Below are 57671 nucleotides of genomic sequence, written 5' to 3' on the forward strand. Positions count from 1 at the left end.
CCGGTGCAGCATTTCACCGTCGAATAGGTAGGTGACGGTGGATAGTCCTATGTGTGGGTGTGGTGCGACATTAATGCCTTCTCCTGCCGAAAACTGAGCTGGGCCCATTTCATCAAAGAAAATCCACGGGCCAACCATGCGCTTTTGTCGGGTTGGTAGTGCGCGGCGAACATAAAAACCGCCTAAGTCGCTGTCCCGGGGCTCAACAATGACGTCTATTGTTGATGAGGGTTGTTGACGCGAATCACAACTTTGTTCGGCCTTGTTAAGAGTATTGCTCATGGAACACCTCGGTGAATTTTTGCATTTAATACTAGCAGCTAATTCAGTAATGACTGAGTGATTAAGCCTATGAGCAAAACAATGGCGAGGCTAGTGATTGTGCCTAGCAAGACATATTCGTGTTTGCTCTCTTCTTTGAATCGCAGAATTGACTTTGCCGCAATAACGAGTCCAATAGCGGTAAATTGATTCATTAAAATAAGCGTTAAAATAATAAATCGCTCTAGAATACCAATTAAGGAGCCAGCTTTATCCAGTTGTTCATCGGCGTCTTGATTATTACTGTCGACTTTATTTGATAAACGCCAGGGTCGGAGTACGAACTGAATAAGAAGAGAAGTTGGCCTTAAAATTAGCAGGTAAGCAAGTGCGACTGCGACAAACTCCAACGTGAGCGCTTCTTGCAGTGTGCCCAGATTGATAAAGGCAAAGTAGCCGAATAGGTATGCCCAGACACTGAGAATAACAATTGAGTGTAGCAACTGATCGACGGTAAAACAGAGTAGCGAACCTTTGCATTTAGACAAGCGTGATTTAATGAGATCAATCACGAAATGAGTGCCACCGATAACGAAACTTGCCCATATCAGAGCGAACTCAAAGCTTGAGGTAAACGACAGAACGATAAGAGCCAGAAAGGTATGAGACCCTGCGTGCCTAAGGTTTGCCAGTAATGAGACTTTAGCTTCTTTAGAGGACTTACTTTTTATGCTGCGACCGGTTTGCAAATAGAAGTCACCGACAACATGAGCCAAAATTAACAGAGCCAGTATGACAAAGTGATCAATCATGATTTAGCTCCTCACGAACCAGTGTCTCAAAATAGTGAATCGAGTCAGCAACAAGTAGATATTCACTGCCATTAAGTATTTTTGTCGTATTAGCACGGCTTTTGTTCAGCTTATTTGCCAACTGGGCGTGCGTTTGTGAGTCATCCATTAAATAAAAATAGAGTGCTTCAGATTGCGTGGATGTTAAAGAGCTAAGATGAGTGTCGAGTAACTTCACAACAATAGGAATATGACGGTTTAACAGTTTGTTTTCCGAGCTAAACACGAGGCGATGTGACTTCATTTCATCGAGGTGTTTACCCGATAAAATAAAGGCTTGCCCAGTAGAAGTTTTCACATCCTTTCTTAGATCTTTTACGTTACCGATGGCGATACTCTGACGCACGTCGATTTTATAATTATTAGATTTGAGCTTAAGTCGAATCAATATTGCAGCTTTTAAAGCTGCCCGGGGACAAAAAAAGGTGATTTGAAAAGAGTCGCCCCGGTAGATATCGAAAGTAGCCTTGTTGCTGGCTTCAAAGGAGGTCAGCTCGTTTTTAAGCTGTTTTAGTAGCTCATCATAATGCGGTGAACTCAAACTTCGTGAGTCAACGATGTCACCGGTGATAACTGCTATAACGTGCTTCTTCATATGATTGTCCAAATGAGCCGAAAGAAAAGTAACCGATTGTAGTTACATTAAAGAATGTAGCCGTTTTTGGTTACTTTTTCAAATGTAACTAAATTGAGTTACATCTAAGCGACTTTCTGGCGACTCCTGAAGAGCCGAGCTGTTATGAGTGAAGGGACGATACATGAAAAGCGGTATGAAGGAGTAAGTGGGGGGCTGAGGCCCTCTGATTCTCTCAGAGGGCCCAGTATTTCAGTTAGCGTAGAGTAACAAACTCCTCAGCACTGGTTGGATGCAGAGCCACAGTTGAGTCTAAATCGGCTTTCGTCGCACCCATTTTCAGCGCTACGGCGAAGCCTTGTAAGATCTCATCCATGCCTTCGCCAATACCGTGAATGCCAACCACTTTTTCTTCCTGACCATGGCAAACCAGCTTAAAGTAGCTGAGGGCACGGTGTGGGGTGACAGCGTTGTACATTGCCGCGAACGATGACTTGTACACGCTAATGTTGTCTTCACCGTATTTGAGTTTCGCGTCTTCTTCGCTTAGACCAACGGTACCAATGGTCGGGTGACTGAACACAACGGTAGGAATATTTTCGTAGTCCATGTGTGCGTTGGGCATGTTGTTAAACAAGCGCTCCGCGAGCAAACGTCCGGCCTTGATAGCGACAGGTGTTAGTGCGGCAGCGCCGGTATTATCGCCAACGGCGTAAATGCCTTGCACGTTCGTATTCTGGAACTTATCGACGTTGATATAGCCGTCATTATCCAGTTCTACACCGGTGCACTCTAAATTGATTTTATCGGTGGCGGGTACGCGACCTATTGCCCACACTAAACAGTCCACGCCCTCCATTGACTGACCATTTTCAAAGTGCAGCGTTAAGGTGCCATCATCTTGTTTAACCACTTTTTGAACCGTTGTTTCGGTGTGAAGCTCGGGACCATCCTGTTTCATGCGCTCTAGCAAGCCGTCGGTAATGTCCTTATCGAACGTGCGCAGTGGCCGGTCACGACGAACCATCAGATGCGTGTCTGTGCCCAGGGCATGGAAAACACCGGCAATTTCAACCGCAATATAGCCGGCACCAACAACAGCCGCTTTTTTAGGCTGTTCAGTAAGCGCAAAAAAGCCGTCAGAGTCGATACCATGCTCAGCACCAGGAATTTCCGGAATCATCGGGCGTCCGCCGGTGGCAATGGTAATGTGGTCAGCCGTAATTTTCTCGCCGTTAACTTCAACCGTTTTGTGGTCAACGAAGGTGGCAAAGCCTTCAATAAATTCGACACCGTTGCCCTGAAAGCCGCGATGGTAACCGCCGTGAATACGTTCAATATAGGCTTCACGATTCTGAACCATGGTGGCCCAGTCGAAGCCTTTTTGTTCAAGGTCGAAGCCGTATGAAGGCGAGTATTTTATGGCTTCGGCAATATGAGCGCCATACCACATGACTTTCTTAGGGACACAGCCTAGGTTCACGCAGGTGCCGCCAACCGAGTTCGCTTCAATAACAGCGGCTTTCGCGCCACGAATTGCTGCGCGGTTGGCTGAGGCAATACCGCCACTACCGGCACCTATCGCAAGATAGTCATAATGTCTGCTCATACTGCTTAACTCCTGTGCTTAATTCAAAAACTGCGCATATCTTGAATAAAAACCCCGTATCTTGCAAATAAAGACACGGGGTTGTCATGCTTTTTATACCGATAGAGGCAATCGAAAGATCAGTTTATAACGCTGCTTTTAACGACCATCGGCAGGTAACTGCTCTTTGACGAACTCGGTCATCATAGTACGCAGGTGCAACGTTGTGCCTTCACCTTCGTAAATGCCGTGAGAGCGGTTCGGGTAGGCAAAAAACTCAAATTGCTTACCGTGTTTAATTAACTCATTCACCAGCCGTTCGCTGCCTTGAAAGTGGACGTTATCGTCTCCGGTACCATGTACTAACAATAAGTCACCTTCCAGGTTCTCTGCATGAGTAATCGCCGAGGTTTCCTCATAGCGCTCTGCCGACTCAGGCAACAAACCAGAGTACCGTTCCTGATAAATGGTGTCGTACAAGGTCAAATCGGGTACCGGTGCTAGCGCCATACCCATGTGGTAAGCATCAGGGTAACGGAATAACGCGTTCAGGGTTTGCGAACCACCGCCGCTGTGTCCCCAAATACCGACACGGCTTTCATCAATAAAGTCCCAGCGTTCCAGCATTTGTTGCAACGCATCGTACTGATCGCGAACGGTGACAACGCCCAGATTTTTGTAAATAGAACGGCGCCAGTCAAAGCCGCGTGGTGACTTGGTACCACGGTTATCAATAGAGGCCACAATATAGCCCTGCTGCGTCAGCATGGTGTGCCACAAATACAGTGAGCCACCCCATTTATTGGCCACAGTCTGCCCCCAGGGTTCGCCGTAAACGTAGAACAAAATGGGGTATTCTTTGCTCGGATCAAAGTCGGTTGGCTTCATAATGTAGCCATCCAGTTCCAGTCCGTCGCGTGCTTCCACACGGAAGAATTCTACCGGCTGCTTCTCAACGCTTTCAATCGCCTGTTGCACGTCACTGTTGTCCACTACCGTACGAATAGCTTTATGATCCGGCAATGAAATCATCTTGGTAACAGGCACTTGGTTCACAGAGTGAAAAGTATGTTCTGCGTATTTAGCGTCTTGCGAAATACTGTAGCTGTGGGTGCCTTCCATGCCCGGGGTCAGACGTTCTAAACGACCACTGCCGTCTAAGCTGGCGCGGAATAAATAGCGTTCTAATGGCGTTTCAGGTGAGGCAATAAAATACACCCAGCCATCTTCTTCGTTCACACGCAGCACTTCGACAACGTCCCAGTTACCGCGGGTGATGACCGTGGTTCTGCCCGAGTCGCGTTGCACACGATAAATATGACGGTAACCGCTGCGCTCGCTTAGCCAGGTAAATTCGCGACCATCATTTAAAAAGTGAATGTCGTCTACATACTCGGCCCACGAGTCGGTATTTTCTCTTAATAATTCCTGGCTACGACCAGTTTCAATGTCACTGATAAAGGCACGATTTATGTGTTGCTTGCGAGTGAGTTGCTGAATCAATAACTTTTCACTGTTGCCTGCCCAGTTCATACGCACCAGATAATGTTGGCGCGGGTCGCCGGGAATATCCATCCATTGGGTTTTACCACCGCTGGCGGGCATAACGCCAATGCGCATAGCGGCGTTGGTTTCGCCTACTTTTGGATAAGGAAACTCTTTTAACGTCGGGTAGAGTTCGTCGGTGTTGTTGATCATGGTGAATACCGGCGTACCCTCTGTGTCCAGCTGCCAGTAAGCAATGTGCTGACCGTCCGGGCTCCAGCGGAAACCGTCACGCAGGAAGAATTCTTCTTCATTCACCCAGTCAAAGGTGCCGTTCACAATGGTTTCGTTGCCGTCATCGGTCAGAGAGGTAATGCGAAAACTACCGAGATCCTGTACGTAAATGTTGTTCTGCATAACGTAGGCGACTTTGGTGCCCTGCGGATTAAACTTGGCAAACTGCAGGGTCGACTCGGGGGCATTACCGCCAAGTTTTCGCAGTTCGTTGCTGCTGCGGTCTAGTACCCAGTAGTCGCCCAGCGTATGAGTACGCCATGAGCGTTTGGTATTGGTGAAAATAAGCACTTTATCGCCATCGTCAGACCAGACGTAATCGGCAATATCCAGAGCTGAGTCCTTACCTTTCGGGGTAAGCTGTTCGGCGCTGACTAACACGGTGCGTTCGTTAGTCTCCGGATGATAGCGCACAATATCGCGGCCATCGGCTGAATCAGATTGTTCCAGAGTGGTGTAACCTGAGCCGTTTTTCAACCAACGGGTGGGCGCCGGGCGATCAACACGAAACGTATCGCTGGCAAAAATCTTTTCAGATGTGAGCTGGCTACTTCCCGTAACTTCAGCCGGCTTTGATTCTTCGGCGGGCTGTGTACCACCCAGATTACTACAGGCGCTTAAGGTGATAATGGCCGTAACGCCGGCCATTAAACGCAAAGAGCGAAAAGAGGTGTCAGACATGACATTTACCTTTATTCTGATTTATTAACGATTCGATAATACCGTAAAAAACGCAGGAAACCACATAAGCGTGGTTGAAGACTAGCCTAAAGCCCCAATATCCACTGTAAGCATTTTGAAAAAATTGAGGTAACAATGAGCCGTAATCCGTTATTAGAACAGAGCCAGCTTCCTGACTTTGAGCAAATTAAACCTGAGCACATTCAGCCCGCCGTTGAAGAAGCGATAGAGCATGCCCGGCAGACTATTGATGAGGTACTGGCGCGAGGGGACTTCAGCTGGAACGGATTAATTGAGCCTTTAACCGACGCCGATGAAAAGCTCGAGCACGTGTGGGCACCGGTGTCTCATTTAAATTCGGTGGTAAGCACGACCGAGCTGCGTGAAGCCCACGACAGCTGTCTGCCACTGTTGTCTGACTATGCGACCTATGTTGGCCAGCACAAAGGCTTATTTGATGCGTATCAAGCGCTTCGCGACAGCGATGAGTTTGCAGCATTAACCGAAGCGCAGCAAAAATTGATTAACGACACACTACGTGACTTTCGTTTGTCGGGTGTCGATTTACCCGAAGACAAGAAGAAGCGTTACGCCGACATTTCTTCTCGTTTGTCTGATTTATCCTCAACCTTCAGCAACAACTTGCTCGACGCGACCCACGCGTGGACCTGTCTGATTACTGATGAAAGTCGCTTATCCGGGCTGCCCGACAGTATCAAAGAAGCGGCGAAAGAAACCGCAGCAGACCAGGAAAAAGAAGGCTGGTTGTTCACTTTAGATATTCCAAGCTACCTGCCGGTTATGCTGTATGCCGAAGACCGGGAGCTGCGCAAAGAAATGTATCAGGCTTTTGTGACCCGGGCGTCAGAAACCGGCCCGAACGGTGGCAAATTTGATAACTCAGAAGTGATGGATGAGACGCTGGCTTTGCGTCATGAAATGGCAAAGCTGCTTGATTTTAATGACTTCGCCGAAATGTCGTTAGCAACAAAAATGGCAGAGTCACCAGATCAGGTGCTGGGCTTTGTGAAAGACTTAGCTGACAAATCTATGCCGCAGGCAAAAGCAGAATACGCTGAGGTGGAAGCTTTTGCCAAAGAGCAGGGCGCCGAAAAAATGGAAGCCTGGGACGTGCCTTACTTCAGCGAGCAACTGAAGCAACAACGCTATTCCATTTCCGATGAATTGTTGCGTCCTTATTTTCCCGAACAGCAAGTACTGAACGGCTTGTTCGACGTGGTTAAGCGTTTGTTTGGCATGACAGTCAGTGAACAAAAAGACGTAAAAACCTGGCACGACAATGTGCGCTTCTTCCGTATTCACGATGCCGATGGGCACTTGCGTGGCAGCTTCTATCTGGATCTCTACGCGCGTTCAGGCAAGCGTGGTGGCGCCTGGATGGCGGACTTTGTTGGCCGCCGGGTTCATGCCGGCGGTGAGTTGCAAAACCCGGTCGCTTTCTTGACCTGTAACTTTAGTAAGCCCGTGGGTGGTAAGCCTGCTCTGTTTACGCATGACGAAGTACTGACGTTATTCCATGAGTTTGGTCACGGTTTGCACCACATGCTGACACAAGTCGATACGGCAGGCCTTTCTGGTATCAACGGTGTTGAGTGGGACGCCGTGGAACTGCCAAGCCAGTTCTTAGAAAACTGGTGCTGGGAACCGGAAGCACTGGCGCTTATTTCTGGCCACTACGAAACCGGCGAACCATTACCACAGGAACTGCTGGATAAAATGCTGGCGGCACGTAACTACCAGTCGGCTATGCAAATGATGCGTCAGTTAGAGTTCTCGTTATTTGATATGCGAATACATCATGAGTTTGATGAAAGCAAAGGCGCACGCATTAGCGAAATTTTGAGTGAAGTTCGTGAACAGACCTCGGTGCGTATTCCGCCGGAATACAATCGTTTCCAGCACAGCTTTGGTCATATTTTTGCGGGTGGTTATGCGGCTGGTTACTACAGCTACAAATGGGCAGAAGTGCTGTCGTCGGATGCGTTCGCTCGCTTTGAAGAAGAAGGCATTTTCAGTGCCGCAGCCGGGCGTGACTTCCTGCAAATTATTCTGGAGCGCGGTGGTAGCCGTAAAGCTGCTGACCTATTCCGGGAGTTCCGGGGTCGTGAACCGAGCGTTGAACCGTTGCTACGTCATAGTGGCATCAAGGCTGAATAATACTAGGGCGCTGAGGCTATGAGGGCTCTTCATGAGGACGCCCACAAGTACATCCCTGTAGGGCTTGAGCAGCGCCATCCATGGCGCTGCACACCTCTTGAAGAGCCCTCAAAGCCTTTGTGGCACCCTAATACTATGCAGCGGATGCCATGACTAGATTTACGACGCCGACTAGACCTAAAACAAACAGAATGGTCAGTATAACGCCAATGATGATGTAGGCTTTTGGACTCCCATGCTGGAAGTCACGTTGGCGGTTTTTTTCGGTCTGCACACCTAAAAAAGCGGCGAGCACACTCACCACCATACTCACAATGCCGAGTTTAGGCGCTTTGCTATCGGAAGAATCTGACATTAATCGGTGTATTCGTTTTGGTAGTGTTTTTTGCTGCTGTCGCTTGAGCTCGAGATTAACTCAACCAAGTCGAAAAAGTGGAATTGTACCGAACGGCTGTCACCCGTTAACCAACTAAGCCAAGTGACTTGCTCGGCTGCCAGCTGGCACTGAGCTGAACTTTTGCTCTGCTCGGTTTCAGGCATTAACTGTTGGCATTTTTGGGTGGCATTTTGCTGGGCCATAAGAGACGACGGGCTCACCAAAGCAAATGCGGTAAACGCAGTTAATGCCAGTGATGTAATTATTGTGAGTAGTCGCATGAAGCCTCTCCAAAGTCTAGATTGACCAATTTATCAGCGATTTTGTAAAAATTCTAGTCATCGATGTGAATTTTTTTGTCAGGGCTTAACTGCTACAATAGGTCTCTTTTTAAGACTGGTCAGGAAAACGAACGATGAAACCATTAATAGCACCCTCTATACTGTCAGCCGACTTTGCCCGTTTGGGCGAAGAAGTCGATACGGTGTTAAGTGCCGGTGCCGACGTTGTACACTTTGATGTTATGGACAATCATTATGTGCCCAACCTGACTATCGGGCCCATGGTTTGTAAAGCGTTGAGAGATTACGGTATAAAGGCGCCCATCGATGTACATTTGATGGTAAAGCCCGTTGACCGGATTATTCCTGACTTTGCAGAAGCCGGCGCGTCTATTATTACCTTCCACCCAGAAGCTTCAGATCACGTCGATCGTACTTTGCAGATGATTCACGAACAGGGGTGTCAGGCCGGCCTGGTGTTAAACCCTGCAACGCCGCTGCACTGTCTTGATTATGTGATGGATAAAGTGGATGTCATTCTGCTGATGTCAGTTAACCCGGGCTTTGGTGGCCAGTCGTTTATTCCATCCACGCTGGCTAAACTAAGAGCCGTGCGAAAGCTGATCAATGAAAGTGGGCGCGATATCCGGCTGGAAGTGGATGGTGGTGTTAAGGTTTCAAATATTGGTGAGATTGCGGAAGCGGGCGCGGACATGTTCGTTGCTGGTTCAGCGATTTTTAATACGGATGATTACGCCAGTGTCATCCAGACAATGCGCGATGAAATCGCTGCGGTAACAGGTTCGTAGAGGAAAAAGAATGTCAAAACCAATCGTATTAAGTGGTTGTCAGCCGTCGGGACAGTTGTCTATTGGTAATTATATTGGTGCGCTACGTCAGTGGGTGAATATGCAGGAGACCCATGACTGCAAGTTCATGCTGGTTGATCAACATGCTATCACCGTGCGCCAGGAGCCTGAAAAACTGCAACAGGCAACTCTGGATGGTCTGGCGCTGTATCTGGCCTGTGGCCTGGATCCGCAAAAAAGCACCGTGTTCATTCAGTCGCACGTTCCTGAGCATACTCAACTGGCCTGGGTTTTGAACTGCTATACGCAAATGGGCGAGTTAAATCGGATGACGCAGTTTAAAGACAAGTCGCAGCGTCATGCCAATAATATTAACGCGGGATTGTTTACCTATCCGGCGCTGATGGCGGCAGACATCCTGTTGTATCAGGCAAACGAAGTGCCGGTAGGTGATGACCAGAAGCAGCATCTGGAAATGACCCGTAATGTCGCCGAGCGTTTTAATAATTTGTATGGCGATATCTTTACGATTCCAGAGCCAATGATTCCAAAAGTGGGGGCGCGGGTCATGTCGCTGCAAGAGCCGACTAAGAAAATGTCAAAGTCGGACGATAACCCGAATAACTTTGTGGGCTTACTGGAAGAACCGAAGAAGATTCTGAAAAAAATCAAGAAAGCCGTTACCGACTCTGATGAGCAGGCACGCATTTATTTCAATCCAGAAGAAAAACCAGGCGTCTCGAATTTACTGAGCATTATGTCAGCCGCTACGGGTAAGTCGATAGATGAGCTTGTACCGGAATACGAAGACAAAATGTACGGGCATTTAAAAGTTGACGTGGCGGAATCCGTGGTTGCGATGCTTGAACCTATTCAGCAGCGGTATCATGAAATGCGTAACGATCAGGCATTTTTGCAGGAAGTTATGAAACAAGGGGCTGACAAGGCACGCGAAGCGTCAGCAAAAACATTATCAGATGTTTATAAAGCGGTAGGTTTTGTGCCTTACCCGGGATAGCAATAACCTTGGCAAATTCATTAACATGATCGTTCTTATTGATAATTTTGACTCGTTTACTCATAACCTGGCCCGATATTTTCGTGAATTAGGAAAAGAGATCGAGGTTTTTCGAAATAACGAAGTAACGATTTCAGAGATTGAGAAATTATCACCTGAAGCTTTGGTTATATCACCGGGTCCATGCACGCCAAATGAGTCGGGAGTCTCTTTGGCTGCGATTGAACATTTCTGTAATAAACTTCCGATACTGGGTGTTTGTCTTGGCCATCAGGCATTGGCCCAGGTGTTTGGTGCCGACGTTGTCAGGGCAGAAAAAGTCATGCATGGAAAAACATCGCTTGTCCGGCACACTGGGCAGGGGCTTTTTCAACAGTTAGATAACCCTCTGGAAGTTACCCGTTACCATTCGCTGGTGGTTTCCCCATCCAGTTTGCCAACAGATTTTTTAATTGATGCCGATACAGAAACCGAGCAGGGACTGCGGGAAATTATGGCAATAAGACACCGTGACTTGCCTCTATTTGGAGTCCAGTTTCACCCAGAATCTGTGATGACATCTCAGGGACATCATCTGTTAGCGAATTTTTTACGTTATATACGATAATCGGTAAGTAGTATTTATAAATCTTATTCAAGATAATGCTGCCGCAGTTCAGTTAATATCGAGGTAATATGTTCCACTTTTTTGCGGGTACGACAGAGGGCGGTAGTAATGATCCGGCTCTGCGTTTAGAAAAGCGTTTTATCAACTATTTGATAAGTTTTCCGTTTGCACGCAAAGCTCGTTCAAAGGCGGACGGCACTGACGAAGAAGATAAGGAACAATTACGTCAATTGTTGGAAGTAGAACGCCTGAACTATGAAGAGCGCGACCGCAAGGTTCAGGCGCGGCAACGTTATGCCGACCGTATTTCTGATGAGCTGCATGAGGAAATTTATCACCGCGCGTTGAAAACGATTGATGATGGCAATTACATTCGTGAGCGGTTGATCCCTTTACCTGAGAATTTGCCGGAGCTGCTGGATACGTTGAGCTTAAAAGCAGCTTCGATGCGTCGGGTTGAGTCCGTGGTGCAGGGCATGGACTGGTTCCACACGGGATTAATTCGCACGGTAAACCAACCGCCTTTTATCGACAGAAATAAACAGGTAAAAATTGATAATTTGCGTGTGGCTATGAGCTTTGTGGGTACAGAAAACCTGCGCTTGCTGGCGCCTGCATACATTATGCAAAATTGGTTGCCACCCGCGACGCAGCCTTTCACCTTGTTCCGCCGCAAAATTTGGGAACACTCATTAGGTACCGCTATTGCTGCGCACAATATTGCTGTGGAACGCAAGCTGCGTGATCCTGTCTTGGCCTATACTATCGGGATGTTTCATGAGCTTGGGAAGATTGCACTGACTAAACTGTATCTGCGGTTGTTTGATGACGTGCAGCGCGAGTTTGCAATGGCAAGTGTTAACGACCAATCACCTGAGCGTCACAATACAATTATCAAGCTTGCTCCGGATGAACGCTTTTTACGTGACCTGATGCTGGAAAAAGATAAAGAAGTGAGTTATCTCGTGGCCGAAGGTTGGGAGTTAAAACGTGTTCCTGTCAGTAAGCACTTACTGGCTTTTACGCAAAGCCAAGGTAAGGAATATGAATCGGAATATGCTGAAGTGTTAGCTCAGGCAAATGCTTATTGTGAATTCAGAATGCTGAGAGAAGTGGATTTAGCCAGTCTGGAAGAAGGTAAACACTTGCTGAATAAGTACTCACTAACAGCCGGAACTATTGCAAGATTGAATAACGTGAGTTTAAAACGTCCGCCAATTGTTGTACCAGATTAGCATCAGCATTCAAATTCTGTATCGATCAACAAATGATCGAAAACTTCTATGATGTGCGCTTCTTCATCAGTGAAGCGCACACCGACACTGATCATTCCCCGTTCTTTCTTCTGATTCATAACTTGACCCGAAAGCATCAGTAAGTCCTTTTGTGAGCCCGAGCCGATACTGACTTTAATGTTCATATGGGTAACGTTGCCACCCTCGTTTTGAGCTTTAAAGAGTATTCGGCATCCGGCAGAAGAAATATCCACGATAACGCCACTGGCCAGCTTTTTCGTGTTGTCCGCCTGATTGTTATCTGCGGTGACATCGACAGGAATATGAGTGCGTACACGTTTTTGAGCCCGTAGTGCACGATTTTCTACTTGTTCAGGGTAGTCCAGATACAATAAGCGAAATGGAAAATTTGTTACTGCACGAATTTTCGTCTTAAACGCAATGCATTCACCGGCTTCACCTTCTAAAACCAGTCTGACAATGACCGGGTTACCTTCGAACAAAACATCCGCATAACTGCCTTCGGTGCGAGGATTGGGTTGCTTTAACAAAAGATAACGACCGGTATCAAAACCGACTAGTTGCAGTTTTGTTCGTACTTTTGTTGCAGACGCGAATTCAACGTCAATCATATCGCCTGGGCGTAAGTAAGCTAGCTTCAACTGTGGTTGAGATGAAGATTCCAGTGTTGGTGTCTGCTTTTCCATAAGACCCTCTGAATTGAAGCACCTGTTCAATAAAGTCAGGCTAAATTAAGCATTGATAAAAAGCAATGCAATTTTTCGTAGCTAAATGTTATAAGTTTTTAACAAATTATTTCTTGAAAAAATTATGACTAAAGATTCATCCTTTCTTTGTGCATTAGCATAACTATTCGTATCACCTGCAAGAAAAGCTGAAGCCCCTGTTTTTACGGTTTTATAAACGAATTACCACAGACAAAGTGAACAAATTTTGGCATAATAGTGGGCTAATTTAAGAGACGAATTTGTTGACACCTTTGTTAACTCGCTAAGGCGATAAGGACGAGAGTAATGACAGACAATAAGACAGTAAGCCGTGAAATGTTTAATGATGTAATGGTTCCAAACTATAACCCTGCATCAATGATCCCGGTTAAGGGCGAAGGCGCCCGGGTGTGGGATCAAGACGGTCGTGAATACGTTGACTTTGCGGGCGGTATTGCTGTGAACTGTCTTGGTCATTGCCATCCTGCTATGGTTTCAGCCCTGCAGGAACAGAGCCAGAAGTTGTGGCACTTAAGTAATGTCTTTACTAACGAACCGGCAATCCGTTTAGCGAAGAAGTTAACCGAAGCGACTTTTGCTGATCGTGTTTACTACGCTAACTCCGGCGCCGAGGCCAACGAAGCCGCATTAAAGCTGGCGCGTCGCTGGGCGATTGAAAAGCACGGCGAGCACAAGCAAAAAATCATTGCTTTCACTAAAGGCTTCCATGGGCGCACCTTCTTTACGGTAACTGTGGGTGGCCAGCCAGCCTACTCTGATGGCTTTGGGCCAAAGCCTGGTGGTGTTGATCACGTTGACTACAACAACATTGATGCGCTAAAAGCGCTGATTTCTGATGACACCTGTGCAGTCATGATGGAACCGTTGCAGGGCGAAGGTGGGGTGGTTAGCCCTGACGTTGAGTTTGTAAAAGCGGTACGTGAACTTTGTAATGAAAACGACGCGTTATTGATTTTTGATGAAGTACAAACAGGCTTTGGCCGTACCGGTAGTCTGTATGCTTATGAGCAACTGGGTGTCACCCCGGATATTCTGACGTCAGCCAAGGCTTTAGGTGGCGGCTTCCCTATTGGCGCTATGCTAACAACAACGCAAATTGCTGAGCATCTTAAACCGGGTACACACGGTAGTACGTATGGTGGTAACCCTTTAGCATGTGCTGTATCAGAAGCGGTGTTTGATGTTGTGAATACTAAAGAAACGCTGGACGGCGTGAAGCAACGTGAGCAGTGGTTCAAAGAGCAACTGACAGCGATTAACGAAAAATATAACGTGTTCAGTGAAATCCGTGGCCAGGGCTTATTGCTTGGTGCGGCAATGAATAAAGAATACGAAGGACGCGCGCGCGACTTCTTATTAGCAGGGCAAGAGCATGGGGTGATGGTATTGATAGCCGGTGCTAACGTCGTGCGTTTTACACCGTCACTGGTTATTTCTGAAGAAGACGTAAAAGAAGGCCTGCAGCGCTTTGAAAAAGCTGTTGCTCAGGTCGTCGGTCAATAACTGAGGCTGTTTTATGTTGCTAATCAGACCCATTAAGCCGTCAGATTACGAAGCGTTATATCAGTGTGCGATTGAGTCCGGGCATGGTTTTACCTCGTTACCGGTTGATCAGTCGTTACTTGAGCGCCGCATTAATGCGGCGCAAAAAGCGTTCGCGAAAGACACCGTTGAAACACCGGGCGATGAAAGCTACCTGTTTGTGATGGAAGATACCGAAACAGGGACTATTGCGGGTGTGAGTGGTATCGAAGCTGCGGTGGGTTTGAATGAAGCCTTCTGGCATTACCGGTTAGGTAAAGTTGTGCATCATTCAGAAAAGCTCAATATCTATAATGCGCTGGAAACTCTGACTCTGTGTAATGACTACACGGGTGTGTCCGAGTTATGCACCTTGTTTTTACGCGAACCTTATCGACACAATATGAACGGACGCACTTTGTCACGTTTTCGTATGCTCTTTTTGGCGCAATTTAAACAGCGCTTCAGTGACTGGGTAATAGCCGAAATGCGTGGTGTTTCAGATGAAAATGGCGATTCGCCATTCTGGAATTGGCTGGAAGAGAACTTTTTCTCAATGGACTTTCCTAAAGCCGACTACTTAAGTGGTATTGGCGATAAGGTCTTTATTTCTGAACTGATGCCACGTTTCCCTATTTACACCAACTTGTTGAGTAAAGAAGCACAAGCGGTTGTTGGCAAAGTTCACGATAATACCCGTCCCGCACTTAAGTTGCTGGAGTCGGAAGGTTTTCGCTTCCGTGGTTTTGTGGACATTTTTGACGCCGGGCCAACGGTTGAAGCGGAAGTTTGTAATCTTAACAGTGTCCGTAACAGTCGTTTAGTGCCGGTAGCGGTGCGCGATTCGGTAGCAGAAGGTGAGGGTGTTCCTCATATTGTGTGCAACACGCAATTGAAAAACTTCCGCGCCACCAAGTTGTCTTTGCCAAAAGGCGCAGAAGAACTCATATTGACGACAGAACAAGCACAGGCAATGCATTTAGAAAGCGGCGATGAAGCCCGCATTGTTGCACTCTAAGCAGGAGTAATTGTATGACGAACAGTATTCAGTTTATTGATGGTTGTTGGGAAGCTGGTGAAGGCCGGTTGTTCAAATCGATTGACCCGGCACGTGATGAAGTTATCTGGAGTGGCGAAGCGGCCAGCGAAACCCAGGTGGAAAAAGCGGTATTAGCTGCGAGAGCGGCTTTTCCTGAATGGGCAGAGCGAGGCCTGGAAGAACGCTTAGCTATTTGTAAGAAGTTTTCTGAGCTGCTGGAAGAAAATAAAGAACATTTGGCTAAAACCATGGCGAAAGAAACCGGGAAACCGGTGTGGGAAACTCGTACCGAAGTTGGCGCTATGATGGGCAAAGTGGCTATTTCTGAACGGGCCTACCATGAGCGCACCGGTACAGTTGAAAATGAAATGCCGGGAGCAAAAGCCTTTATCCGTCATAAGCCACACGGGGTTGTTGCGGTTTATGGCCCTTACAACTTTCCGGGACACTTACCAAACGGCCACATTGTGCCGGCACTAATTGCTGGTAACACAGTTGTGTTTAAGCCAAGCGAGCTGACCCCAATGGTTGCTCAGGAAACCGTTAAGCTGTGGGAAAAAGCGGGCATTCCAGCCGGCGTTCTAAACCTAGTCCAGGGCGAAGTTGAAACCGGTAAAGCATTGTCGGCACACCCGCAAATTGATGGCCTGTACTTTACCGGCTCATCAAACACCGGGCACTTGTTGCACAAACAATTTGGCGGTCGTCCAGACAAAATTCTTGCGTTAGAAATGGGCGGTAATAACCCGCTGCTAGTGAAAAACGTGGCCGATGTCGATGCTGCGGTTCACAATATTGTGCAGTCGGCCTTTATTACATCCGGACAACGTTGTACCTGCGCACGTCGTTTATTCATTGAAGACTCCGAGCAAGGCCGGGCAGTGCTTGAACGCCTGATTGAAGTAACCGAAAATATTCTGGTTGACGATTACGAAGCCGACCCTCAACCGTTTATGGGCGCGATGATTTCTGCTAAAGCTGCGGCCGAAATGGTCGATGCACAGAATGAATTGCTGCATAAAGGGGCTAAATCGTTAGTTCGTATGAAGCAGGCAGACTCTAAAAAAGGCTTCGTAACACCGGGAATTGTTGACGTTACCGGGGTTGAAGGGTTACCAGATGAGGAACATTTCGGGCCACTACTCAAAGTGTATCGCTTTAAAGACATCGACGCGGCGATTAAAGAAGCGAACAACACTCGTTATGGGCTTTCAGCCGGCGTGTTGAGTGATGATGAGCAAACGTACCGTTATTTCTTCAAACACATTCGGGCCGGTATTGTGAACTGGAATAAGCCCATTACGGGCGCCAGCAGTGCAGCGCCTTTTGGTGGTATTGGTGCAAGCGGTAATCACCGTGCAAGTGCCTATTATGCTGCTGATTACTGTGCGTACCCAGTTGCTTCAGTTGAAGCCGATAGCATGAGTTTGCCTGAGAGTTTGGCTCCGGGACTTAAATTTTAACCACAATCTGTGCTAGTTTAACGGCTGGGCAACGTAGCAGATTGCCTGGCCGTGTAACAAAGAGAGACAGATGATAGTTGAAACAGACGGATACATTGAGCTAATCCAGTACCTGACGGGTCAGTTACCGGTCTTCACTGAACAAGGTAGTGGCGAAACAACCGCCGACTACACCTTGCGTGATTTAATGGAAGAGCGCTTATCAGAAAGCATGATGGCAGTTTTTGAGCAAAACGAGCTTGACCAGGAAATACGTCTGGATATTGTCCGTGAAACCGACGCTATCGTTTACGATTTAGAAGAAGTGCTATCCAAAGTTCTGGATACGCACCCTACCCCACAACAGGAAGCTTTCATTAACGAGTTTGTCGGTCTGGTGAAGAACCTTTTCGATGAGCGTCTGCGAAGTTATCGCCAGTAGTTTTACTGATTTCAGTAAGGATCTCTAAATGTCAGCAAATAATATGAGTGCCAAGGTCTCGTGGGTTGACGGCATGACCTTTGTCGCCACCTCAGGTAGTGGCCATCAAGTGGTGATGGACGGCGATAATCCGGGAAATGCGCCAAGTCCAATGGAAATGGTACTGATGTCGGCGGGTAGCTGCGCCTCGGTCGACGTGGTCAGTATATTAAAAAAGGCAAAGCAAAATCTTCAGCGTTGTTACTGCGAACTGTCCGGCACACGTGCTGAGTCTGTGCCTAAGGTGTTTACAGATATTCACCTGGAGTTTGTTGTGGTGGGTAATGATATTAATGAAAAGCATGTTGAGCGCGCGGTGAAACTGTCTGCCGACAAGTATTGCTCGGTTGCTAAAATGCTGGAAGCTTCTGTAAAGATGACACACAGTTACCGCATTGAATCTCCTCAACAAGACGACTAACTCTTGAACTATCGACATATTTTTCATGCGGGCAATTTTGCCGATGTGTTTAAACATTTGCTGCTGGCTCGCGCGCTTGAGTATTTCAAGCAAAAAGACAAACCTTATTTTGTGCTCGATACGCACGGTGGAATTGGCTATTACGATCTTCAGGGCGATGAGGCCATCAGAACAGCAGAAGCTGAGCAGGGGATCGTGCGCTTTGCAGAGCAAGCAGCGAATGAGCCTTTAGCCCGTCACTACTTAAAAATTGTTGACTCACTTAATGCGAGTGAAGATAACTTGCGCTATTACCCCGGTTCTCCGGTTATCACTTCTGAGTTTCTCCGTGATAATGACCGACTGGTGGTTTGTGAACTGCATAAAGAAGACGCGGAAACACTGAAACAAACCCCTTTAGGTAAAAACAAACAAGTGCAGATACTGGCACCGGTGGACGGCTATCAGGCTATGCGCGCGCAACTGCCACCACGGCAGAAGCGTGGCTTAGTGCTTATTGATCCGCCATTTGAAAACACCAGCGAGTTTGATGATGTGGTCAGTGCGCTCAAGCATGGTTTAAAACGTTGGCAAAGTGGCAGTTTCGCGGTCTGGTACCCAATTAAAGATGAGTTAAAAACGGCGGCTTTTCATCGTGACGTTGCCGCCGTAACGGGTATGCCGAAAACCTTGATTATAGAATTAAATATTCGTACTAATGATGAACGCAAAGGACTTCACGGTTGCGGGTTTCTTTGGGTTAATCCGCCTTTTGGGGTGGTTCAGGACAGTGAGCAACTGTTGCCCTTTTTGTGCAAGATTCTAGCTCAGGATAAAGGCGCCAACTTCCACAGCCGATGGCTGGTTAGTGAGTAGTTACTTACTTGAAATCCAGTCAACCTGACGACGAACCTGGTTTTTTCTTTCCATAATTTGTTCAATTAGCGGTTTCAGAATAAGCTCCATGGCTAATGCCATTTTCCCGCCGGGTACCACCAAAGTGTTGGTTCGCGACATAAAGGAGCCATCTATCATTTGCAGGTAATACGGGAAGTCGACATTTTTAATGCCGCGAAAACGTATGACGACAAAGCTTTCATCCAGTGACGGAATATCTTTGGCACTGAAGGGGTTTGAGGTATCAACGGTCGGCACCCGCTGAAAGTTGATATGAGTTCGTGAAAACTGCGGCACAATATGGTGAATATAGTCTTCCATGCCACGCACGATACTGGTTGTGACCGCTTCACGGGAGTGTCCGCGCTCTGAGGTATCGCGAATCAGCTTTTGGATCCATTCCAAGTTAACAATGGGCACCATGCCTATCAGTAAGTCAACATACTGCGCGACATCGTAGCCGCTACCACACACGCCGCCATGCAAGCCTTCATAAAACAAAGCATCGGTATTTTCGGAGAGCTCTTCCCAAGGGGTAAAGGTACCGGGCATTTGATTATAAGGCACGGCGTCGTCAAAACTGTGTAAGTATCGGCGAACCTTACCGTTACCTGTTTGCGAATAAGACCGGAATAACGATTCGAGACGATCAAAGTCGTTAGCTTCGGCACCAAAGTAGCTGATATGGCGACCTTGCTCTTGTGCTTTTCGAATAGCCAGATCCATTTCAGGACGAGAGTAGCGATGAAAACTGTCACCTTCCACAAAAGCCGCGCTGACATCTAGCGAACGAAAGATGTGGCGTACGGCCTGACCTGTGGTAGTGGTTCCTGCTCCTGATGAGCCGGTAACGGCAATTATCGGGTGCTTTGATGACATAACATTCTCGCAAACTTATTAAGAACAGTTGTTATACTGACCTGCTGTAGCAAGGTCAAGGTAAACTCGACTCTTTAATAGTGAGGTGGTGGTGGCTCAGTACCCGGATCGGATTCAGGGGATTGATTATCCTGCATTTGTTTCATGCGTTTTCCTAACCAGCGAATTTGTTTTTGCATATCACTCATTTGCTGAGTCTGCTCTGTAACTAAGCTATTCAAGGAGCTGATGGTGTCTTCCTGAAAGGTTAACTGCATCTCTAAATTAGCCAGTTGTTCTTCAATTTTCTTTGATGTCATTCTTTACTACCTGTTACGTCAATATTCCACCACTCGGCAAAGCCGGCAGAGCTCTCACTTGTCACCAGTTGCCGGTCTTCGTCAAAGACAACCGACAACACCGAAGCGTTGCTTGGGCGTCCGCCGTCGCGTAAATCGACTCGCCAATGCGTAAGCTGCTCTCCGGTCGATGTGTTCCAAATTGCAATCTGACGTGACGGCGATCCGGTAATGAGATAGTTGCCGGATGTGCTAAAGCGCGCGGCGCTAAAAATTTTATGGCGCTCCATGAATTTCAGTTCGGCCACGACTTCTCCATCTGGCAGAGAATGGATAATAGCGTTATCGGTTGCGTCTGCGACAAAGGCGAGTTGTCCGTCCGGGTGCAGAGCAACTTGAGTCATCCGGCCTTCCAGTGGCCAGCGGTGAACTATTTGTCCGCTACGAGTATCCCACAGAATCGCGGAATGGTCGTTTGAACCACTGAGTACATAAAAACCATTAGGAGAGATATCCAGTGCATTGATACTTTCTGTATGACCGTAAAATTCAATGCGTCTGCCCGATGCCGGATTGAAAGCAACTTGTGTACCGTCGCGTTTACCCAGCACGACAGTACCGCCTTTCTTGCTGACTACCAGTTTTTGTATGCCGCCGGAATCGATTTTCCAGAAGCCTAAATTTTCTCCGCTATTAATGTCCCACATTGAAAATTCTTTGCGAGATGCGGCAACAGCGACTGCGCCATCAGCACTGATATCAACGTCGATAATTTGCGAGACTTCGCTTTCGTTATGCTGCCATTGGTACTTGGCATTGGTGGCATGGCGAGGCCACAGTAGCAGGCCGGTTTCATCGGTAGAGACCAGGCTAAAGCTGCCATCGTCTGCAATATCGGCTGCGAATGTGCCGTTTTCAGCGTGTATCGTCTTGTTCACCTTCTCAGGTGAAGGTTGGCAACCCGCAACGACAACCAGCAGCGTAAACGCACCGCATAGCTTGAGAAAAGGCATAGGCAAGTTCCTTGTGGTTGTGTAGTATGGGTCTGTTACATATCACTATTATGGCATAGTCCGAAAGGATGCAAGACGATAATTGGAGAAAACGATGAAACAACTGATGAAGCCGTTAGCTATTTCAGCCATCGCGTTGGCGCTGACCGCTTGTTCACAAGAAAAATTTCCGGCGAATGAAACTGAATTAGCGACCGAGAAAGATAAGCAGGCTTACGCTTTGGGTTCTTCTGTTGGTGGCTTTATTGCGCGTAACCTGGAGCGTCAGGAAGAAGCTGACTACATGCTCGAGCGCGACGTTGTTATTGCCGGTTTTGTTGATGCTATCAAAGGCGACCCACAACTGAGTGACGAAGAAGCAGAAGAAATTTTAAATGCGATGCGTCAAGAAGTGATGGAGCAGCGCCAGAACGTTCTGGGAAAAAAATCAGCTGAGGAAGGTAAAGCTTATTTAGCCGAAAACGCCAAGAAAGAAGGTGTACAAACCACCGACTCGGGTCTTCAGTATGAAGTGCTGGAAGAGGGTGACGGCATAAGCCCATCTGAAACCGATATGGTTGAAGTTCATTATGAAGGGACGCTGATTAATGGTGAAGTATTTGATAGCTCTTATGAGCGCGATGAGCCAACCTCATTTCCATTAAACCGTGTTATTCCTGGCTGGACCGAAGGTCTGCAACTGATGAAAGAAGGCGGTAAATACCGTTTTGTTATTCCGGCGGAATTGGCATACGGTGAACGTGAAGTGGGTGGTGGTCAGATACCGCCAAATTCAACGCTGATTTTTACCGTTGAGTTGCTTGACGTGCAAAAAGACGAATTGGATACAGAGCAAGAGTAGTACAAATTTTATGTATAAAAAAAGCGCCGGCTTGCCGGCGCTTTTTTTGTTGAATGCCAGCCAGGTTAAGCGGATATCAAATTATGCTCATCTAAATGGTTGAGTAGCTTATCTTCAAATTCCATTCTTAATTCGAGCGCTTCCCCTAGTGCCGATAAATCTCTATCGAAGGTGTCACAGTGGTCTGTGGAACTGATATCCCCGTATTTATCATTAAAATCTAACGCAATATCGGTGGTATCAGAAATTAAAGGGAATAACTCATCGGCTAAGTCATCAACAGAGTTGCCCTGCGAGCTGGCTTCACGCACAATTTGATCATAAATTTCAAAGTGACCGCTAGAGACATAATCAACCAGTTGACCGCAGAAATTACGGATATCGACAACATCAGGTAAGCCTTGACGAATGCTTTCATAAGGAGGGAGCGCGGCAAGTTTAAAGTAATTGACTAATAAGTCCTGGCGTTCAGACAGCCAGAGATCGATAGTTTTATGAGCGCCACCCCAGCGCTTTTTTGCCTGCTCATTACGGCTTAACATGATACTCTCCGTTTATAGTTTCAGTACCTAATGTAAATTCAGAATCAGTAGAACTCAACTGATTTTACAGAAAACTCAGCGGATTCGATACGCGGAATTATTATGGCGACTTTGTACTCAAAACCTGCAACTGATGAACCGGCATGGTGGTTCATTGTCAGCTCCGATCACCTTTTTCTCGATGATACCGGAGAAGTGCCTTTTGGGTGTTTGCAAGATTTAGGTTTTCCGGACTTAAATGAGTATCGGGTCGTCGAGATAGGTGAGTTGCGAGAGCGTAGTTGTTACTTAGTCATGGCCGATTACATGGATGAGCAGTTTACAGGGGGCGAGTTTGCGCCGTTAAGACAGCTGCTGGTGGTTGAGGACATGGAAAAGTTTGCAATGGCTGGCAGAGCCCGGCAATTCAGTGACTTTTTGAATACTCACCGTTTTTGCGGTCGTTGTGGTGCACGCATGCAGACCATTGAGTGGGAACTGGCAATGCATTGTAATCAATGTCAGCACCGATGTTACCCCAGAGTGTCGCCGTGCATTATTGTCGCTATTCGTAAAGGCGATAAAATTTTGCTGGCTCAGGGAAAGCGACATAAAGCCGGGCTGCATTCCATTCTTGCGGGTTTTGTTGAGGCGGGCGAGAGTTTGGAGCAGGCACTTGAGCGGGAAGTGTATGAAGAAGCAGGAATTCGCGTTAAAAACATTCAGTACCATTTAAGTCAGCCCTGGTCTTTTCCTCATTCGTTAATGATGGGATACACCGCAGACTGGGCCGAGGGCGAACTGCATATTGATCCGCACGAATTGGTGACAGGCGACTGGTTTGCTTTTGACGACCTGCCGGATATTCCGCCTGAAGGAACCATAGCAAGAACTTTGATTGACCTATCCCAAAAGAGGTAAGCATAAGTTTTCATGGAGCCAATGCCTGCAGACTGATAAAATGCCGGGCATTGATGTTGATAAATAATTGGATTCACTATGACCGCTCCGGCGCTTAAAAATGATCGTTACCTTCGTGCATTGGCAAAACAGCCCGTTGATCGCACCCCTGTCTGGATGATGCGTCAGGCTGGCCGCTATTTACCTGAGTATAAGGAAGTGCGCGCTGAGGCCGGCGATTTCATGTCCTTGTGCCGGAACACTGAGCTTGCCTGCGAAGTGACCATGCAACCATTGCGTCGGTTCGACCTGGATGCCGCCATACTCTTTAGTGATATTTTGACCATTCCCGATGCTATGGGTCTGGGTTTATATTTTGAAGCTGGCGAAGGCCCGAAGTTTAAAGACCCGGTACGCAGCATGGCCGCTATTAAAAACCTGGCCGTGCCCGATATGGAAGACGAGCTGGGTTATGTAATGGATGCTGTGCGTGCTATTCGTCGTGAACTGAATGGCAGTGTACCGCTTATAGGTTTTTCCGGCAGTCCATGGACACTGGCAACCTATATGGTTGAAGGCGGCAGCACCAAAAACTTCTCTAAAGTGAAGCAATTGATGTTTGCTGATCCTGAAGCCATGCATACTTTGCTGAATGTTCTGGCTGAGTCCGTTACTCAGTATCTAAATGCACAGATTGCCGCAGGTGCGCAGTCGGTCATGATATTCGATACCTGGGGCGGTGTTTTATCACCCAGAGACTACAAAGCCTTTTCTCTGGCTTATATGGAAAAAATTGTGTCGGGTCTTACACGAGAAGCAGATGGACGCAAAGTGCCCGTTACTCTGTTTACTAAGAATGGCGGACAGTGGCTAGAAGCAATGGCAGCCAGTGGCGCAGATGCGCTGGGTGTCGACTGGACAACGGACTTAGCCGATGCCAGAGGGCGTGTTGGCGGGCAAGTTGCCCTGCAAGGCAATATGGATCCTAGCGTACTGTACGCAAAGCCTGAACGAATAGAGGAAGAAGTAAAAGCCATTCTGCAAAGCTATGGTTCAGGCACTGGGCATGTGTTCAATTTGGGCCATGGTATCCACCCTGAAGTTGATCCCGATCATGCTGCAGCTTTTATTAACGCGATTCATAAATACAGTCCCGCATTTCACTCAAACGATTGAATTTGCGATTAAACCGCCATAATCCTCGTTAAGTGCACCGCCTTTTGGCGGTGTTTTGCGTACAATGGTCTATGTTAAAACCGTTGTATTAAGAACTTAGAGGTAAACATGGCGAAACGTTCCTGGATCAACCCGATAACCATTGTTGTCGTAATACTTATGGCAGCAGCTGTCTATTTATTTGGGTTCCCACCCAAAGAAGAGATCGAAGAGGGTAAAGAGCAGACCGTTCCGGTAAAAGTTCAGACAGCCGAAATTAGTGAGTTTCGTGACACGATCGAAGCGCTTGGTACCGCCATGGCCAATGAAACGGTTCGTATCACCGCACAAACTCAGGATGTTGTTGAAAAAATCTACTTCGAAAGTGGTGATTTAGTTGAGCAGGGACAGTTGTTGGCTGAGTTGAATGCTCGTAAAGAAGTCGCCCGGGTACAACAGCTGAAATTTAGTCTGGACGAGGCCAAGCGCCAACTGGAACGTATTACTGAATTACGCCGTGGTAATGCGGCCTCGCAACAGCAATTTGACGAGCAGCAAGTCCGGGTCAACGGACTTCAGGCTGATTTAGAAGTTGCGGAAGCCACTTTAAGAGAAATGAAGATTCACGCACCATTTTCTGGTCGCGTCGGCATTCGTGAGATTAGTGCGGGTTCATTAGTGAGCCCTGGTGACGTTTTCACCACACTGGATGATATCAAACCGATTAAAATCGATTTCAGCGTGCCGGAACGATATTTCGCTAGTATCGCCGTTGACCAGGAAGTGATTACCCGTAGCCGTGCTTACCCGGGTGAGCAGTTTGTTGGTCGCATTGCCAGCATTGATTCGCGTGTTGACCCTGTGACTCGCTCGGTTAAAGTACGCGCCAAAATTGATAACGACGATGAGCGCCTGCGTCCGGGAATGTTGCTACAAGTGACTTTGCTGAGAAGCATTGATGAAGCCTTATTACTGCCTGAAAAAGCGCTTATTCCTATTCAAAACAGACAATATGTTTACGTATTAACGCCCGATAACCGTGCTCGTCAAAAAGAGGTCACTATTGGCCGCCGTAAGCCCGGGATTGTGGAAATTACAGACGGTCTGAAGCCGGGAGAGAAAGTCATTATAGAAGGCATTGTTCGCCTTCGTGACGGTATACCTGTTTCTGTGCAGGAGGGTTAATTTATGCTGTTGTCTGACCTTTCTGTAAAACGTCCGGTATTTGCGACCGTACTGAATATTCTGTTGGTGGTCTTTGGCATTGTCGCTTTTACCATGTTGCCGCTGCGCGAATACCCGGATATCGATCGTCCCATCGTTTCTATTGATACTGACTATCCGGGTGCTTCTGCTGAAGTAGTGGAAACTCAGGTAACCCAGTTGGTAGAAGATCGTATCAGCGGAATTGAAGGCATTAAAAACATCAGTTCAAGCAGCCGTAACGGGCGATCCAGAATCAGTATTGAGTTTAATTTAAGCCGAGATATTGACGCCGCTTCTAACGATGTTCGTGAACGCGTATCCCGAGTGCTCGATAACCTGCCTGAAGAAGCTGATCCGCCCGAAGTGTCGAAAGCGTCCAGCGATGAAAGTACCATTGTTTGGTATAACCTGCGCAGTGAGAGCATGTCGATTCTGGAGCTGACCGATTATGCCGAACGGTACATTGTCGACCGGCTTTCTGTTGCCGACGGTGTGGCGCGGGTTGTGATTGGTGGTGATCGCCGCTATGCCATGCGTGTCTGGCTGGACAGAGATGCAATGGCTGCACGACAGGTAACGGTAACGGACATTGTCAGCCGCTTACGCGAGGAAAACGTCGAGCTTCCTGCGGGTGAGGTCGAATCAACGGACAGAGAATTTTCTGTTCGTATGGCGCGAGCTTACTTGTCACCGGAAGACTTTAAAAACCTGGTGATACGACAAGGCGACGATGGTTATTTAGTGCGCCTGGGTGAGGTGGCTCGAGTAGAATTGGGTGCCGAGGATGATAAAACCGACTTCCGTGGAAACGGGGTGAACATGGTCGGTGTTGGTGTCATTAAGCAATCGAAAGGCAACACGCTTGATGTAGTAAAGAACGTCCATCGGGAAATGAGAAAAATTCAGGAAACCTTGCCCGAAACCATGTATCTGGCCCCCAGCTATGACTCGTCGATATTTATCCAGGGTTCGGTTGACGAAGTGTATAACACTCTGGCCGTGGCGATGGCGCTGGTTATTGTCGTTATTTATCTGTTTTTGGGAAATATCCGGGCAACCATTGTTCCTGCGTTAACCGTACCGGTTGCTATTATTGCATCCTACATGGTTTTGTTCGCATTGGGCTTTTCTATTAACTTATTAACCTTGCTGGCTCTGGTGCTGGCGATTGGTCTGGTGGTTGATGACTCCATCGTGGTTTTGGAAAACATTTACCGCCGTATAGAAGAAGGAGAGCCTCCTATTTTGGCGGCTTACCGAGGCGCCAGGGAAGTGGGTTTTGCCGTTATTGCCACCACCTTGGTGTTGATTTCGGTGTTTGTGCCACTGGCTTTCTTAGAAGGAAATATCGGTAAACTCTTTACCGAGTTTGCTATCGCTATAGCCGCTGCGGTTGCCTTCTCCAGCATTGCTGCGCTCACACTAACACCGATGCTGAGCTCTAAGGTGCTGAGTAAAAAGGAGCGTACCAGTAAGTTCGGTAAAGGCTTCGATGCCACTTTCAACTGGCTTGAAAGAGGTTATCGCAACGTGCTCGAAAAGAGCGTTAAGCGCCCGCTTATGGCGTTGGTATTGGTGATTATGTCGGGCGTTGTCGCTTTTGGGCTGTTTAGTTTTATACCTCAGGAGTTTGCACCGCCGGAAGACCGCGGTACGTTCTACATTCAAGTTCGTAGTGCTGAGGGGGCCAGTTTCGAGTCGAGCTCCAGGCACATGGATGAAATTGAGCAAATTTTGCTGCCTTATATCGATGAAGGCAAAATTGACCGCCTGATTGTCCGTGCTCCCGGGTGGGGAGGTAGTGCTGGTATTGCTATTGTAGGCGCAGTGCCTTTCGATGAACGAGAGTGGTCTAGCTTTGATTTAATGGAAGAAATGCGGTCGCAACTGGACTCGGTTGTAGGCGTGCAGGCTTTCGCCTTTATGCGTAGTGGCATTAGTGGAGGCGGCGGGCGCCCGGTAGAGTTTGTTTTACAAGGTAACACTTACGAGCGTCTGGCTGAGTTCCGGGATATTGTGATTGAAGAGGCCTCGACAAACCCCGGCCTACAGAACCTGGACAGCGACTACAAAGAAACCTTGCCGCAGCTATTGATTCAGGTTGATGAAGCCAGCGCTGCCGATTTAGGCGTTTCGGTGCAGGATATAGGCATTACCCTGCAGTCGGTATTAGGCCAAAGGCGGGTGACGACCTACCTTGATCGTGGTGAAGAATATGACGTCATGCTGGAAGGTGAAAAAGCGGATTACCGAAGCCCTGGTGCTATCGATAATATTTATGTGCGTTCTCGCAAAAGCGAAGAACTTATCCCACTTTCTAACCTTGTTAGTATCACTGAGCAGGCAACGTCAGCACGGCTTAATCGATACAACCGCATGCGTAGTGTTACAATTGAAGCAAACCTCGCCGAAGGCTATTCACTGGGTGAGGCGCTAAGTTATCTGGAAGGGGTTGTTCAGGAGAAACTGCCGGAAGACGTTTCGATTGACTATAAAGGTGAATCTCAACTCTATAAAGAAAGCGGTAACTCGATCATTTTTGTGTTCGGTCTCGCACTGGTGATCACCTTCCTGGTTCTGGCTGCACAATTCGAGAGCTTCATTCACCCGTTGGTGATTATGCTGGCGGTACCGATGGCTATCGTTGGGGCCTTATTAGCGCTTTATGTAACCGGTATGAGTATTAATATTTACAGTCAGATTGGTATTGTGATGTTAATCGGGCTGGCGGCGAAAAACGGCATCCTTATAGTCGAATTTGCCAACCAGCTCCGTGACTCCGGGGTAGAGTTCAAAGAGGCTGTACTTAAAGCTGCTCAACAACGTCTACGACCTATTGTCATGACGGCGTTCACCACCCTAATGAGTGCAATGCCGCTGATTCTGGGGTCTGGCCCGGGTGCCGAAAGCCGAATGGTGATTGGTACAGTGATTTTTGCCGGTGTTGCGGTGTCTGCCTTTTTAACGCTATTTGTTATTCCGGCTCTGTACATTGCCCTGGCCCAGAAAACCAGTTCGCCAATGGCTATTACTCGCAAACTGGAATCGTTACAGGAAGAATACCCGGACCATCACAGTTGATGGTCCGCTACGCTATTTAGAGTGCTAATAATGCAGAATGGGTTCGTTGCCGGCCGTGGTCAGGCCGGCGATGACATTTTGGGCGTAAGCAGGATGATTCGTGAAAATTCCATCCACACCCATTGCGTGCAGTTCTTCTATATCGTGCTGGCCGTCTACTGTGTAGACATAAACTTGTAAGCCCCTGCGATGGCCGTCTTCCACCAGCTCGGGTGTCACAAAGTCGACGGCAAAGTGAGCTGAGAAGGCTTGTAGCTCTTCTGCAAAATAACAATAGCTCAATGGGCAACTGGCACTCAAAGCACCTATTTTAATTTCAGGTCGACGCTTTTTAAGCCGTTGCAACCAGTGGTGATTAAAAGACGACACCAACAGTTGTTCGGGATTGAAATTCGCATGCTCCAGAGCGTAATCAACATCAAGCAATAATTCTTTCGTAGGCACATCACCTTTAAGCTCGATATTCACGTGGCAATGTCCGTTAATATGAGCGAGTGCTTCGCGCAAAGTGGGGATGGATTGCTGGCCAAACACTTTCAAATGTTTGATCTGTTCAGCGGTGAGATCTTTTAATCTGCCGGGAGTGGCTGTCAGCCGTTCCAGGTACCGGTCATGGAACACAAAGCGCTCACCGTCTATGGCGTAAACGTCGAGTTCAATGCCGTGCACGCCGCTGTCCATGGCCCGGGAGAAGGCGGCAAGCGTGTTCTCGGGGGCCTCATAACTGGCCCCTCGGTGCGCCCATAAAATCAATCGTCGCTCTCTTTTCTTTCTGCCATGACTTCGCCCATACGTGTGGTAGAAAGCGGCTTAAGCTTGTCACCAAATTCAATCGAGTCTTCAGCAAAGGTTAACACCACCGTTGAACCGAGTTTGAAATGACCCATTTCTTCACCTTTTTTAAGGTGTATAGCCGTGTGTCCTGATGTTGGATAAGACCAGCTTTGAATGCGCCCTCCGGTGGGTGGTGTTACGGTGCCCGACCATACTGTACCGATACTGGCAACGATAGTCGCACCGACCAGTACCATCGACATGGGGCCGACTTCGGTGTCGAAAATAGCGACAACCCGCTCATTACGGGCGAACAAGTTGGGTACATTAGCCGCTGTTAACGGGTTTACGGAAAACAGATCGCCTGGTACGTAAATCATCTTTTTCAGAACGCCATCGCAGGGCATATGAATGCGGTGGTAATCTTTCGGTGCCAGGTAAATGGTTGCGAACTTACCGTTTACAAAAGGTTTGGCGTCTTCTTCGTTGCCGCCCAGTAACTCCTGTAACGAGTAGTCGTGCCCTTTGGCCTGAAATATTCGGCCTTCTTCAATGTCGCCTAACTGACTGACGGCACCGTCGACCGGGTGTGCTAACTCATCGTCTTTTGCTTCCAACGGTCTAAGTTCCGGCTTTAGATATCGGGTAAAAAACTCATTAAAGGTCTTATACGCTTTTGGTGACTCGTGAATGGCCTCACTCATGTCAATTTTATACTGCCGAATAAACCAACGGATAAACAACTGGGTAAACCAACCGGCACGGGCAGCTGCAAATTTCCCTACTAAGCGGGAAGTCAGATGTTTGGGCATGACATGTTGGAAGAAAATTTTGACTTTGTCGGTCTTAGACACAATTATTTACCTCGAATTGCCCGACTGGGCTTTTGTGTTTTCATCGTTTCTATAATGCGATGATAATTAGAAAGGCGCCATTCATGCAATTGATTGTTACTCACAGCCTCTTGTAATGCGCAGCCCGGATCATCTCCGTGTTTACAGTCGCGGAATTTGCAGCCACCTAAATAGTCGCGAAAATCCACATAACAACGGGCAATTCGTTCAGGCTCAAGGTGCCATAATGAAAACTCGCGAATACCCGGAGAATCAATCAGAGCACCGCCTTGTTTTAAGTCATACCAGGTTGCTACGGTTGTCGTGTGCTGGCCTAATCCTGAGTTATCGGACACTAAATTCGTTTCTGCGTTCACGTCAGGTAGCAGCTGATTGACCAGCGAGGATTTGCCTACCCCCGACTGTCCAACCACAATAGAAATACTGTCTTTTAACATATCCTGCAGAGCATCCAGACCATCCTGAGTCGCACTGCTGACGTTAAGGACTTTATAGCCGATGCTCTCGTAGTCTTTTAAGCGCTGCTCAATATGACTGCGTTCATCCTCATCAATCTCGGACAGTAAATCGGCTTTATTCAGCACAATAACGGGGTCTATACCGATGTCTTCACAGGCGACTAAATAACGGTCGATAATGGGGGAGGAGAAGCTCGGCAGTACGCTTGAAATGATAAAAATTTGGTCTATGTTGGCGGCAACAGGCTTTAAACCATCGTAATAATCGGGACGTGAGAGCAAGCTTTCGCGCTCCTGAACGGCCACGACAACACCTTGCATCCCTTGTTGTTCTGCCGTTGCTCTTGACCACAGGACGCTGTCGCCACAAACCAGGCTGTCGATAACTCTGCGAATATGGCAACGATGAGTGTTGCCATATTCATCACGAATATCGGCATGTTGGCCAAATCGGCTGATAACGCGACCGGCCTCCGGGGCATTGAGCTGGCTGTCAGTCCATTCGATATCGGTATTTTTCAGTCGCTTTTTTTGATTGACTGATACCTGCCGTTGCTGGCCTTTATTAAGACGTCTGCGTTTTACCAAGCCGGTTAACCTGTTGTCGTGCAATAAATGACGCTATCATACAACAAATTGGATTAAGAGAGCAGGGTAATGACAGAGGACGATAAGAAACAACGCTTAATTTGGATTGACCTTGAAATGACAGGCCTGGTGCCGGAAGAGAACCATATTATTGAGGTTGCCACCATTGTGACCGACGCCCAGTTAAATACGATAGCCGAAGGCCCGGTTATTGCCGTTCACCAACCACAAAAGTACCTCGACAGAATGGATGAGTGGAACGTGAAAACTCATACCGGCTCGGGTCTGGTTGAACGGGTAAAGAAAAGCCAACACGATGAAGAAAAAGCAGCCGCAGAGACCATTGAGTTTTTAAAGCAATATATTGATGCCGGTGTCTCACCTATGTGTGGTAACAGTATTTGTCAGGATCGTCGGTTTTTGGCAAAACATATGCCCGAGCTGGAAGCTTTTTTCCATTATCGCAACCTGGATGTCAGCACACTAAAAGAGCTGGCAAAACGCTGGCATCCGGAGGTAGCTAACAGTTTTAAAAAGTCGGGGGCGCACGAAGCTTTGGCCGATATTCGTGAGTCCGTTGCCGAATTACAGCACTACAGAGAGCATTTTTTCAGCAAATAAGCCAATTGCGGCGCGAAAACTATTGACCTTATCGGTGGTATCAGTAGAATACACGCCGCACTGACGAAGCGGGAATAGCTCAGCTGGTAGAGCACAACCTTGCCAAGGTTGGGGTCGCGAGTTCGAATCTCGTTTCCCGCTCCAACGTCAGTCTTTCCAGAAGTACTGTAAAAGTATCAATACGCGGGAATAGCTCAGCTGGTAGAGCACAACCTTGCCAAGGTTGGGGTCGCGAGTTCGAATCTCGTTTCCCGCTCCAATTTTATGAATCCCCAGATTTATCCGAATTGTCCACCAATATGGCTATTGCGCCATCACCGGTGATATTACACGCGGTTCCGAAGCTATCTTGTGCCATATAAAGCGCAATCATTAAGGCGACTGCGGTTTCGCCAAAGCCCAACATTGAGCCCAGCAAACCAACGGCCGACATGACTGCGCCACCAGGTACACCGGGAGCTGCCAACATAACAACGCCAAGCATTAGAATAAACGGCAGGATGGTAAAGAAGCCCGGAATAGCAAGAGAGCTATGGAGTACCATCACAGCAACCGTGCAGCTGACAATGGTAATGGTTGAGCCTGCCAGGTGCACAGTGGCACACAAAGGGACCGTAAAGTTAGCGACATCGTTGTCGACTTTGTTGTTGCGAACGCTTTGCAGGGTCACCGGGATAGTGGCAGCACTCGACATAGTACCCAGCGCAGTAAAGTAGGCTGGGAGCATATTGCGAACAAGCATTAGCGGCGAACGACCACTTTTTAAACCGGCAATAATGAACATAGACGTAATGTAAACCCAGTGCAGGGCAACCGCTAAAAGCAGAATAACACCAAAAGTTTTTAGCGTACTGAAGACAGTTCCGGCGACCGCCATCTCGGCAAAAACGCCGGCAATGTAAAACGGCAATAAAGGAATGATGACTTTCACCAGCAGCAGCTCAATAATGTTCCGGCCTTGATCAGACAAGGTTTTTAGCTGTTGGGAGCCGGTGTTTGCAATACCTAAACCAAAGATAAACGCCAGCACTAACGCCGACATCACGCTTAATACGGGTGGCACATCCAGGGTAATAAACGGCTCTAATACGGTTTTCACATCGGTGGCCGCAGTCTGACCTTCGGTGGTTAGCCAGGGAACAACAAGGCTTGCCGCAAAGAAGGCGACAATACCGGCACAGACTGTCGATAAATACGCTATCCCTAATGTTTTACCCAGCATTTTGCCTGAATTATTGGGCAGGCTGGCAATACCGCTGGTAATGAAAAACAAAATTAATAATGGAATAGTGAAAAACAACAGTTCACCGAAAAGGCTTTTGAAGGTGAGTAGTATCTGGCTAACCCAATGCGGAGTAAAAAGACCAATAAGAATACCGGCAGCAATGCCGGCAATAAGCTTTAAAACTAATCCCATAATGACTCACCACTTATAATTTTTAGAGAATACCTTTTAGGTGTGCGACCACACTTCGGCCGAGCGCGCTGAGATTATAGCCGCCTTCCAGGCAAGATACGATACGCCCGTCACAATGTTCGTCGGCTATTTCTTTCAGTTTGTGGCTTATCCAGTGGTAGTCTTCTTCTTTTAGCAGGAACTGTGACATGTCGTCTTCGGCGTGGCCGTCAAACCCTGCGGAAATCAGTATCAATTGCGGTGCAAAGTTATTGAGCACACCAAACCACTGCTTGCTCACCGCTTGTTGCCACTGTGGCCCTTTGCAGCCAGCTGGCAGCGGGACATTATGGACATTACCGGCACTGGTGCCTTCGCCGGTAAAAGGGTAAAACGCCTGCTGAAAGGAAGAACACAACAAAATGCGCTCGTCACCCTGAACAATGTCTTCGGTTCCGTTGCCGTGGTGAACGTCAAAGTCGACAATAGCCACTCGCTCAAGGCCATGTTCTTCTAGCGCATGGTATGCCGCAATAGCAACATTATTAAATAGGCAAAAGCCCATAGCCTTGTCACGAGTGGCGTGGTGTCCGGGCGGGCGAACCGCACAAAATGCTTGTTTGTTGAATGTGGTCATCACATCGTCAACGGCATTGATAGCGGCGCCTGCGGCTTTCAGTGCTGCAGCCTTACTGCCCGGCGTGACTAAGGTGTCCGGATCAATCCATTCATAACCGTGTTCCGGAATTTGCCCGAAAACGAAATCGACGTGAGCCTTTGAATGGGCTTTGTAGAGAGCTTTAAGTGGCGCCTCAGTGGCGTCCTTTCTGACAAGCACAAAGTCCATTCCTGAGCGAATCAGTTGATCGTTAATGGCGGTGATACGAGCCGGACATTCCGGGTGTTGCTCATCGGGAATGTGGCTGAGGCAATCGGGGTGACTAAAAACAACGATAGACATAAGTTACTCAGCACCTTCTATAAGCTCAAGCTTGAGCAGTACTTCGCCGGGTTCTTCGCTTGGCAGTCGCTTAAATCCGCCGCGCTCAAACACGCTTAACATCGGTTTATTGGCGGCCAGAACATAAGCTTGCATACTGTCTAAACCCCGTTCTTTAGCAATGCGGATCATCTCATCTAAAAGCATACCCGCCATGCCACGACCCTGATATTTTTCGCGGGTGACAAAAGCGACTTCGCAGCTATTTTGTGACTCAATGAAGTAATAACGCCCCACGGCTTGAATTTGAACCGCAGAGCCTTTTTGACGAACAATGCACAGTGCTAAATCTCTGGACTGATCAATACTGACCAGGTTACACGACTTTTCCCTGGTCATGGTGGTGGGTACCGCGTTATAGCGCAGTTGCAGAGTTTCTTTGGTATGAGAATAGAAAAACTCCTGCAGTCGCCTCTCGTCTGAAGGGTAAAGCGGCCTTAAATCAAAAGACTCATTATTGATTGTGAGTTTTTTAAAGCCTATATCGCCAAGTTCCGGCACATCGACAGGCGTTTGTTGCTGATAGTGAGGAACCCAGTAGTGTTTACGAACTTCCTGTAATAACTGGCTACGAAATTTGGGGTGAGCAACCCGAATGAGCTCAAGGGCTCTTTCCCGGATACTTTTCCCTCGCAGCGAAGCCACACCAAACTCTGTAACCACGTAATGTACGTGTCCGCGCGTGGTAACCACCCCCGCGCCTTCGCGAATATAAGGAACAATACGCGACACTTTGCCGTCTTCTGTTGTAGATGGCAGAGCAATAACCGGTTTGCCGCCTTTACTTAAGGATGCCCCCCGGCTGAAATCGACTTGTCCACCAATGCCGCTGTAGAACTGATGTCCAATGGAGTCAGATACAACTTGGCCGGTCAAATCGACTTCAATGGCGCTGTTAATGGCAACGAGCTTATCGTTGCGGGCGACATTGGCTGGCGAGTTAACGTATTCGCTCGGATAAAAGCCCACATGAGGATTATGATCGACAAAGTCATACAAAGCTTTTGAACCCATACAAAAACTGGTAACGATTTTGTTCGGATGGAAAGTCTTTTTACGGTTGTTGATAACCCCTTTCAGCATCAAGTGCATGACATCATCAGTAATCAGCTCGCTATGAATGCCGAGATCCTTATGGTTGCTTAAGTAACGCAGCGCGGCCGCGCAAATGGTGCCGACACCAATTTGAAGTGTGGAGCCATTCTCTACTAATAAGGCAATATACTGACCAATCCGCTCTATAATTTTACTGTTTTCCAGGCTCGGCGGAGGTAACTCCGGTAATGGCGCGGCATGCTCCCAGACATGATGAATCTGATTCGTATGTAAAAAAGATTGACCATAAGTGACCGGCATATTGGGGTTCACCTGGGCAATAACCGTATTGGCCGACTTAGCGGCTGCGGCAACCACATCGACTGAAACGCCCATGGAATGATAACCGTATTTATCGGCCGGGCCGACCATGATTAAAGCGGCGTCCAAGGGCAGAATACCGTTGTTAAAAAGATTAGGAATATCGGAGATAAAGCTGGGGGTGTAATCTGCGCGTCCCTCATTAACTGCAGTACGGACCGTATCGCCACCGATGAAAAAGGTGTTTACCTTAAATAGTTGCTGATACTGCGGGCTTGCCCACTTGTTGTCAGACAACGTCATCAACTGCACAATTTCAATATCGTGCAGATTTTTTGCGTTTTCTATTAAGTCATCGATAAGAGCCGTTGGCACCGCTGCGTGGGAGCCGATAAAAATTCTTTGCCCGGATTTTAGTATCTTTGACCAATCTAACTTTGTTGTCGCCATAGGCTTGTTTTACCTCAGTGTTTCGCTTTGTGCAATCATTCCAATTGAGATAAACTCGGTGGTTAATTAATCATCGAATGGACTCATTCCCATGTCATATAAAAACAATAAGTGGGTCAGTGATCATTTAACCGCATTGGTATTGGCGCTGTTACTCGGCTTAGGGGTAACAGCAGCACAGGCTGCGACTGACAACATTAACGGTGTTGCTGTTGATATGGCAATGGAAGAACAGTTAGATGACTACCTGAGTTCTCTGGGTGAAGAGGACATCGATTCTAACGCCATTTTATTCGACGTATTAGATTCGTTGTCGCAGCAGACGCCTTTAGCAACCCGGATACGAGCCAAAAGTTACGAAGTGTTCTGGTATTACTATGAAGGTGATACCGAACTGGCTTTCGAAAAGCTCGATAAGCTGCTAACTATGACTGAAAAGAGTGAGCTTGCTGATGTCATAACGGAAGCTCGTGCGACTCAGGTTGAGTTGCTGCAAGCTGAGGGGAAACAAGGCGAAGCGTTTTTATTGATTAACGATGTTGAAATTCCCCTTGCTAATGCCCGTAACCCCCGGGTTCGTTATTACGCACATAATCTTATTTCCCGAATTTACGCTGACTGGAACCGGTACGATGATGCGTTACGGCATTTGTTGCTAGCACAGGAAGCAGTAAACGAAACGAACAATGAGAGAACGCCGGTTCGTAAACAGTATTTAGACTACTCAATAGCGATCATCCAGTCGGAGCTAAAAAACTGGGAAGGTTCGTTAAAAACCATTAGCAACGCAATAGAAAACGCGAAAGAAGACGGCCTCACCTATGACTTGCCGGACTTCTATTTGCATAAATCTTATGTTGAAGCTGGCCTGGGAGATAGAGAGGCGTCACTGGATTCCTTAAGGGATGCATATCAAACCGCCGTCAAAGACGAACGTGAATATTTGCTTCCAGTTATTCTGAATAACTTTGGCGACCACTATATGTATGAAGAAGAGTGGGAGAACGCTCGTAGTCACTTGCGGGAGGCATTGGGTCTTGCCGAAGCGGTTGAGGATAAATGGATGGCTCAGACTGTCCACTTTAACTTAGGTTTTATTGATGTACGGCAAGGCAATACAGAAGCTGGCCTGGAAGAAATGCGCGAGGCGGTTCAGTTTTACCGCGATGAAGACATAAAAATTGAAGTGGAAGGCATGTTGGGTGAGTTAGCGTTAGCGTATGAATTTGCCGGGCAGTATAAAAAACAGGCTGAAACGTTAAAACAGCAAATGGAGTTGATGGATGAGCTCTATCAAAACGACCAGCAGCAGAATTTAGCCAATTTACAGCATCTTTATGAGAGCAAAGATAAAGAACAGCAAATTGAGTTACTGGAGCGTCAGAATGAACTCAAACAGCAGTTGTTGGAAATTAATGAACAAAGAAACTTAATTTGGTTGTTGCTCGGAATTGTCGCGATATTTGCGGCGATATTCATTCTGTTGCTTTATAGAAAAGCGCGACGAGCGAATTTGAGATTAAAAGAGGCCAATAACTTGCTTGCCGATCAGTCGCGCAAAGATCCACTGACTGGATTATTCAATCGCCGGGCATTGCAGGAAGAAATGGAAGAGCGTCAACAGCACGGTGAACGGCGCGAAGCATCGACTCATTCCGATGGATTAATTTTGCTGGATATCGATTTCTTCAAGCGCATTAATGATAAATACGGACACGCCGGAGGCGACGAAGTATTAAGGGAGATCAGTCGGCGCTTACAAAAGGAGTGCCGCGTAAGCGACAAACTGATCCGTTGGGGTGGCGAAGAGTTTTTGTTTTTAGTTCGTAATGTTGATAGCTCTGATCTTGAAGAAATGAGTGAACGGATCTTAAGAGAAATTGCGAAAGAGCCGGTGATTTACGAAGGGAAAAAGATTTTTGTTACAACGACTATCGGCTTTATTCAATTACCCTTTGCGGATATCTCCGAGCAGGAAATGGACTGGGAAAAGGTTCTCCAGGTTGCTGACATGGCGCTCTATACCGGAAAAGCGCATGGTCGCAATCGTGCTTGTGGTGTCACCGGCTTACATGTTGAGTACGAACAAGCGCGCACTGTACTGGAGTCGGATCTATCGGCTGCTTTAAATAAGGAATGGATTTCGATGGTGACTATTGAAGGTCCTCAACTTGCTAATAAGTCGAGTTAGGCGTGCTTAAGTTATCGCAATTTGGTCCGGGGGCCTTGGTTGCTGCTGCTTTTATTGGGCCGGGCACGGTAGTTACTGCGTCGCTGGCCGGGGCAAATTTCGGCTACGCCTTGCTGTGGGCTTTGCTATTTTCTATTGTTGCCTGCGTCATTCTCCAGGAAATGTCCGCCCGTATTGGTCTGGTAACTCAGGCAGGCCTTGGCGAGAATATCCGAAATAATTTAACTTCTGGATGGCTTAGGTGGCTGGCGCTGCTGCTTATTTTTAGTGCTATTGCGATTGGAAATAGTGTCTACCAGGGGGGAAACTTATCTGGTGCAAGCTTAGGCGCCAGTGAACTTGTTGGCCCGGTACCAATACTTGACGGCTGGCTGAGTAATGCCTGGGCACTTATCATTGGTGTCATTGCGCTACTGATACTCTGGACAGGTAATGCACGAGTGATAGAAAAAGCGCTCATCGGAATGGTTTTGCTAATGAGCATTGCCTTTATCGGGACTTTCTTACTCACCAATCCAGACTGGAGTGCTGTATTTAAAGGGACTTTCGGGTTTTCACTACCCACCGGAGCGACATTAACGGTTGTCGCCTTAATTGGCACCACCGTGGTTCCTTATAATATTTTCCTGCATGCCTCTAGCGTTTCTAAGAAATGGCAGTCGCCGGATGAGCTTCCTGCAGCTCGTCGTGATTTGTTCCTATCAATACCGTTTGGTGGCCTCATTTCTATGGCTATTGTGGCGACAGCTGCATCGGCATTTTTTGGTCAACAAGTGAACATTGAAAGTGCCGGGGACCTCGCTGAGTCTCTGCGGCCCTTATTTGGAGACGGAGCAACGTACTTAATGGCAATAGGGCTGTTCGCTGCAGGTATTTCGTCGGCGACAACGGCGCCTTTAGCAAGCGCTTATGCGTTATGTGGCATTATGGGCTGGTCGGTTAACTTACGGAGTAAAGCCTTCAGAAGTGTCTGGTTGTCGATTCTGGTGATAGGCGTGATTATTTCCAGCGTTGGCATAAAACCAGTAACGGTTATCTGGTTTGCTCAAGTGGCTAATGGCATTCTGTTACCAGTGATTGTCGGCTTTCTCTGGTGGCTATGTCAGAGTTCGATGTTAGGAAAGTATCGCAACTCCTTGTTGCAAAATATTCTTGCTGCAATCATCTTTTTAATTTCTGTTGTGCTCAGTGGTAGAAGCTTGGGATCCGCCTTTGGTTTTTGGTAAGAGGAAGGCTACGTCCCTGTAGCCAAACTTTTAAAATATCGTTACTCGCTTGCGGCACCAATAAACTCTAATTCCTGCGGTTCGCTGGATGCTTCAATAGTAACGTTTTCGCTTAAGAAGAAGTCAACCTCATCATCGGCTTCAGGATCATCGTCGCCATTACAGGTAAGCGCTGCTGTGTAGTCTCCTGCAGCAATGAATCCCAGTGAGAAGTCGTAGGTGTCTACCCCATCAAAGTAAACCGCTGTGCTGGCATAAGGTTCGTTTTCTTCCGAACCGCCGTTATCAGCCAAGGTCGCTTCGTCTAAATCGCTGCCTTCATACAGGTAAACATAAGCCACTGGTTCCTCTGTTTTGTCTGGTGCCACAGTACAAGCTTGGTTAAAAAGTAATGCGCCTTCAGCCACGGTTCCTTTCAAATGGCCAACGTCAGAGTTATCGACCAGGCGAACACCACGAGGCTTAAGGATGTAATGATCCTGGCCCACTGGATTCGTCATAGAGTGTCGTAAGTCGAACTCGACAGTAAAGTTTAGATTGCCACCGGCATCGGCAGTAAAACCATCCAGTTTAAGCTCGTTTGACGGTACTTGTACGTCGATTCTTTCCGCTTCGCCATCACCATTCGTGTCCGTCATGATGTAGGAGCCTTCGGCCATTACCAGCCGCAACTGTCCATACTGCCCAGCTTCAATTTCAGCATTTTCAAGAAAGACCATGGAGTCATTACCGGTAAACTCCAATAAATCGATACCTATGGTGTTAGCAATAGGCTGTCCATCGGCATCAGTACAAAGATCATTTTCTTCAGGAGCTTCGATATCGTCACCAACTGTAAAGGTACGTGGTTCGTCGCCATTACCCGTAAGCTCAACGGCATTAAAGCAGGCAACAACCGATTCTGCGTTATCAACCGGAGCGTCACTAATACCCAGAGAAAACTGAGCGATATCATTGTTATTGTCACCACTGTCAGAGCCTCCACATGCGACTAGCCCTAATGTCGCAGTAGCCAGCGTCGTTAATAGAAACTTATTCATAGCGCCCTTCCTTTTTGGTTCTGAAGTAATTTGAAGCAAGATGACATGCTGTATTGTACGTGGCTAATTTATAGATGCTGTAATGGGTTGTTAAAAGGCATTTTACAAAGATTTTCATTGACAAAACTTTGAGATAGCTCTATATCGTCATTGTCGTATAGAGCGACAGACTTTTTGTTCGGTTTTAGTCTGCAGGAAGGGCTTACCCATGACCAAGATAACCCGTGAATTATTGTTAAAGAGACCGTTTAACGATTTCCGCAACTACCCTTATGGCTTTTCGCGCTCCGGCGATTTCTCAATTCGTGAAAGCGATGCGTTGACTCATTATGGCTGCCTGATTACAGCGATGCTGGCTGGTGAGTTTAAACCTGTTTTAAAAGAAGACATTGAACTCTTGGCGGCGTCCAGAGGTGAGCAGGCCCCGGTAACTACTGTAGAAAAAGCCTGGGCTAAGTATCAGGCGCGTATACATCGACCTAAAGTGGCCAGTATGTACGGACGGGGTAAGTTTGCCGATGATTCATTTGGCTCGGCTGCTGACACCGAAGACGACCTTATTGTTGAAGACTGATTTGTCTTAAACGACGGGGTTTTTGGCGGTGGCACATGTGACAGTGGCTACCGTCAAACTGCTTAGCTTCTTTTTTTGATTCGCTGGCTAATAGGGCGACATCGTGGTGTGATAAACACTCTGAAGGATCAGGCTGAACAACCCCAATTGCCAGACTCAGTATTGGATAAAACACGGGCTCCTGATTTCGGGACAGCGCTTTTATTCCGCCCATATCAATATGTTCCTGATGATAAAAGCGAGTGACCTCTTGTTCGAAGTCCCTGATGATTTTATCGCACAGTTGTTTGGTTTGGCTTTCGTCTTTAAAAATGGCGACGAAATCGTCACCTCCGATGTGACCAATGAAATGACCATATTTGAATAAGTGTTTTTGTATTATCAGTGCGAGCCATTTGATAATTTGATCACCTTGTTCGTAACCATAGATATCGTTGTAGGGTTTAAAATGGTTCAGATCAAAATAAGCGACGTGAAAGCGTTTCGATTCAAAAAGCTGAGCTTCAATAATTTGGTTAATAGCGATGTTACCAGGCAATTGAGTTAAGGGATTCGCGTGTCGTGCATTATTGACCTTTAATTCCGTTATTTTACGTAGTAAGTTCTTAATCGAAGCGACGCCATAGTAGTTTCCCTGGCGTGTAACAATAATATGCTGGTAGATATCAACTTCGTCATTATCTGTGATGAGCTGACTGACTTCTTCCAATGACGTTTTCCAGTCAACGGAAAGCGGGTTTCTATCCATGATGTAGGAAACGGGTTTATTAGCATACAACGCGTGACCGTATGAACCTGAAAAGAACTCCATGATCTTCTCCCGTCGAATAATTCCAGCCACTGTCTTTCCACTAATAACAGGTAAAGACGACAAGGTTTTGTCTTGCGTAAACGTATCAAGTACTTCTGCAGAACGGGTTTGGGCAGATACACAGTGAATCGTATCGACGACACTGGCAATGGTGCTTTGATAATTGATTGAGACATGATGATTTTGGGGTAGCAGTGTGGGGCTGACTTCCCGAACGGGACAAGGACTGGGTCGTCCGAGTAAGAATCCCTGACAATAATTCACTCCCATGGTCTGGAGTTGCTCAAGTTCATCGGACGTCTCAATGCCCTCAACGATGACTTTTGTCCGCAGACTGGTTGCCAGTGATAAGATACTCTGCACAAACTCCCTTTTTATCGATGATGTTTCGATAGAGTGAATAAAATATCGGTCAATTTTCACGTAATCAGGGTGTAGTTCGGACCAAAGTTTTAGACCTGAATAGCCGGCTCCCAGGTCATCGATGGCTATCATAAAGCCCAGCTTCTGGTAGTGGATAATGGCATGTTTTAAGTTTTCGGTGTCCTCAATAGGGTAACGTTCCGAAATTTCAATAACGATTTGCTCGGGTGGTATACCAAACTGCTGAGAGAGTCGTAAAGTCGATCCATGAGGGTGAGAATCGTCCTGCAGAACATTTGGGTTTACATTAAGAAAGAGCTTGCCGTGCATAGAGTGTTGCTGAAAAGCCTGCATAGCGGCGGAACGGCAAGCAAGTTCCAGCTCTGATAATACCTGCATTTCGCTGGCAAGCGAGAATAAGCGATCCGGATACTCAAGAGGATGCCCTTCAGGTCCACGAATAAGGGCCTCGTGGCCAATTATAATTCCTCTTGAGGTGTCTATGACAGGTTGGAATAGTGGGTAAAGCTGCTTTTCCCGAATAAGTGTTAGCAGTGTTTCGGTTAAATCACACTCTGACATAGAGCCTCCTGTCACAACAGAGTTAAAGCTTAGTCAGGCTTTATGACACTGTTATGACAGAGAGCGTGTTTTACCCTTCGCGTTTTATCGCGCGGTGGGCGATATCAGTGCGATAATAGGCCTGATTCCAGTTAACTTTATCGACCAGTTGGTAGGCTAGCTTTTGCGCTTCGGTAACGGTCTTTCCTAAGGCGGTACAGCATAAAACCCGGCCGCCGCTTGTAACCACGTTGCTATTATCCATTTTGGTACCAGCATGGAAGACTTTTTGGCTATCAAGCTCTTGCTCAGGTAGACCGGTAATCACATCACCTTTATTGTAACTTTCGGGGTACCCACCTGCAGCCATTACAACGCCGACCGCCGCCCGTTCGTCAAAGTCGATGGGTGCCTGATTGAGTTTGCCCTCAATGGCTTGTTGGCAAAGTTCTACGAGATCAGACTTCAGACGCATCATAATGGGTTGCGTTTCCGGGTCGCCAAAGCGGCAGTTATATTCCAGAACCTTTGCAGTGCCGTCTTCAGCAATCATTAAGCCGGCATACAAGAAACCTTTATAAGGTGCCCCTTCGGCAGCCATTCCGTCGACAGTGGGTTTGATCACGTGACGCATTACCCAGTCATGAATCTTCGGCGATACCACTGGTGCGGGAGAGTACGCACCCATACCGCCGGTGTTGGGCCCTTTATCGCCGTTGTCACGGGCTTTATGGTCCTGGCTTGATGCGAAAGGTATGGCATGTTCACCGTCAACCATAACGATAAAGGAGGCTTCCTCGCCGCGTAAAAACTCTTCAATAACCACTCGATGTCCGGCATCGCCGAAACGGTTACCGGCCAGCATATCATCAATGGCAGCGTCAGCCTGGTCCTGGGTTTCGGCAATAATCACGCCTTTTCCAGCGGCCAGCCCATCGGCCTTAATGACAATAGGAAGACCTTTTTTAGCGACATAAGCTTTAGCAGGTTCAACCTCGGTAAAATTTTGGTAGTCGGCGGTGGGAATGTTGTGACGTTGCAGAAAGTCTTTACTGAACGCTTTGGAGCCTTCTAACTGCGCTGCTTTAGCTGTAGGGCCAAAAGCAGCCAGTCCGGCTTCGTTAAAGCGATCAACAATACCGGCAACGAGTGGTGCTTCGGGGCCCACGATAGTCAGTTCAATAGCTTCGCTTTTAGCAAAGTTGAGCAGACTCTCAATGTCCTCAGCACCAATAGCAACATTTGTCAGGTTTGGCTCACGCTCTGTACCTGCATTACCGGGTGCAACATAAACGCAGTCAACTTGGTTTGATTGCGCTGCTTTCCACGCCAGAGCGTGTTCACGGCCTCCGCCGCCAACGACCAATACTTTCATAAGGTTAGCTTTGTCCTGTTAGTCTGTAACGGGTTTGCGAAATTTCAAAGTGAAACGATCGCTTTCACCAATAGCTTCATATTTTTCTTTATCTTCATCACCCAGAGTGAGAGTTGGCGGTAAAGTCCAGACGCCTTTTGGGTGATCCGCTGTATCTTTCGGGTTTGCGTTTACTTCGTTGCTGGCGACAAATTCAAAACCTGCCTGTTCAGCTAAATCTATGACCCAGCTTTCTTTTACATAGCCAGAATCTTTAAAGGCTTCAGCATCTTCTGATTCAGGTAAACGGTGGTCGACAATACCCAGCATGCCATCCGGCTTTAGTGTTTGGTAGAACTGGCGAAACGCTTCAATAACCCCTTCTTCACCCTCCTGCATGTACCAATTATGAAGGTTACGGAAAGTCAGTACACGATCAGCGCTTCGGGCTGGCGCTATGTCAGTATCTTGTCCGGGCACGAATTCGGTTAAAATAACGTTGCCATAAAGCGGGTTCGTTGTAAGTTTTTCTTTGAAGTTGTCCAGTGAACGCTGGTAATAATCACTACCGGAATCTTCCGGAAAGTGTGCAGCGTAGAGCTGCCCTTCATCAGCGAGGTAAGGTGCTAATATTTCAGTATACCAACCGCCACCTGGCCAAATTTCTACAACCGTCATTGTTGGCTCTAACTCAAAAAACTCCAGAGTTTCTTTAGGATTGCGGAATTCATCACGGGCAACATATTTATCTGTACGCGATTCATGGTCAACGGCCATTTGCAGCGAGTCTGCTTCGGGGGCTGGCGAACAGGCGCCAAGGGCGCTTGCTAGTGCAATGGCGGAAACAGAAGTTATTATTTTTTTCATGCTATCACCTGTAGAGTTGAGAACTAGCCTATAAGACTAGCCCCCAAACGTTACTGACGCAATGCTGTAGTTATTAGCAAATGCGCTTAGTGACGGAAATGTCTCATGCCGGTAAAGACCATTGCGATTCCGTGCTCATTGGCGGCTGCGATGATTTCCTCGTCGCGAATTGAGCCACCCGGCTGGATAATAGCAGTGATCCCGGCTTCGGCTGCTGCATCAATACCATCGCGGAACGGGAAGAAAGCATCTGACGCCATCACAGAACCCGGTACGCTAAGATTTTCGTCTGCCGCCTTAATACCCGCAATTTTGGCACTGTAAACCCGGCTCATCTGGCCTGCACCAACACCTATGGTCATACCGTCTTTGGCATAAACAATGGCATTCGACTTAACAAATTTAGCCACTTTCCAGCAGAACAATAAGTCGGTCATCTGTGCTTCGGTAGGCTGTTTTTCGGTGACGACTTTCAGGTCGTCCTGAATGAAGTCCTGGTTATCGGTGTCTTGCACTAATAAGCCGCCGTTGACGCGTTTATAATCCAGCTGTTCAACTGTGTCTGACCAGTCACCGCATTCCAGTAGGCGCACGTTCTTTTTGCCAGCAACAGCTGTTTTGGCGCTTTCACTGACACTAGGGGCGATAATCACTTCCACAAACTGACGTTCAACAATAGCGGTTGCCGTTGCTTCATCCAGTTCGCGGTTAAAAGCAATAATGCCACCAAATGCGGAGGTTGGGTCGGTTTTAAAGGCGCGGTTATAAGCGTCTGTTATCGATTCACCGATAGCAACGCCACAAGGGTTTGCATGCTTAACGATGACGCAGGCCGGTTCGTTAAAGCTCTTAACACACTCAAGCGCCGCGTCTGTGTCGGCAATATTGTTAAAGGACAACGCCTTGCCCTGAATTTGAGTGGCACTGGAAACCGTACCTTTTGGTGCATTGCGCTCAGTATAAAATGCCGCCGACTGATGCGAGTTTTCACCGTAGCGTAAGTCCTGTTTTTTCGACACCTGCAGGTTCAAAGTGCGGGCAAAGTCGTTTTCACTTAACTGCTTACCAAGGTAATTTGCAATCATGCCGTCGTACTGAGCGGTGTGTTCGAATGCTGCTACCGCTAAGTCAAAACGAGTGCTGTGACTGACTCCGCCCTGTTCTTTTAGTTCAGCAAGCACGCGTTGGTAGTCATTGGCATTGACAACAATGGTTACGTCTTTGTGGTTTTTAGCGGCTGCACGAACCATCGTCGGACCGCCAATGTCGATATTCTCAATAGCGTCCTCTAATGTACAACCTTCTTTGGCCACAGTTTCAGCAAAGGGGTACAGGTTAACCACGACCATATCGATAGGCGCAATATTCTGTTCTTGCATGACTGTCTGGTCTACATCCCGGCGGCCTAAAATACCGCCATGAACCTTAGGGTGCAGTGTTTTGACTCGTCCACCCATAATCTCTTCTTGGCCTGTATGCTCAGAAACGTCAATAACGGTTATGCCTGAATCGCGAAGTAGCTTGGCGGTGCCGCCTGTAGAGAGAATTTCGATGCCTTTGTTAGCCAGAGATTGAGCGAATTCAACAATACCAGTTTTATCAGAAACACTGATTAAAGCGCGTTGGATTGGACGGGTTTCCATTGTTTTGCCTTTCTATACTCAGTTAACTTACGGAGAGATTAATAAAAAAAAGGCGCCAAAAGGCGCCCGAAAATTCTTAGTTCATGCCGTATTTTTTCAGCTTTTTGCGTAAGGTGCCGCGGTTAATACCCAACATGGTGGCGGCGCGGGTCTGATTACCCCGGGTGTAAGTCATGACTTCTTCAAGTAGTGGAGCTTCAACTTCCGATAGTACCAATTCGTAAAGCTCTTCAGGATCCTGCCCATCAAGCTGACGCAAAAAACTGTGCAGCGCTTGTTTCACGGAATCACGCAGTGGTTTCGGCTGCGCGTTATTGCCTATAGTGGTCAGGGGAGACACGTTCTCACGACTCGGGTTTTGATCAAACATAATACGCTTATCTCTTCTCTACAGTGACAAAATAATCTTCAAGTGCCCTAAGTTGCTTACTGGCATCCTCAAGACGATTAAATGTTTGCCTGAACTCATCATTGCTGGCCTTTTCTTTTAAGTACCAACCAACGTGTTTTCTGGCAATTCTGACACCCTGATAACTGCCATAAAACGCATGCAGTTTACCAACGTGATGAATAACGGTTTCAGCCACTTCGTTCAATGACGGCGGGGCGAGTTCCTCTCCTGTTTCAAGAAAATGAGCGATTTCTCGAAACAGCCAGGGGTTACCCTGCGCGCCGCGACCTATCATAATGGCATCGGCTCCGGTGTAGTCTAAAACTTGCTTCGCCTGCAATGGGGTACGAATATCACCATTAGCAATAACTGGAATAGAAACGGCGTTCTTAATTGCCTTTATGGTGTCGTATTCAGCGCTTCCTTTGTACATGCAAGCACGCGTACGACCATGAATGGCAAGTGACTGAATACCACAGCGCTCTGCGAGCTGTGCTATATCAATACCGTTTTTATGTTCAATATCCCAGCCGGTTCTGGTTTTAAGTGTCACCGGAACATCAACAGCTGCAACCACAGCTGTCAGTATTTCTTTAACCAACTCGGGGTGCTGCATAAGCGCCGAGCCAGCCATTTTTTTATTCACCTTTTTCGCCGGGCAGCCCATATTAATATCAATAATTTGCGCGCCCATACTGACATTCACGCGCGCTGCTTCGGCCATTAAAGCAGGTTCCGAGCCTGCTATCTGCACAGCACGAATACCCAGCTCTCCCGAATGATCCATGCGTTGCCTGGATTTATCGGTCTGCCATACCTTCGGGTTACTGGACAGCATCTCTGATACTGTCAGCCCAGCCCCCGTGCTGTAACACAGCTGACGGAACGGCTGATCAGTAACTCCAGCCATGGGAGCTAATATGACCTGATTGTCGAGTTGATATGGACCAATCCGCATCGGTTAAAAACTACTCAGCGAAAGGGTGAGGAATTTTAGGGAATTTGCGCAATAAAGAAAAGGCTATTTATTACGCAATTTGAGTCTTTTTTTCATTTTTTACTATTGACAAGCGAACGCTTGTTAGCCAGTGCGCCGACCGCTGAGCATTGCCCAGTCGCCGTCTATAGTCGGGGTATCGAATTGAATATGCGGTTGGTAAGCTTCAATAACGCCTTCTATTTGCCGTTCCAGTATGCCGGATAAAACCAATTGTCCACCGGGAGCAACAAAGGCTAATATGACATCAGCGAGTTCACGCAATGGGCCTGCGAGCACATTAGCCAGTACCAAATCGACCTGAGTTTCTGGCTGTTGACTGGGAAGGTAAAGGCTAAAGTTATGGCCAACGTGGTTACGTTCAGCATTGTCTTTAGTCGCAATCAACGCTTGTTGGTCAATATCAATGCCAATGACGTGTTTAGCATCAAAGAGTAACGAGGCAATGCCTAATATTCCTGAGCCACAACCGAAATCCACAACTGCTTTCCCTTTGGGAGGGTTTGCATCTATCCAACGCAGACACATGGCAGTTGTTGGGTGGGTTCCGGTACCAAAAGCCATGCCGGGGTCCAGTAAGATATTCACTGCATCGGGCTCGGGAATCTCTCGCCAGCTGGGGCATATCCACAAGTTTTGGCCAAATCGAATGGGGTGAAAGTTATCCATCCACTCGCGTTCCCAGTCTTTATCTTCCAGCGCGTCGACTTTGTACTGCAAGTCGTGGTCGAAAATCTTAGACTTTTCCAGGTTACCAATAATGGCTTTGACATTGGTGTTGGCATCAAACAAGCCGGTGGCTAATGTGTGCTCCCACAATATAACGTCGCCGGGGCGGGGTTCAAAAATGGGCGTATCGGCGCCGTCACGGTAAGTTACCGCCTGAGCGCCGTTAGCCATGAGCATGTCACCCACTTGGGGTGCATGCTCTTCACTGCAAGAGAGAGTCAGTTGGATCCAGGGCATTAATTAATGCCCGCCTATACCAAGTTTCTTCTCAAGATAGTGGATATTGGTACCACCGTGCTGGAAGTTTTCATCTGCCATAATCGATTTCTGCAGAGGAACATTGGTTTTAATCTCTTCGATGATCAATTCGCTTAAGGCATTACGCATACGAGCAATAGCAATGTCGCGGTTTTCGCCGTAAGTAATCAACTTACCAATCATTGAGTCGTAGTTGGGTGGTACTTTGTAATCCGCATAAACGTGCGAGTCCCAACGAACACCGAAACCGCCCGGAGAATGGAAACGAGTAATGGTACCCGGAGAAGGGGTAAAGGTTTCAGGGTCTTCGGCGTTAATACGACATTCAATGGCATGGCCTCGAATGACAACATCTTCCTGACTGACCGAAAGCTGGCGACCGGCAGCAATGCGCAGTTGCTCTTTAATCAAATCAATACCGGTGACCATCTCGGTAACCGGGTGCTCAACCTGAATACGGGTGTTCATCTCTATGAAGTAGAATTCGCCATTTTCGTACAAGAATTCAAACGTACCGGCACCGCGGTAGCCTAGTTCGACACAGGCTTTGGCACAACGCTCACCAATAAATTTGCGCATTTCCGGAGTAATTCCCGGCGCAGGCGCTTCTTCCACAACTTTCTGGTGGCGACGCTGCATTGAACAGTCGCGTTCACCTAAATGAATGGCATTGCCTTGTCCATCGGCCAGAACCTGAATTTCCACATGACGAGGGTTTTCAAGGAACTTTTCCATATAGACAACAGGGTTACCGAAGGCTGCGCGAGCCTCGTTCTGAGTCATACTGATAGAGCTGAGCAACTCGCTCTCCCCGCGTACAACTCGCATGCCACGACCACCGCCGCCGCCTGCTGCTTTAATAATAATTGGGTAACCAATGCGCTTGGCAAGTTTCTTATTACGCTCATCGTCGTCATCCAGAGGGCCATCTGACCCCGGAACGCAAGGAACGCCGGTTTTTTTCATTGCCTTAATGGCTGACACTTTATCGCCCATAAGACGGATAAGGTCCGGAGTGGGTCCAACAAAAATGAAGCCGGATTGTTCAACTTGTTCAGCAAAGTCGGCGTTTTCTGCCAGAAAGCCGTAACCCGGGTGAATAGCTGCGGCATCGGTAATTTCAGCCGCGCTTATAATGCGTGGGATATTCAGGTAACTTTCGTTCGCTGGCGCTTTACCGATGCAAATGGCTTCGTCAGCAAGTAAAACGTGCTTCAGGTTTCTATCAACCGTTGAATGAACTGCGACTGTTTTAATGCCGAGCTCTTTACAGGCTCGCAATATGCGCAGTGCAATTTCGCCACGGTTGGCAATGACCACTTTATCTAACATGACAAATTCCTGTGGTTACTTTATTCGATGACAAACAGAGGCTGATCAAATTCAACCGGCTCTTCATTGTCTACTAAGATCTGTTTAACAACACCGGATTTGTCAGCTTCAATCTGGTTCATCATTTTCATGGCTTCAATAATGCACAATGTTTCGCCAGCATTGACACGAGAACCAACGGTAACAAAAGGTTTTGCATCCGGTGATGGCGACTCGTAGAAGGTTCCTACCATCGGAGAGCGAACCACATGACCGGTCACTTCTTCGCTGGCTGGTTCAGCAGACGCTGCAGGTTGAGTTGCTGGCGCAGCCTGTGGAGCTTGCTGAGGTGCTTGTTGAGGTTGTGGCGCATATTGCATGGGCGCAGGTTGCGCGCTGTAACGGTTAATTCGAACTGATTCTTCACCTTCGGTAATTTCCAGTTCGGCAACGCCAGATTCTTCAACAAGTTCTATCAGTTTCTTAATTTTTCGGATATCCATGCTAACGTCTACCTTTAGTTATCTGTGTTATTCAATATAGTTAATGCTGCTTGTAATGCGTATTCATAGCCACGGGCACCAAGCCCGCAGATAACGCCGTCAGCAACGTCCGCTAAATAAGAGTGATGGCGGAAGTTTTCACGACGATAAATATTAGAAAGGTGTACTTCAATAAAAGGGATTTTTACGGCGAGTAGCGCATCTCTTAACGCGATACTGGTGTGTGCGTAGGCTGCCGGATTAATCACAATATAATCTATAGAATCTTTGGCGGCTTGCTGAATGTAATCAATTAACTGGTGTTCTGCGTTTGACTGACGAAAATCAAGTGCCACGCTGTTTTGTTCAGCGAGAGCACTCAGTGAATCCGCGATGTCATCCAGACTTTGTTTGCCATAAAGTTCAGGCTCACGCTGCCCCAATAAGTTTAGGTTAGGGCCATTAAGCACTAATATTTTAAAACGTTCTGCCATTGTGCCGCCATCTGCTGTGAAGTTACGGTAATTATAAAAAGTGACCACAACTTTCAGTTTGGGTTCCTATAACAAGAGTATTATAGGGAAAAAAAGCTAAATTGCAGCACTTTACTGGTCTTATCAGCGCATTTAGACACAAGTTTACTCGGAAACTATCTTTTCCAGATGTTGTTTAAAGTCTTCAGCGTCCATAAAACCCGTCACTCGATATTCCGGGCGTTCGTTGCCTTTTGGATCAAAAAACAAAATTGTGGGTAAACCCAGCACGTTATAGCGACTAAGAATTTCGACATCTTGCGCGTTATTGCGGGTAACATCAGCCTGAATTAACTCAAACTGCTGAAACTGGGTTTGAACACCGGAATCGGAGAAGGTGTACTGTTCAAATTCTTTGCAGGCAACACACCAGTCAGCGTAGAGATCCAGCATGACCCAACCTTCGGCATCTGCTACATGTTGCTGTATGTCGCTAACCTTACTGACTGTAGTAAAAAGCCCGTGACTTTGTTGTTCTAACTGCGCTTTATTGACCTGCCAATAGCTTCCTGCGGTAGCCATAGTGGCTAATACAATGATGGCAATGACTTTAGGTGTAGTCCGGATAGACTGACTGATAGCCACGGCCAGCGATACGGCGGCGATAATGAAGTAGAAAATCCACAACCACATACTGATGCTGGTGGGGAGTAGACGCTCTACTAAAAATAGGGTGACAGCTAAGAGTAGCCAGCCGAAAAACTGTTTTACCACGACCATCCAGGCACCGGCTTTGGGCAGAAGTTTTCCTCCGCTCAACCCGAACAGTATTAACGGAACACCCATACCGAGGCTCAGTGCATAAAGAATTGCTGCACCATTAACAATATCACCCGATTGTGCGATAAAAAGTAAGGCGCCGGAGAGTGGTGCTGTGGTGCAGGGTGATGCAACTAAGCCTGAAATAGCTCCAATAATAAAAACACCAACAACATTTCCGCCACTTTGCTGACCACTTAAGCTTTGCAATTTCGATTGCCAACTCGTTGGCAGTTGCAATGTATAGGCTCCCAGCATACTAAGGGCAAAGAGTGCAAACAGAACCGCAAGAACAATGAGTAGCGCCGGGTGCTGAAAGTAGGCTTGATACTGCATCCCTGCCGAGGCGACAACCAGACCTAATAAAGAGTAGGTAATGGCCATACCCTGTACGTAAATGAAGGACAACCAAAGCGTGTTTTTCCAGGTGCGCTCTCGGTTGCCGAGCACAACGCCGGATAAAATGGGGTACATCGGAAACACACAGGGAGTAAAGGCCAAACCAATACCCAGAGCAAAAAAGAGCAGTAAAGTAATAACTAAATGCTGCTCGCCTATACCAAACAGGCTGTTATCTGTCGTTACCGGTTCGATAGGCACATCCGCGCTATCACTTTTTGTGGAGAGTTGAATTTGCTTTTCTGTTGGCGGGTAACAAAGCCCGGCGTCGGCACAACCCTGATACAGAATCGTAATGGTGTCACCGGAATACGACGGATTCAGAGTAAATGACCATTCAACGTAATCGCGATAAACAACGGATTCCCCGAAAAACTCGTCGGTATGCGATTCGCCTTGTGGCAGTTCCGGTGGCTCGGTGGCTGCATTAGCCGGTACAACTTGAAAACGGTGTTGGTACAAATAGTACTCTGGGGCTACGACCCAACTGACAGTCACTTGGTCGCCGTTAATCTCGCTGCTGAAGTCAAACGCCTGATCAACTGGCAAAAACTCGTTATTATTCTGAAACGGGTTAGATTGCGCACCCTGTACAGGCGTAGTAACTGCAAGTAGTAAGGTAAAAAATGCGAGATAGGTGATAAGTCGTTGTATCATTTAACCGAGTCCTGTACCCACTTCAGATAATCTGGTAAACCGTCTTCAATATTGATGCTTATTAATTCCGGCGAGTCATAAGGGTGAATAGCGCTAATGGCGCTTTTAATGTTTTCAAGGCGTTCCGCAGTTGATTTTATCAGCATGAGCCACTCTGGGTCTTCATGTATTTGTCCTTCCCACGAATAAACGGATGTCATATTAGGCACAATATTGACGCAAGCGACGAGTTTTTTCTCTACTAATGAATGAGCCAGCTGTTTTGCCGAGTCGTAACTGTCTGTGGTGCATAAAGTCAGTTGTATGGGAGTTGCCATAAAACCTCTTGAGAACGCGGATGAGTTTTGCAAATTAGCATAAAATTTTTTGTGCTTCCCCCTTGATAACAAAAATTCTTCCCCCATTTAATGTGCAAGATCATTTTCACACACCCCTTAGCGGGATTAACCACTAACAACAATAGGTTGAGGAGTTATCAACAATGAAACTTCGTCCTTTACACGATCGAGTCATTATCAAACGAACTGAAGTCGAAGCGAAATCGGCTGGCGGCATTGTTCTGACTGGTTCTGCGGCAGAAAAATCTACGCGCGGTGAAATCGTAGCAGTAGGCAAAGGCCGTATTCTGGATAACGGTGAAGTGCGCGCACTAGACGTAAAAGCTGGTGACAAAGTGCTGTTCAATGAAGGCTACGGTGTTAAAACCGAGAAAATTGACGGTGAAGAGTACTTGATTATGAGCGAAAGCGACATTCTGGCCGTTGAAGAATAAAACGTCAGAAACGCTTATTAGCACAACCGACTAAACGAATTTAAGAGGAAAGCAAAAATGGCAGCTAAAGAAGTCAAGTTTGGTAACACAGCACGTCAAAAAATGCTGAAAGGCGTTAACGTTCTTGCTGACTCAGTAAAAGTAACACTGGGTCCAAAAGGCCGTAACGTTGTATTAGATAAATCATTTGGCGCACCGGTTATCACTAAAGACGGTGTTTCTGTCGCGAAAGAAATCGAGCTGGAAGACAAGTTCGAGAATATGGGCGCGCAGATGGTAAAAGAAGTAGCGTCTAAGGCCAATGACGAAGCGGGTGACGGTACAACAACCGCGACCGTACTGGCACAAGCTATTGTGAATGAAGGCCTGAAGTCAGTAGCTGCGGGCATGAACCCAATGGATCTTAAGCGCGGTATCGACAAAGCCGTTATCGCTGCGGTTGAAGAGCTGAAGAAAATTTCTCAGCCTTGCGCTGACAGCAAAGCCATTGCTCAGGTAGCAACGATTTCTGCAAACGCGGATCACACCATTGGCGAAATTATTGCTCAGGCAATGGACAAAGTAGGTCAAGAAGGTGTTATCACGGTTGAAGAAGGTCAGGCGCTAACTGACGAGCTGGATGTGGTTGAAGGTATGCAGTTCGACCGTGGCTATTTGTCACCTTACTTCATCAACAACCAAGAAAGCGGTTCAGTTGAATTAGATAACCCATTCATTCTTCTGATTGATAAGAAAATCTCTAATATCCGCGAATTACTGCCGGTATTAGAAGGTGTTTCTAAAGCCGGTAAACCTCTGCTGATTATTGCTGAAGACGTTGAAGGCGAAGCGCTGGCAACTTTGGTTGTGAATAACATGCGCGGTATCGTGAAGGTTGCAGCAGTTAAAGCGCCAGGCTTCGGCGACCGTCGTAAAGCCATGTTGCAGGACATCGCAGTTCTGACTGGCGGTACAGTCGTTTCTGAAGAAATTGGCATGGAGCTGGAAAAAACTCAGCTTGAAGATTTAGGTACTGCGAAACGCGTTGTTATTACTAAAGACAACACCACGGTTGTTGACGGTAATGGCGATGATACCGCTATCGACGGTCGCGTTAACCAAATCAAGCAGCAAATGGAAGACACGACGTCTGACTACGACCGTGAAAAACTGCAAGAGCGTCTGGCCAAATTAGCCGGCGGTGTTGCGGTCATTAAAGTCGGCGCTGCTACTGAAATGGAAATGAAAGAGAAGAAAGCGCGCGTTGAAGATGCCTTGCATGCAACTCGTGCGGCCGTTGAAGAAGGTGTTGTGCCTGGTGGTGGTGTTGCCTTGATTCGCGCTGCGAGCAAATTGGGTGACCTACGCGGTGATAATGAAGATCAGAACGTTGGTATTCGCCTGGCCCTGCGCGCGATGGAAGCGCCTCTGCGTCAAATCGCGATGAACGCTGGCGCTGAAGGTTCAGTGGTTGCTAACAACGTGCGTGCTGGCGAAGGCAACTACGGTTACAACGCCGGTAACGACACTTACGGCGATATGCTGGAAATGGGTATTCTGGATCCAACTAAAGTGACTCGCTCAGCTCTTCAGTTTGCCGCTTCTGTTGGCGCACTGATGATCACCACTGAAGCGATGATTGCTGACATTCCACAGGATGACAACGCAGGCGGTATGCCTGGCGGTGACATGGGTGGAATGGGCGGTATGGGCGGCATGATGTGATGCGCTCAAGCACCGTTTAATGAAGGGAGCCTACATGGCTCCCTTTTTTTATGGAATTTTTTCAGAAAATAGTGCTCTAAGTACCAGGATGGTGTCCTTGGCAATTGTATGGGAGGAAAATTAGCATGCGTGTTCAAGGTATAGTAGGAACGGTTTTATTGGCTTTTAGTTTTTCGGCATTAGCCGGAACGGCTGAAGTTTCCTGGAAAGATGTTGATAGTTATACCGATATTCGTCCGGCCGATGGCTTTAGGGATCGCTATGAGCAAAAGGTGATGGATCAGCTCACTGAACACTTTCAAAGCTTAATGACAAAGCTTCCGGAAGATCGGAAGTTGGAAGTTACCGTAACCGATGTCGATTTAACGGGTCGTCTCGAACCTACATTTGGACGTTCAAGTTCAAATTATGTGCGTATTGTTCGTGAAATTGACTTTCCGAGAATGGCGTTCGACTATCGATTAGTTAACAACTCCGGAGAAGTGCTAAGGGAAGGCCAGGCCAATGTGAAAAACATGAGGTTTAACTACGACGGCCTGGCATCACGAGTGCGCCGGAACGATTTGTACTTTGAAGAAGAAATGTTGACTCGTTGGTTCGAGGATACAATCGTTAACCAGCCTGACGAATAACCTTAAGGCGAGCAAGGGTTTCAGTCATTAATTGTAATTGCTGTACCAGCAACTGTAACTGTTGTTCGTCTTCTTTATCGTGCTGCCACTTTTCAAAATTGGCAGCAATTTCATTTAGGTACGGCTGAAAGCGGTTGCCTGTGCTTTCAAATACGGTCTGCTCTGCGAAAATGCCCTGGAATTTAGCTTTACCTTGTTGACGTAAATCATCAAGGTATTGGTCGGCATCAATCACTTGGCGGTACAATTGTTGAAGGTGCTCTTGTAGCTTATTTTCTACAGTTTCCAGGTTGTCGCTCATAATTTGTCCTTTGTTAATGTATTCGTGCCGTCCGGCATGATAGCCGTTTTACTAAGCTCCCCGGCTTGTTCTCTGACAAGGCGCGGAACCAGAAATCCGGGTAACTCATGTGTCATCTGTTGCCATAAGCTTTGTGCTTTTTCATCACTGACTGCAAAGTGACTGGCACCTTCTACTTTATCCAGTTGGTGTAAGTAGTAAGGCAAAACGTGCGCACTAAACAAGGTTTCGCTGAGTTCAGTAAGCGCCGCAATACTGTCATTAACACCGCGTAATAAGACACTCTGATTCAGCAAGTGAATACCCGCGCGATGCCAGTCGGATAGAGTCTCCGCTAATTCCAGCGACATTTCATTCGCGTGATTTGCGTGAATAACCAAAATGCTTTGCAAGCGTGTGTCGCTCAGCATGGTCTTAAGCTCTGCAGTCAGGCGGGAGGGTATCACGACTGGCAACCGGCTATGAATACGTAAACGAGTGAGTTGTGGTAATAATTCAAATTCTTTTATCAGAGCATTAAGGCGATTATCGCTTTCCATTAAAGGGTCGCCACCGCTGAGAATCACTTCGTTAATTTCCGGATTCTGCTTAATGTAGTTGAGTGTGTCAGTGAGTTGACGTTTGCTGAAGGTCAGTTCGTCGTAGGGAAAGTGGCGACGGAAGCAATAGCGACAGTTCACCGCACAACCACCTTTCAGAATCAGTAATACGCGACTTTTATACTTATGTAAGAGTCCGTTGACGGGTCCCTTCTGCTCTTGCAAGGGATCAGCGCTATAACCTGGAGCCGAATCGAACTCGTTATGCAGAGGAAGCACTTGTCGTAACAATGGGTCGTTGCTGTCCCCAGCCTGCATCTGTGCGACAAAAGGCCTGGGAACCCGCATGGAGAAGAGCTTTCGCGCCGCTATATCAGCGGAAAATAATGAGGGATCAAGGTTAAGTGCGCGAAGCATATCCTCTGGCCGGGTGTAGGCT

56 protein-coding genes and 2 tRNA genes (2 of these 58 cut by a window edge) are annotated in these 57671 nt (G+C 47.4%); 25 read left to right on the top strand and 33 right to left on the bottom strand.

Annotation, left to right across the window (positions count from 1 at the left end; all coding sequences use genetic code 11):
- The 5 genes from CWI78_RS11110 to CWI78_RS11130 all read right to left on the bottom strand — a co-directional run.
- Positions 1–282, bottom strand: the start of a protein-coding gene (locus tag CWI78_RS11110; RefSeq protein ID WP_126782877.1) for a pirin family protein. It extends 639 nt beyond the left edge of the window; the window shows 282 of its 921 coding nt (coding positions 1–282); its start codon is at positions 280–282; its stop codon lies beyond the left edge, outside the window.
- A 38-nt stretch (positions 283–320) separates the two neighbouring features.
- Positions 321–1073 carry a DUF3307 domain-containing protein gene (locus CWI78_RS11115; protein WP_126782878.1) on the bottom strand — a complete coding sequence of 251 codons (753 nt, stop codon included), beginning with the start codon at positions 1071–1073 and terminating at the stop codon, positions 321–323.
- Positions 1066–1707, bottom strand: coding sequence for a hypothetical protein (locus tag CWI78_RS11120; protein WP_126782879.1), 642 nt, complete (start codon positions 1705–1707; stop codon positions 1066–1068). Before CWI78_RS11120 ends, CWI78_RS11115 begins: the two co-directional genes overlap by 8 nt.
- A gap of 235 nt (positions 1708–1942) precedes the next feature.
- The gene (gene gorA / locus CWI78_RS11125; protein ID WP_126782880.1) at positions 1943–3295 is read right to left on the bottom strand and encodes a glutathione-disulfide reductase; all 1353 of its coding nucleotides are present in this window, start codon (positions 3293–3295) and stop codon (positions 1943–1945) included.
- A 138-nt stretch (positions 3296–3433) separates the two neighbouring features.
- On the bottom strand, positions 3434–5734 hold the full coding sequence (locus CWI78_RS11130) for a S9 family peptidase (protein ID WP_126782881.1): 2301 nt from the start codon (positions 5732–5734) through the stop codon (positions 3434–3436).
- Between the two features lie 135 nt (positions 5735–5869).
- On the opposite strand from CWI78_RS11130, the gene prlC reads away from it, so the two are divergent.
- Positions 5870–7912: an oligopeptidase A gene (prlC, locus tag CWI78_RS11135; RefSeq protein ID WP_126782882.1), complete on the top strand. Its 2043-nt coding sequence runs from the start codon at positions 5870–5872 to the stop codon at positions 7910–7912.
- Between the two features lie 133 nt (positions 7913–8045).
- Here the strand turns inward: prlC and CWI78_RS11140 are convergent, their stop codons facing one another.
- Positions 8046–8267: a DUF2970 domain-containing protein gene (locus CWI78_RS11140; RefSeq protein WP_126782883.1), complete on the bottom strand. Its 222-nt coding sequence runs from the start codon at positions 8265–8267 to the stop codon at positions 8046–8048.
- Positions 8267–8569, bottom strand: coding sequence for a hypothetical protein (locus tag CWI78_RS11145; protein ID WP_126782884.1), 303 nt, complete (start codon positions 8567–8569; stop codon positions 8267–8269). The genes CWI78_RS11140 and CWI78_RS11145 overlap by 1 nt, the downstream gene beginning before the upstream one ends.
- Before the next feature lie 134 nt (positions 8570–8703).
- Here CWI78_RS11145 and rpe point away from each other — a divergent pair, with 134 nt between their 5' ends.
- The 4 genes from rpe (at position 8704) to CWI78_RS11165 (ending at position 12238) form a co-directional block, all read left to right on the top strand.
- Positions 8704–9378, top strand: coding sequence for a ribulose-phosphate 3-epimerase (gene rpe / locus CWI78_RS11150; protein WP_126782885.1), 675 nt, complete (start codon positions 8704–8706; stop codon positions 9376–9378).
- A gap of 10 nt (positions 9379–9388) precedes the next feature.
- Positions 9389–10396, top strand: a complete 1008-nt coding sequence (gene trpS / locus CWI78_RS11155; protein ID WP_126782886.1) for a tryptophan--tRNA ligase — start codon at positions 9389–9391, stop codon at positions 10394–10396.
- A gap of 25 nt (positions 10397–10421) precedes the next feature.
- The gene (locus CWI78_RS11160) at positions 10422–11003 is read left to right on the top strand and encodes an anthranilate synthase component II (RefSeq protein WP_126782887.1); all 582 of its coding nucleotides are present in this window, start codon (positions 10422–10424) and stop codon (positions 11001–11003) included.
- A gap of 68 nt (positions 11004–11071) precedes the next feature.
- Positions 11072–12238, top strand: a complete 1167-nt coding sequence (locus tag CWI78_RS11165) for an HDOD domain-containing protein (RefSeq protein WP_126782888.1) — start codon at positions 11072–11074, stop codon at positions 12236–12238.
- A 2-nt stretch (positions 12239–12240) separates the two neighbouring features.
- Here CWI78_RS11165 and CWI78_RS11170 read toward each other — a convergent pair whose 3' ends face one another.
- Positions 12241–12945 (bottom strand): flagellar brake domain-containing protein, encoded by a 705-nt coding sequence (locus CWI78_RS11170; RefSeq protein WP_126782889.1) that lies wholly within the window; start codon positions 12943–12945, stop codon positions 12241–12243.
- Between the two features lie 327 nt (positions 12946–13272).
- Here CWI78_RS11170 and CWI78_RS11175 point away from each other — a divergent pair, with 327 nt between their 5' ends.
- From CWI78_RS11175 to CWI78_RS11200, 6 genes are all read left to right on the top strand, one after another.
- Positions 13273–14490 carry an aspartate aminotransferase family protein gene (locus CWI78_RS11175; RefSeq protein ID WP_126782890.1) on the top strand — a complete coding sequence of 406 codons (1218 nt, stop codon included), beginning with the start codon at positions 13273–13275 and terminating at the stop codon, positions 14488–14490.
- 13 nt (positions 14491–14503) lie between these two features.
- Positions 14504–15526, top strand: a complete 1023-nt coding sequence (gene astA / locus CWI78_RS11180) for an arginine N-succinyltransferase (RefSeq protein WP_126782891.1) — start codon at positions 14504–14506, stop codon at positions 15524–15526.
- Positions 15527–15540: 14 nt separating this feature from the next.
- The gene (gene astD / locus CWI78_RS11185; protein ID WP_126782892.1) at positions 15541–17010 is read left to right on the top strand and encodes a succinylglutamate-semialdehyde dehydrogenase; all 1470 of its coding nucleotides are present in this window, start codon (positions 15541–15543) and stop codon (positions 17008–17010) included.
- A 70-nt stretch (positions 17011–17080) separates the two neighbouring features.
- Positions 17081–17431 (top strand): DUF3802 family protein, encoded by a 351-nt coding sequence (locus CWI78_RS11190; RefSeq protein WP_126782893.1) that lies wholly within the window; start codon positions 17081–17083, stop codon positions 17429–17431.
- Positions 17432–17474: 43 nt separating this feature from the next.
- Positions 17475–17891 carry an OsmC family protein gene (locus CWI78_RS11195; RefSeq protein WP_208642052.1) on the top strand — a complete coding sequence of 139 codons (417 nt, stop codon included), beginning with the start codon at positions 17475–17477 and terminating at the stop codon, positions 17889–17891.
- Positions 17892–17894: 3 nt separating this feature from the next.
- Positions 17895–18746: a 23S rRNA (adenine(2030)-N(6))-methyltransferase RlmJ gene (locus CWI78_RS11200; RefSeq protein WP_126782895.1), complete on the top strand. Its 852-nt coding sequence runs from the start codon at positions 17895–17897 to the stop codon at positions 18744–18746.
- Here CWI78_RS11200 and CWI78_RS11205 read toward each other — a convergent pair whose 3' ends face one another.
- The 3 genes from CWI78_RS11205 to CWI78_RS11215 form a co-directional block, all read right to left on the bottom strand.
- Positions 18747–19646 (bottom strand): phosphoribulokinase, encoded by a 900-nt coding sequence (locus CWI78_RS11205; RefSeq protein WP_126782896.1) that lies wholly within the window; start codon positions 19644–19646, stop codon positions 18747–18749.
- A gap of 74 nt (positions 19647–19720) precedes the next feature.
- Positions 19721–19945, bottom strand: coding sequence for a SlyX family protein (locus CWI78_RS11210; protein WP_126782897.1), 225 nt, complete (start codon positions 19943–19945; stop codon positions 19721–19723).
- Positions 19942–20937: a WD40 repeat domain-containing protein gene (locus CWI78_RS11215; protein WP_126782898.1), complete on the bottom strand. Its 996-nt coding sequence runs from the start codon at positions 20935–20937 to the stop codon at positions 19942–19944. Before CWI78_RS11215 ends, CWI78_RS11210 begins: the two co-directional genes overlap by 4 nt.
- 94 nt (positions 20938–21031) lie before the next feature.
- On the opposite strand from CWI78_RS11215, the gene fkpA reads away from it, so the two are divergent.
- Entirely contained in the window at positions 21032–21778 is a 747-nt protein-coding gene (gene fkpA / locus CWI78_RS11220) for an FKBP-type peptidyl-prolyl cis-trans isomerase (protein WP_126782899.1), read from the top strand.
- A 65-nt stretch (positions 21779–21843) separates the two neighbouring features.
- On the opposite strand, the gene rsd is transcribed toward fkpA, so the two are convergent.
- Positions 21844–22320, bottom strand: coding sequence for a sigma D regulator (gene rsd, locus CWI78_RS11225; RefSeq protein WP_126782900.1), 477 nt, complete (start codon positions 22318–22320; stop codon positions 21844–21846).
- 102 nt (positions 22321–22422) lie between these two features.
- On the opposite strand from rsd, the gene nudC reads away from it, so the two are divergent.
- The 4 genes from nudC (at position 22423) to CWI78_RS11245 (ending at position 28641) form a co-directional block, all read left to right on the top strand.
- Positions 22423–23220, top strand: a complete 798-nt coding sequence (gene nudC / locus CWI78_RS11230; protein ID WP_126782901.1) for an NAD(+) diphosphatase — start codon at positions 22423–22425, stop codon at positions 23218–23220.
- 78 nt (positions 23221–23298) lie between these two features.
- On the top strand, positions 23299–24375 hold the full coding sequence (hemE, locus tag CWI78_RS11235; RefSeq protein WP_126782902.1) for a uroporphyrinogen decarboxylase: 1077 nt from the start codon (positions 23299–23301) through the stop codon (positions 24373–24375).
- Positions 24376–24483: 108 nt separating this feature from the next.
- The gene (locus CWI78_RS11240) at positions 24484–25539 is read left to right on the top strand and encodes an efflux RND transporter periplasmic adaptor subunit (protein ID WP_126782903.1); all 1056 of its coding nucleotides are present in this window, start codon (positions 24484–24486) and stop codon (positions 25537–25539) included.
- A 3-nt stretch (positions 25540–25542) separates the two neighbouring features.
- Positions 25543–28641, top strand: coding sequence for an efflux RND transporter permease subunit (locus CWI78_RS11245; RefSeq protein ID WP_126782904.1), 3099 nt, complete (start codon positions 25543–25545; stop codon positions 28639–28641).
- A gap of 24 nt (positions 28642–28665) precedes the next feature.
- Here the strand turns inward: CWI78_RS11245 and CWI78_RS11250 are convergent, their stop codons facing one another.
- Genes CWI78_RS11250 through rsgA form a run of 3 tightly spaced genes read right to left on the bottom strand, consistent with a single transcriptional unit; the run spans position 28666 to position 31315 of the window.
- Complete coding sequence (locus CWI78_RS11250) at positions 28666–29394, bottom strand: glycerophosphodiester phosphodiesterase (protein ID WP_126782905.1); 729 nt, start codon at positions 29392–29394, stop codon at positions 28666–28668.
- The gene (gene asd / locus CWI78_RS11255) at positions 29391–30269 is read right to left on the bottom strand and encodes an archaetidylserine decarboxylase (protein ID WP_126782906.1); all 879 of its coding nucleotides are present in this window, start codon (positions 30267–30269) and stop codon (positions 29391–29393) included. Before asd ends, CWI78_RS11250 begins: the two co-directional genes overlap by 4 nt.
- A 2-nt stretch (positions 30270–30271) precedes the next feature.
- The gene (gene rsgA, locus CWI78_RS11260; protein ID WP_126782907.1) at positions 30272–31315 is read right to left on the bottom strand and encodes a small ribosomal subunit biogenesis GTPase RsgA; all 1044 of its coding nucleotides are present in this window, start codon (positions 31313–31315) and stop codon (positions 30272–30274) included.
- A 69-nt stretch (positions 31316–31384) separates the two neighbouring features.
- On the opposite strand from rsgA, the gene orn reads away from it, so the two are divergent.
- From orn to CWI78_RS11275, 3 genes are all read left to right on the top strand, one after another.
- Positions 31385–31936, top strand: a complete 552-nt coding sequence (gene orn / locus CWI78_RS11265) for an oligoribonuclease (protein ID WP_126782908.1) — start codon at positions 31385–31387, stop codon at positions 31934–31936.
- Between the two features lie 68 nt (positions 31937–32004).
- Positions 32005–32080: transfer RNA gene (locus CWI78_RS11270), tRNA-Gly, on the top strand.
- 39 nt (positions 32081–32119) lie between these two features.
- Positions 32120–32195 (top strand) — tRNA-Gly (locus CWI78_RS11275).
- Between the two features lie 3 nt (positions 32196–32198).
- On the opposite strand, the gene CWI78_RS11280 is transcribed toward CWI78_RS11275, so the two are convergent.
- The 3 genes from CWI78_RS11280 to CWI78_RS11290 are packed head-to-tail and all read right to left on the bottom strand — an operon-like array spanning position 32199 to position 36138.
- Positions 32199–33353, bottom strand: a complete 1155-nt coding sequence (locus tag CWI78_RS11280; protein ID WP_126782909.1) for a dicarboxylate/amino acid:cation symporter — start codon at positions 33351–33353, stop codon at positions 32199–32201.
- Positions 33354–33375: 22 nt separating this feature from the next.
- Positions 33376–34293, bottom strand: coding sequence for a histone deacetylase family protein (locus CWI78_RS11285; protein WP_126782910.1), 918 nt, complete (start codon positions 34291–34293; stop codon positions 33376–33378).
- A 3-nt stretch (positions 34294–34296) separates the two neighbouring features.
- Positions 34297–36138 (bottom strand): GNAT family N-acetyltransferase, encoded by a 1842-nt coding sequence (locus CWI78_RS11290; RefSeq protein WP_126782911.1) that lies wholly within the window; start codon positions 36136–36138, stop codon positions 34297–34299.
- Positions 36139–36229: 91 nt separating this feature from the next.
- On the opposite strand from CWI78_RS11290, the gene CWI78_RS11295 reads away from it, so the two are divergent.
- Positions 36230–38329, top strand: a complete 2100-nt coding sequence (locus CWI78_RS11295; protein ID WP_126782912.1) for a tetratricopeptide repeat-containing diguanylate cyclase — start codon at positions 36230–36232, stop codon at positions 38327–38329.
- 2 nt (positions 38330–38331) lie between these two features.
- Complete coding sequence (locus tag CWI78_RS11300; protein ID WP_126782913.1) at positions 38332–39555, top strand: Nramp family divalent metal transporter; 1224 nt, start codon at positions 38332–38334, stop codon at positions 39553–39555.
- Between the two features lie 41 nt (positions 39556–39596).
- Here the strand turns inward: CWI78_RS11300 and CWI78_RS11305 are convergent, their stop codons facing one another.
- A complete protein-coding gene (locus CWI78_RS11305; protein WP_126782914.1) occupies positions 39597–40595 on the bottom strand; it encodes a DUF4382 domain-containing protein in 999 nt (332 codons plus the stop codon).
- 208 nt (positions 40596–40803) lie between these two features.
- On the opposite strand from CWI78_RS11305, the gene CWI78_RS11310 reads away from it, so the two are divergent.
- Positions 40804–41169, top strand: a complete 366-nt coding sequence (locus CWI78_RS11310) for a MaoP family protein (protein ID WP_126782915.1) — start codon at positions 40804–40806, stop codon at positions 41167–41169.
- Here CWI78_RS11310 and CWI78_RS11315 read toward each other — a convergent pair.
- From CWI78_RS11315 to cutA, 12 genes are all read right to left on the bottom strand, one after another.
- The gene (locus CWI78_RS11315; RefSeq protein WP_126782916.1) at positions 41153–42925 is read right to left on the bottom strand and encodes a bifunctional diguanylate cyclase/phosphodiesterase; all 1773 of its coding nucleotides are present in this window, start codon (positions 42923–42925) and stop codon (positions 41153–41155) included. The genes CWI78_RS11310 and CWI78_RS11315 overlap by 17 nt on opposite strands.
- 70 nt (positions 42926–42995) lie before the next feature.
- Complete coding sequence (gene purD / locus CWI78_RS11320) at positions 42996–44279, bottom strand: phosphoribosylamine--glycine ligase (protein WP_126782917.1); 1284 nt, start codon at positions 44277–44279, stop codon at positions 42996–42998.
- Positions 44280–44297: 18 nt separating this feature from the next.
- Positions 44298–45125, bottom strand: a complete 828-nt coding sequence (locus CWI78_RS11325) for a class I SAM-dependent methyltransferase (protein ID WP_126782918.1) — start codon at positions 45123–45125, stop codon at positions 44298–44300.
- Positions 45126–45211: 86 nt separating this feature from the next.
- On the bottom strand, positions 45212–46768 hold the full coding sequence (gene purH / locus CWI78_RS11330; protein WP_126782919.1) for a bifunctional phosphoribosylaminoimidazolecarboxamide formyltransferase/IMP cyclohydrolase: 1557 nt from the start codon (positions 46766–46768) through the stop codon (positions 45212–45214).
- Between the two features lie 76 nt (positions 46769–46844).
- Positions 46845–47138 carry a DNA-binding transcriptional regulator Fis gene (fis, locus tag CWI78_RS11335; RefSeq protein WP_126782920.1) on the bottom strand — a complete coding sequence of 98 codons (294 nt, stop codon included), beginning with the start codon at positions 47136–47138 and terminating at the stop codon, positions 46845–46847.
- A 7-nt stretch (positions 47139–47145) separates the two neighbouring features.
- Positions 47146–48117 carry a tRNA dihydrouridine synthase DusB gene (gene dusB, locus CWI78_RS11340; RefSeq protein ID WP_126782921.1) on the bottom strand — a complete coding sequence of 324 codons (972 nt, stop codon included), beginning with the start codon at positions 48115–48117 and terminating at the stop codon, positions 47146–47148.
- A gap of 123 nt (positions 48118–48240) precedes the next feature.
- Positions 48241–49122: a 50S ribosomal protein L11 methyltransferase gene (gene prmA, locus CWI78_RS11345; protein ID WP_126782922.1), complete on the bottom strand. Its 882-nt coding sequence runs from the start codon at positions 49120–49122 to the stop codon at positions 48241–48243.
- A 3-nt stretch (positions 49123–49125) separates the two neighbouring features.
- Complete coding sequence (gene accC / locus CWI78_RS11350; RefSeq protein ID WP_126782923.1) at positions 49126–50475, bottom strand: acetyl-CoA carboxylase biotin carboxylase subunit; 1350 nt, start codon at positions 50473–50475, stop codon at positions 49126–49128.
- Positions 50476–50495: 20 nt separating this feature from the next.
- Positions 50496–50957: an acetyl-CoA carboxylase biotin carboxyl carrier protein gene (accB, locus tag CWI78_RS11355; RefSeq protein WP_126782924.1), complete on the bottom strand. Its 462-nt coding sequence runs from the start codon at positions 50955–50957 to the stop codon at positions 50496–50498.
- Between the two features lie 14 nt (positions 50958–50971).
- On the bottom strand, positions 50972–51430 hold the full coding sequence (aroQ, locus tag CWI78_RS11360; protein ID WP_126782925.1) for a type II 3-dehydroquinate dehydratase: 459 nt from the start codon (positions 51428–51430) through the stop codon (positions 50972–50974).
- 144 nt (positions 51431–51574) lie between these two features.
- The gene (locus tag CWI78_RS11365) at positions 51575–53284 is read right to left on the bottom strand and encodes a protein-disulfide reductase DsbD (protein ID WP_126782926.1); all 1710 of its coding nucleotides are present in this window, start codon (positions 53282–53284) and stop codon (positions 51575–51577) included.
- Positions 53281–53601, bottom strand: coding sequence for a divalent-cation tolerance protein CutA (gene cutA / locus CWI78_RS11370; RefSeq protein WP_126782927.1), 321 nt, complete (start codon positions 53599–53601; stop codon positions 53281–53283). The genes CWI78_RS11365 and cutA overlap by 4 nt, the downstream gene beginning before the upstream one ends.
- Before the next feature lie 164 nt (positions 53602–53765).
- Here cutA and CWI78_RS11375 point away from each other — a divergent pair, with 164 nt between their 5' ends.
- The 3 genes from CWI78_RS11375 to CWI78_RS11385 all read left to right on the top strand — a co-directional run bounded on the left by CWI78_RS11375 (position 53766) and on the right by CWI78_RS11385 (position 56392).
- The gene (locus CWI78_RS11375; protein ID WP_011235507.1) at positions 53766–54056 is read left to right on the top strand and encodes a co-chaperone GroES; all 291 of its coding nucleotides are present in this window, start codon (positions 53766–53768) and stop codon (positions 54054–54056) included.
- 57 nt (positions 54057–54113) lie between these two features.
- Positions 54114–55760, top strand: a complete 1647-nt coding sequence (groL, locus tag CWI78_RS11380) for a chaperonin GroEL (RefSeq protein WP_126782928.1) — start codon at positions 54114–54116, stop codon at positions 55758–55760.
- A 125-nt stretch (positions 55761–55885) separates the two neighbouring features.
- Positions 55886–56392, top strand: a complete 507-nt coding sequence (locus CWI78_RS11385; RefSeq protein ID WP_126782929.1) for a DUF3016 domain-containing protein — start codon at positions 55886–55888, stop codon at positions 56390–56392.
- Here the strand turns inward: CWI78_RS11385 and CWI78_RS11390 are convergent.
- The gene (locus CWI78_RS11390) at positions 56373–56693 is read right to left on the bottom strand and encodes a primosomal replication protein (protein ID WP_126782930.1); all 321 of its coding nucleotides are present in this window, start codon (positions 56691–56693) and stop codon (positions 56373–56375) included. The two genes, CWI78_RS11385 and CWI78_RS11390, sit on opposite strands and share 20 nt — an antisense overlap.
- Positions 56690–57671: the 3' portion of an EF-P beta-lysylation protein EpmB gene (gene epmB / locus CWI78_RS11395; RefSeq protein WP_126782931.1), read on the bottom strand. 65 nt of this gene lie beyond the right edge of the window; 982 of the gene's 1047 nt are visible here — the last part of the coding sequence; its start codon lies beyond the right edge, outside the window — the gene reads right to left on this strand; the stop codon is at positions 56690–56692. Before epmB ends, CWI78_RS11390 begins: the two co-directional genes overlap by 4 nt.

The sequence above is a fragment of the Idiomarina ramblicola genome (genome assembly GCF_003987255.1).
GTDB classification, from domain to species: Bacteria; Pseudomonadota; Gammaproteobacteria; order Enterobacterales; family Alteromonadaceae; genus Idiomarina; species Idiomarina ramblicola.

Excerpts from the sequence above, each read along its gene's own strand:
- CWI78_RS11140 (WP_126782883.1), bottom strand. The coding sequence starts at position 8,267 with ATGTCAGATTCTTCCGATAGCAAAGCGCCTAAACTCGGCATTGTGAGT.
- hemE (WP_126782902.1), top strand. The coding sequence starts at position 23,299 with ATGACCGCTCCGGCGCTTAAAAATGATCGTTACCTTCGTGCATTGGCA.
- accC (WP_126782923.1), bottom strand. The coding sequence starts at position 50,475 with ATGTTAGATAAAGTGGTCATTGCCAACCGTGGCGAAATTGCACTGCGC.
- CWI78_RS11130 (WP_126782881.1), bottom strand. The coding sequence starts at position 5,734 with ATGTCTGACACCTCTTTTCGCTCTTTGCGTTTAATGGCCGGCGTTACG.
- CWI78_RS11315 (WP_126782916.1), bottom strand. The coding sequence starts at position 42,925 with ATGTCAGAGTGTGATTTAACCGAAACACTGCTAACACTTATTCGGGAA.
- CWI78_RS11190 (WP_126782893.1), top strand. The coding sequence starts at position 17,081 with ATGATAGTTGAAACAGACGGATACATTGAGCTAATCCAGTACCTGACG.
- trpS (WP_126782886.1), top strand. The coding sequence starts at position 9,389 with ATGTCAAAACCAATCGTATTAAGTGGTTGTCAGCCGTCGGGACAGTTG.
- CWI78_RS11195 (WP_208642052.1), top strand. The coding sequence starts at position 17,475 with ATGAGTGCCAAGGTCTCGTGGGTTGACGGCATGACCTTTGTCGCCACC.
- cutA (WP_126782927.1), bottom strand. The coding sequence starts at position 53,601 with ATGGCAACTCCCATACAACTGACTTTATGCACCACAGACAGTTACGAC.
- CWI78_RS11305 (WP_126782914.1), bottom strand. The coding sequence starts at position 40,595 with ATGAATAAGTTTCTATTAACGACGCTGGCTACTGCGACATTAGGGCTA.
- CWI78_RS11325 (WP_126782918.1), bottom strand. The coding sequence starts at position 45,125 with ATGAAAAAAATAATAACTTCTGTTTCCGCCATTGCACTAGCAAGCGCC.
- fkpA (WP_126782899.1), top strand. The coding sequence starts at position 21,032 with ATGAAACAACTGATGAAGCCGTTAGCTATTTCAGCCATCGCGTTGGCG.
- prmA (WP_126782922.1), bottom strand. The coding sequence starts at position 49,122 with ATGCCCTGGATCCAACTGACTCTCTCTTGCAGTGAAGAGCATGCACCC.
- CWI78_RS11245 (WP_126782904.1), top strand. The coding sequence starts at position 25,543 with ATGCTGTTGTCTGACCTTTCTGTAAAACGTCCGGTATTTGCGACCGTA.
- CWI78_RS11385 (WP_126782929.1), top strand. The coding sequence starts at position 55,886 with ATGCGTGTTCAAGGTATAGTAGGAACGGTTTTATTGGCTTTTAGTTTT.
- CWI78_RS11210 (WP_126782897.1), bottom strand. The coding sequence starts at position 19,945 with ATGACATCAAAGAAAATTGAAGAACAACTGGCTAATTTAGAGATGCAG.
- CWI78_RS11310 (WP_126782915.1), top strand. The coding sequence starts at position 40,804 with ATGACCAAGATAACCCGTGAATTATTGTTAAAGAGACCGTTTAACGAT.
- CWI78_RS11145 (WP_126782884.1), bottom strand. The coding sequence starts at position 8,569 with ATGCGACTACTCACAATAATTACATCACTGGCATTAACTGCGTTTACC.
- CWI78_RS11165 (WP_126782888.1), top strand. The coding sequence starts at position 11,072 with ATGTTCCACTTTTTTGCGGGTACGACAGAGGGCGGTAGTAATGATCCG.
- CWI78_RS11175 (WP_126782890.1), top strand. The coding sequence starts at position 13,273 with ATGACAGACAATAAGACAGTAAGCCGTGAAATGTTTAATGATGTAATG.
- astD (WP_126782892.1), top strand. The coding sequence starts at position 15,541 with ATGACGAACAGTATTCAGTTTATTGATGGTTGTTGGGAAGCTGGTGAA.
- CWI78_RS11285 (WP_126782910.1), bottom strand. The coding sequence starts at position 34,293 with ATGTCTATCGTTGTTTTTAGTCACCCCGATTGCCTCAGCCACATTCCC.
- CWI78_RS11290 (WP_126782911.1), bottom strand. The coding sequence starts at position 36,138 with ATGGCGACAACAAAGTTAGATTGGTCAAAGATACTAAAATCCGGGCAA.
- CWI78_RS11170 (WP_126782889.1), bottom strand. The coding sequence starts at position 12,945 with ATGGAAAAGCAGACACCAACACTGGAATCTTCATCTCAACCACAGTTG.
- fis (WP_126782920.1), bottom strand. The coding sequence starts at position 47,138 with ATGTTTGATCAAAACCCGAGTCGTGAGAACGTGTCTCCCCTGACCACT.
- purH (WP_126782919.1), bottom strand. The coding sequence starts at position 46,768 with ATGGAAACCCGTCCAATCCAACGCGCTTTAATCAGTGTTTCTGATAAA.
- nudC (WP_126782901.1), top strand. The coding sequence starts at position 22,423 with ATGGCGACTTTGTACTCAAAACCTGCAACTGATGAACCGGCATGGTGG.
- CWI78_RS11205 (WP_126782896.1), bottom strand. The coding sequence starts at position 19,646 with ATGTCATCAAAGCACCCGATAATTGCCGTTACCGGCTCATCAGGAGCA.
- CWI78_RS11120 (WP_126782879.1), bottom strand. The coding sequence starts at position 1,707 with ATGAAGAAGCACGTTATAGCAGTTATCACCGGTGACATCGTTGACTCA.
- aroQ (WP_126782925.1), bottom strand. The coding sequence starts at position 51,430 with ATGGCAGAACGTTTTAAAATATTAGTGCTTAATGGCCCTAACCTAAAC.
- CWI78_RS11115 (WP_126782878.1), bottom strand. The coding sequence starts at position 1,073 with ATGATTGATCACTTTGTCATACTGGCTCTGTTAATTTTGGCTCATGTT.
- astA (WP_126782891.1), top strand. The coding sequence starts at position 14,504 with ATGTTGCTAATCAGACCCATTAAGCCGTCAGATTACGAAGCGTTATAT.
- rpe (WP_126782885.1), top strand. The coding sequence starts at position 8,704 with ATGAAACCATTAATAGCACCCTCTATACTGTCAGCCGACTTTGCCCGT.
- orn (WP_126782908.1), top strand. The coding sequence starts at position 31,385 with ATGACAGAGGACGATAAGAAACAACGCTTAATTTGGATTGACCTTGAA.
- prlC (WP_126782882.1), top strand. The coding sequence starts at position 5,870 with ATGAGCCGTAATCCGTTATTAGAACAGAGCCAGCTTCCTGACTTTGAG.
- dusB (WP_126782921.1), bottom strand. The coding sequence starts at position 48,117 with ATGCGGATTGGTCCATATCAACTCGACAATCAGGTCATATTAGCTCCC.
- accB (WP_126782924.1), bottom strand. The coding sequence starts at position 50,957 with ATGGATATCCGAAAAATTAAGAAACTGATAGAACTTGTTGAAGAATCT.
- CWI78_RS11280 (WP_126782909.1), bottom strand. The coding sequence starts at position 33,353 with ATGGGATTAGTTTTAAAGCTTATTGCCGGCATTGCTGCCGGTATTCTT.
- CWI78_RS11160 (WP_126782887.1), top strand. The coding sequence starts at position 10,422 with ATGATCGTTCTTATTGATAATTTTGACTCGTTTACTCATAACCTGGCC.
- rsd (WP_126782900.1), bottom strand. The coding sequence starts at position 22,320 with ATGTTAAGCCGTAATGAGCAGGCAAAAAAGCGCTGGGGTGGCGCTCAT.
- CWI78_RS11295 (WP_126782912.1), top strand. The coding sequence starts at position 36,230 with ATGTCATATAAAAACAATAAGTGGGTCAGTGATCATTTAACCGCATTG.
- CWI78_RS11215 (WP_126782898.1), bottom strand. The coding sequence starts at position 20,937 with ATGCCTTTTCTCAAGCTATGCGGTGCGTTTACGCTGCTGGTTGTCGTT.
- CWI78_RS11375 (WP_011235507.1), top strand. The coding sequence starts at position 53,766 with ATGAAACTTCGTCCTTTACACGATCGAGTCATTATCAAACGAACTGAA.
- purD (WP_126782917.1), bottom strand. The coding sequence starts at position 44,279 with ATGAAAGTATTGGTCGTTGGCGGCGGAGGCCGTGAACACGCTCTGGCG.
- gorA (WP_126782880.1), bottom strand. The coding sequence starts at position 3,295 with ATGAGCAGACATTATGACTATCTTGCGATAGGTGCCGGTAGTGGCGGT.
- CWI78_RS11390 (WP_126782930.1), bottom strand. The coding sequence starts at position 56,693 with ATGAGCGACAACCTGGAAACTGTAGAAAATAAGCTACAAGAGCACCTT.
- CWI78_RS11365 (WP_126782926.1), bottom strand. The coding sequence starts at position 53,284 with ATGATACAACGACTTATCACCTATCTCGCATTTTTTACCTTACTACTT.
- groL (WP_126782928.1), top strand. The coding sequence starts at position 54,114 with ATGGCAGCTAAAGAAGTCAAGTTTGGTAACACAGCACGTCAAAAAATG.
- CWI78_RS11240 (WP_126782903.1), top strand. The coding sequence starts at position 24,484 with ATGGCGAAACGTTCCTGGATCAACCCGATAACCATTGTTGTCGTAATA.